This window comes from Streptomyces sp. NBC_00466 (assembly GCF_041433995.1).
Lineage (GTDB): Bacteria > Actinomycetota > Actinomycetes > Streptomycetales > Streptomycetaceae > Streptomyces.
In genome coordinates, this window is sequence record NZ_CP107896.1 from 2,183,952 (window position 1) to 2,241,622 (window position 57,671).

The window sequence follows — 57,671 nt, forward strand, 5'->3', positions numbered from 1 at the left end:
GGGGCGCACCCCCACATAGCCCGCCGGGTACGGCAGCACGTGCTGGGCAAGAGCCACGTCCGGGCGCGGGATCCGGTCGGCGAGACCGTCGTCGACCATCGCGTCGGCGCCGTCGCCGTTCTCCTCCGACGGCTGGAACAGTACGGTCAGCGTCCCCCGCCACGCCTTCGGGGACGCGGCCATCAGCCGGGCGAAGCCGAGCAGGCAGGTGACGTGGGTGTCGTGCCCGCAGGCGTGCATCACCGGTACGTCCGCACCGTCCGCGTCCGTGGTGGTCACCGTCGACGCGTACGGCAGCCCGGTGTCCTCCCGGACCGGCAGCGCGTCCATGTCCGCGCGCAGCAGCACCGTGGGGCCGTCGCCGTTGGCCAGGACGCCGACCACGCCGGTGCCGCCGATTCCTTCCGTGACCCGGTACCCCCACTCCCGCAGCCGCCCGGCCACCCGCGACGCGGTCCGCCGCTCGGCCAGGCCCAGCTCGGGATGGGCGTGGAGGTCCCGGTAGAAGTCCTCAAGATCGTCGCGGATGGCGTCCAGACCGCCGAGGATGCCGTCGGCGCCGGAGGTGCTGGTCATGGGGATCCCTAAGAATGTGAGGCGGTCCGGGAGGACCGGGTGTGGCTGATGAGGGTCTGTCGTTGATGACTTGGAAGGAATGGCCGCCCGGTCCTCCGGGACGCTCCGACCACTGATTGAGAACTGCGGTTATCGCTGGTTAGGGACCTGTCGGCGGGGTGTTCTTCGGACCGTGAAGTGCTGGTCACGAGGGACATGGAGCGACGGCTTTGAGCACGTCTGGCAGGCGGATATGGGTCGGCATCGACGCCGGCAAGGGACACCACTGGGCCGTGGCCCTCGACGCGGACGGCGAGACGCTGTTCTCCACAAAGGTCATCAACGACGAGACGCAGATCCTCACCCTGATCGAGACCGCCCGCGAGAAGGCGGACGAGGTGCGGTGGGCGGTGGACATCTCCGGCCGGGCTTCCACCCTGCTCGTGGCCCTGCTGGTCGCGCACGGCCAGCAGGTTGTCTACGTGCCCGGGCGGACCGTCAACCGCATGACCGGCGCCTACAAGGGCGAGGGGAAGACCGATGCCAAGGACGCCCGGGTCATCGCCGACCAGGCCCGCATGCGGCGGGACTTCGCTCCCCTCGACACACCCCCCGAGCTGGTCTCGGATCTGAGGGTGCTGACGAACTACCGGGCCGATCTGATCGCCGACCGGGTCAGGATCATCAACCGGCTCCGCGACCTGCTGGTCGGCATCTGCCCCGCACTGGAACGTGCCTTCGACTACTCCTCGGCCAAGGGCCCGGTCGTCATGCTGACCGAGTACCAGACCCCGGCCGCCCTGCGCCGGATTGGCGTCAAGCGGCTGACCACCTGGCTGGAACGACGCAAGGTCCGCGGCGCCGACACCGTAGCGGCCAGGGCATTCGAGGCCGCCCGGTCCCAGCAGATCACGCTGCCCGGCGAGAAGCGGGCTGCGAAACTGGTCTGCGATCTCGCTCACCAGCTCCTGGCCCTGGACGAGCGGATCAAGGACAACGACCGGGAGATCCGCGAGACCTTCCGATCCGACGACCGTGCGGAGATCATCGAGTCCATGCCCGGCATGGGCCCGATCCTCGGTGCCGAGTTCGTCGCCATCGTCGGTGACCTGTCCGGCTACCGCGATGCGGGCCGCCTGGCCTCGCACGCCGGCCTGGCACCGGTGCCCCGGGACTCCGGCCGCCGCACCGGAAACCACCACCGGCCCAAGCGCTACAACCGTCGCCTGCGACACGTCTTCTACATGGCCGCACAGACCGCGATGATGCGACCCGGTCCCTCCCGGGACTACTACCTCAAGAAGCGGGGCGAAGGACTGCTGCACACCCAGGCCCTGCTCGCGCTCGCCCGACGCCGGATCGACGTGCTCTGGGCGATGCTGCGTGACGGAAGGCTCTTCACCTCCGCCCCACCGGTCACGCAGGCGGCTTGACACGATCATTGAGATTCCTTCCCGAAGGCCGAGATACACCGAGACAGGTCGAGAGACGCCGAGATCGCTGAGATCCCTGAGATCGCCGAGATCGCTGAGGCGTGCCGCCAGGCAGGTACGGGACCGGCGCCCCCACCATCGTGGCGAGCCCCGGGAGAGCTGTCACCTCCAGCCGCACCGACCGCCGTGCCGCCCCCGCCCGGCCCGTCAGGCAGAATCGGGTGTATGACCCCTGAGCACTCCACGCCGAAGCCCCCCGACCCGGTCTACGCCGACCGGGTCTACCGGTCACTCGCCGGGCTCGCGGGTGGCGTGCTGCTGCTCGCCCTCGCTCTCTGGCTGGGCATCGACGCCCTCGTCAGCGGCCACGGGAACACCCCCTGGCTGGCCCTCGCGGGGCTGCTCTTCGTGATTCCGCTGGTGGTCGCCTTCACCCTGCGGCCCGCCGTGTACGCCAACGACGACCGGCTCAGGATCCGTAACCCCTTCCGTTCGATCACGCTTCCCTGGGCATGCGTCGACGACATCCGCGCCGCGTACTCCACCGAGGCGTTCGCGGGCGGCAACAAGTACCAGCTCTGGGCCGTGCCCGTGTCGCTGCGCCGCCGCAAGCGGGCCAACATCCAGCAGATGCGGGCCGCCGCGCCCGGTGCCGGGCAGCGCCAGAACCGCAATCCGTTCGCCCAGGGCGCGGACGCCGATCAGGGCCGCGCGCCCTCCGACCAGTCGGTCATCGAGCTGCGCGAGCTCTCGGAGCGCGGCAGCGACCGGCCGACGGCGCAGGGCACCCCCGAGGTCCGCTGGGCCTACGAGATCATGGCCCCGGCTGTGGCGGGCGCCGTCCTGCTCGGCGTGCTCCTCGCCGTGGGCTGAACCGGCTGATTCCCGGAGCCTGAAACCGGGGTGTCCCCAAGTCGGGCCGGATCAGCTCCACTTGTGCTGGAATCTGGGCCATGACCGATGTTCGTGAGGAGACCGGTACGGCCTCGTCCAGTGACCTGTCCGGTGGCCCGGCGGGTCGCCTGCTCGCCGAGACCGAGCGGTTGCGCGACGAAGCACACCGGAAGACGACTCTCGCCAACCGGCGGGCCGCGTTCTGGGCGGTCGCCGATATCGTCCTGGGCTTCCCCGCGGCCCTGCTCGCCGCGGTGTCCGGCGCGGCGGGTCTGGCCACGTCGGATGCGCGCACCCCTGCGGCGCTGCTGGCCCTGACCGCTGCGGGGCTGTCGGCAGGGGCCGGGTTCCTGCGCAGCGACATGAGACGAATGGGCCACAAACGCGCCCGGAAGGCGTGGGCCGCTCTGGAGGGCGAGGCCACGGTCGCGTTGACGCAGGAGCACGTGGATCAAGAATCCCTCCGCAGCCTGTTCGTGATGCGCCAGGCCGCACTGACCGCCTACGAAGGTGACGACGCCTGACCGCGGGTGCCGCACGGCACGACTGGGGCCACCCGCCGTACCGCACGGCACAGCGGAGGGCCCCCGCCACCCCACTCCCACCAGGAGGATCACCGTCCCCCTGTACAGGTCGCTACGCGCGTAGATATGCTCATCTGGTGACCATGCCCACCACCGCCCCCTCCCCCGGCGCCCCCAGCGAAGGACCCGCCTCCCGCCCGGGAGACGCTCCCTCCGCCGGCGGCCTCGCCGACGTGACCGCATCCGACAGCGCGCTGCGCCGCTTCCTGCACGGTCTGCCCGGCGTCGACGCCGTGGGCCTGGAAGCCCGCGCCGCCGCCCTCGGCACCCGTTCGATCAAGACCACGGCGAAGGCGTACGCCATCGACCTGGCCATCTCGATGATCGACCTGACCACGCTCGAAGGCGCCGACACCCCGGGCAAGGTCCGGGCGCTCGCCGCCAAGGCCGTCCACCCCGACCCGACCGACCGCACGACCCCGATGACGGCCGCCGTCTGTGTCTACCCGGACATGGCCGCCACCGCGAAGGCCGCGCTGAACGGCGCGGACGTGAAGGTCGCGTCCGTCGCCACCGCCTTCCCGGCGGGCCGGGCCGCGCTGCCGGTGAAGCTCGCCGATGTGCGGGACGCCGTCGCGGCGGGGGCCGACGAGATCGACATGGTGATCGACCGGGGCGCGTTCCTCTCCGGCCGCTACCTCTCGGTGTTCGAGGAGATCCAGGCCGTCAAGGCCGAGTGCGTACGGCCCGGGGGCACGGACGCCCGGCTGAAGGTGATCTTCGAGACCGGCGAGCTGTCGACGTACGACAACATCCGCCGCGCCTCCTGGATCGGCATGATGGCGGGCGCGGACTTCATCAAGACGTCGACCGGCAAGGTCGCGGTCAACGCCACCCCCGCCAACACCCTGCTGATGCTGGAGGCGGTCCGCGACTTCCGCGCACAGACCGGCGTCCAGGTCGGCGTGAAGCCCGCCGGCGGGATCCGCTCCACCAAGGACGCGATCAAGTTCCTGGTGCTGGTCAACGAGACCGCGGGAGCCGACTGGCTGGACAGCCACTGGTTCCGCTTCGGCGCCTCCAGCCTGCTGAACGACCTGCTGATGCAGCGGCAGAAGCTCAGCACCGGCCGCTACTCCGGTCCCGACTACGTGACGGTGGACTGATCACCATGGCACTTTCATCCGCATTCGAGTACGCGCCGGCCCCCGAGTCGCGTTCGGTCGTCGACATCGCCCCGTCCTACGGGCTCTTCATCGACGGCGAGTTCACCGAGGCCGCCGACGGCAAGGTCTTCAAGACCGTCAGCCCCTCCACCGAGGAGGTCCTCTCGGAGGTCGCCCGCGCGGGCACCGCCGATGTGGACCGCGCCGTGCAGGCCGCCCGCAAGGCCTTCACGAAGTGGTCGGCGCTGCCCGGGTCCGAGCGCGCCAAGTACCTCTTCCGTATCGCCCGGATCATCCAGGAGCGCTCGCGTGAGCTGGCCGTCCTGGAGACCCTGGACAACGGCAAGCCGATCAAGGAGACCCGTGACGCGGACCTGCCGCTGGTCGCCGCGCACTTCTTCTACTACGCGGGCTGGGCCGACAAGCTCGACCACGCCGGGTTCGGACCGAACCCCCGGCCGCTGGGCGTCGCTGGCCAGGTCATCCCGTGGAACTTCCCGCTGCTGATGCTCGCCTGGAAGATCGCCCCGGCCCTCGCCACCGGTAACACCGTGGTGCTCAAACCGGCCGAGACCACCCCGCTGAGCGCGCTCTTCTTCGCGGACATCTGCCGTCAGGCGGGTCTGCCCAGGGGCGTCGTCAACATCCTTCCCGGGTACGGGGACGCGGGCGCCGCGCTGGTCGGGCACCCGGACGTCGACAAGGTGGCCTTCACCGGTTCCACCGCCGTCGGCAAGGCCATCGCCCGCTCCGTCGCGGGTACGGAGAAGAAGGTCACCCTGGAACTGGGCGGCAAGGGCGCCAACATCGTCTTCGACGACGCGCCCATCGACCAGGCCGTCGAGGGCATCGTCACCGGCATCTTCTTCAACCAGGGCCAGGTCTGCTGCGCGGGTTCGCGGCTGCTGGTCCAGGAGTCGGTGCAGGACGAGGTGCTGGACGCGCTGAAGCGGCGGCTCTCCACGCTGCGCCTGGGCGACCCGCTCGACAAGAACACCGACATCGGCGCGATCAACTCGGCCGAGCAGCTCGCGCGTATCCAGAAGCTCGCGGACACGGGCGAGGCGGAGGGCGCCGAGCGCTGGTCGCCCGCGTGCGAACTCCCCACGTCCGGCTACTGGTTCGCGCCGACGCTCTTCACCGGCGTCACCCAGGCACACACCGTCGCGCGCGACGAGATCTTCGGCCCGGTGCTCTCGGTGCTGTCGTTCCGTACGCCCGACGAGGCCGTCGCCAAGGCCAACAACACGCAGTACGGCCTGTCCGCCGGCATCTGGACGGAGAAGGGCTCGCGCATCCTCGCGGTCGCGAACAAGCTCCGGGCCGGTGTGGTGTGGGCCAACACGTTCAACAAGCTGGACCCGACCTCGCCCTTCGGCGGCTACAAGGAGTCGGGCTACGGCCGCGAGGGCGGCAGGCACGGCCTGGAGGCGTACCTCGCCCCGTCGAGCCCGGAGGGCAAGCGCTGATGAGCACCGAGCAGCAGAACCGGCTGAGCGTCTTCAAGACCTACAAGCTGTACGTCGGGGGCAAGTTCCCCCGCTCCGAAAGCGGGCGCGTGTACGAGGTGACCGACTCCAAGGGCAACTGGCTGGCCAACGCCCCGCAGTCCTCCCGCAAGGACGCGCGGGACGCGGTCGTCGCCGCGCGCAAGGCGTTCGGCGGCTGGTCGGGCGCGACCGCGTACAACAGGGGCCAGGTCCTCTACCGCGTGGCCGAGATGCTGGAGGGCCGCCGGGACCAGTTCGTACGCGAAGTGGCGGACGCCGACGGCATCTCCAAGGCGAAGGCCGGAGCCGTGGTGGACGCGGCGGTCGACCGCTGGGTCTGGTACGCGGGCTGGACCGACAAGATCGGTCAGATCGTGGGCGGGGCGAATCCGGTCGCGGGCCCGTTCTTCAACCTCTCGACCCCGGAGCCGACCGGAGTGGTCGCGGTCCTCGCCCCGCAGGACTCGTCGTTCCTGGGTCTGGTGTCGGTCGTCGCCCCGGTCATCGCGACCGGGAACACGGCGGTCGTCATCGCCTCCGCCGAGTCCCCGCTGCCCGCGCTCTCACTGGGCGAAGTGCTGGCGACGTCGGACCTCCCTGGCGGTGTGGTCAATGTGCTGTCCGGGAAGACGGCTGAGATCGCCGCGCCGCTCGCCGCGCACCAGGACGTCAACGCCATCGACCTGACGGGGGCGGACGCCGACCTGGCACGCGACCTGGAGATCGCCGCCGCTGACAACCTCAAGCGGGTACTGCGTCCACAGGCTGTGGATTTCGCGGCCACGCCCGGCACGGAACGGCTGACGGCGTTCCTGGAGACGAAGACGGTCTGGCACCCGACGGGCGCCCTGGGCGTGTCGGGCTCGTCGTACTGAGCCGGTAGTGCCGGAAGGCCCCCGCAGCCGCTGAACGTCCGGGTTCAGCGGCTGCGGGGGCCTCTGCGCAGGTGCGGCCGGGTTCAGCGGCCGGGCAGCAGGTCCTTGAGCGCACCGCCGCTGGTCAGCGGGGAGGTGAGCAGGGCCGTCGAGACGGGCTTGAAGTCGGCGACCTGGGTGCCGACGGCGTTGTCGAGCGGGTCGACCCCGGTCTTGGCCAGCGGGTCGAGCTGGAGGCTCGCCACCGGCGCGGTGGCGTAACCGACCGCACCGGTCAGGACCCGGACCGGCGACGGGCCGAGGCGGCCGAGGACCGCGGTGGGGCCGCCCGAGCCGGTGGCCGCGGGCGTGGCCGCCTGAGCGGCCGCACCGCCCATACCGAGTGCCGCACCGGCCACGGTGATGGTGAGGCCGACACGGAGCAGGGCGTTCCGCCGGGGTGAGGGCGCTGCATGTGATGCCATGGGATTCCTGACTCGCAGAGTAAGCAGATGAGCACAAAGAGTAGTTGCTGTGCGGCCTCCGAGCCAAAGACCGCAGCAGGACCGCAGCAACCTCACTCCTGGGAGTAGCCCCGGCCGCTGGATGCGGGAGAATGTTCTTCCGTGAGTTCCTCCCAGTCCATACCGCCGACCCGCGTCGTACTGCTCGCGGGCCCCTCCGGATCCGGCAAGTCGTCCCTCGCGGCGCGTTCGCGCCTGCCCGTGCTGCGCCTGGACGACTTCTACAAGGAGGCCGGCGACCCGACGCTGCCGCAGGTCCCCGGCAGCCCGGACATCGACTGGGACTCACCGCTGTCGTGGGACGCGGACGCGGCGGTCGCCGCGATCCAGGAGCTGTGCCGGACGGGACGTACGACCGTGCCCGTGTACGACATCTCCGCCAGCGCCCGCGTCGACCGCGAGGCCCTCGACATCGGCCCGGCACCCTTGTTCATCGCGGAGGGCATCTTCGCGGCGGACATCGTGCGTCGGTGCGAGGAGGCGGGCGTACTGGCGGACGCGCTCTGTCTGCGCGGGCGGCCTTCCACGACGTTCCGGCGACGGCTGATGCGGGATCTGCGCGAGGGGCGGAAGTCGGTGCCGTTCCTGCTGCGGCGGGGGTGGCGGCTGATGCGGGCCGAACGGGGCATCGTGGCACGGCAGTCGGGGCTGGGGGCGCACCCGTGCGACAAGCAGGAGGCACTGGTCCGCCTGGCGGCGGCCGGTGCGCCGGCCGGATCCCCGGGACCCGTCCGGCCGGCCAGGTCGGCCCGGCCGGTCTGAGCGCCCGCCCCACCGGCCGCACTCCGGCGTACCACCCATCGGGTTACGGCCGTTCGAACTGCGGACTCAACAGCCCCGGCAACGATGAGTCAACTCCTGGCCCCACCTACGCCGTTCGATGCACGCCGACCGGCCCGACGGCGGGCACCGGGCACCGGCCGACCGCCCGCTGACCGGCCGGTGAGGGGTCGATGCCGGACCCGGCAGGACACGAGACCGCGGCCCAGACCGCCTTCCCGTCGTTGTCGGGAGTGGTCCAGCCCCAGGTCTCACTGAGGCAGTCGATGATGTGCAGCCCTCGGCCCGACTGGGCCAGGAAGTCCGGTTCCTTGATCCGCGGGACGGCGGTGCTGGGGTCGCAGACCGCGAACAGCACGGTCCCGCGCCTGCGCAGCATCCCCAGCCAGACCGCCTGACCGGGCGCGGACCAGGCGGGAAGGGCCCCGAGTCCGTACCGCAGGGCGTTGCTGAGGAGTTCGGAGACGATCAGCGCCGCGTTGTCGACGAGCGGACTCAACGCCCAGGCGTGCAGCAGGGATCCGGTGAACCGGCGGCCCTCGCCGACGGCCTGACCCCCGGCCGGCAGCGCGCAGGCCGTGAAGCGGACGGACTCGGCGTCTGTCTCCTCGTGCCGGAACGCGTCGCACAGCGCACGGCCCAGCAGGCGGTGGACGGTAGGACCGGGTAAGGCGCCAGTCGGTCCGGTCGAGCGGGATGTCATCGCGATCTCCGAGGAGCAGCAGCCAGACGTCACGAGCGGGTTGATCGGCAGCCACTATCCCCCTCCGAGGGATGGTGCCGCAACTGCATCTGCAATTACAGTTCCGGCTGACGCAATTGCCACGGCAAGTGCAGCTGCAATTGCATCTGCATGATGCCTGGTCAGACGTGCGCACCACGACGAGGAGTGATCAATATGCGACAGATTGCGAACGGAACACGATCTGACTTGATCGACAACGCACTTTGGAAGAAGAGTCAGCACAGCGCCCCCGGAGGCAACTGCGTGGAGGTCGCCGCGCTCCCCGACGGCAGCGTCGCGATGCGCAACTCCCGTCATCCGCAGGGCCCCGCGCTGGTCTACACGCGTGCGGAGATCGCCGCTTTCATCGCCGGGGCCAAGGACGGCGAGTTCGACGCACTGTCCACCTGAGGCCTTCGGTAGCGGCGGACACCATCCTGCTGTACGCGCCCCGGGGGCGGATGGGAGACTGGCACTCTTCGTGTCCGTCCAGTCGCCTTACGGGAGTTGGCATGACCGCCATACAGCGGCCGAGCAGTGAACAGCTTTCTATAAGGCGGTACCTGGACCACCAGCACACCGGTCCGACCGCCCTGCGCATCCTGCTGGGGGCACGGCTGCGCCGGCTCCGGCAGGACCGCGGCGTCTCGCGCGTGGACGCGGGCAGAGCGATCCGGGCGTCGGACGCCAAGATCACCCGGCTCGAACGCGGCCAGGTCGGATTCAAACAGCGCGATGTCGTCGACCTGCTGACCCTGTACCGCGTACTGGACGAGGAATCCCGGGCCGACTACCTGGAGATGACCCGGCAGGCCAACCTGCCGGGGTGGTGGCACCGGTACAACGACGTGCTGGAGAACTGGTTCGAGCTGCATGTCGGCCTGGAGGAGGCCGCGTCCCTCATCCGCACCTACGAGGTCCAGTTCCTCCCCGGCCTGCTCCAGACACCCGAATACGCCCGGGTCATCACGCGCCTCGGCTACCCGAGCGCTCCCGAGTCCAAGGTGAACCGCCTGGTCGACCTCCGCATGGAGCGGCAGAAGCTGCTCACCAGGACGGAGGCGCCGACGCTGTGGACGGTCGTGGACGAAGCCGTCCTGCGCCGCCCGTTCGGCGGGCCCGATGTGATGCGCGGACAGCTCGAATATCTCCTCAAGGTGGCCGAACTGCCCAATGTCACCCTGCAGATCGCCCCGTTCAGCGTGGGCGCGATGGCGGCGGCGGGCACCCCCATCACCATCCTGCGGTTCGACGAACCGGATCTGCCGGACAAGGTCTACCTGGAGCAGCTGACCGGCGCGGTCTACCTCGACAAGCAGGAGGAGATCGACCAGTACTCGCTGATCATGGACCGCCTGGTCACCGTGGCGGACCCGCCGCAGGACGCCGCTCTCTTCATCAAGCGGCTTCTCGACCGGATGTAGGCCTCGCACGGACCACGCGCAGACCACGCGCAGACCGGACGTAGGCCACGCGCAGACCGGCCGCCGGACGAGGCGCGGACCGGACATGGGAAGAGGGCCGGACAGGCCCCCCCGGCCCGTCCAGCCCTCTTCCGTTTCCCCCGTGCTCCCCCGGGCCCCCGTGGCCCCGCCCCCATAACGCCCGCCGTCTCCCCCCGGGACAGCGGCCCTCCCCCGATCCCTCAGGCGACGAGTGCGCCGAAGGACTCCTGCTCGTCACGGCCGAAGCTGAGGACGTTGTCCTCACGCAGCCGGCGCAGGGAGCGCCAGATGCTGGACTTCACCGTGCCGACACTGATGTCGAGAATCTCCGCGATCTCGGGATCCGTACGGCCCTCGTAGTACCGCAGCACCAGCATCGTGCGCTGCGTCTCGGGCAGCCGGGCCAGCGCCTGCCAGAGCACCGCGCGCAGCTCGGTGCCGCGCATCGCGTCCGTGTCGCCCACCGTCTCCGGGAGCTGCTCGGTCGGGTACTCGTTGAGCTTGCGCCTGCGCCAGGCGCTGATGTGCAGGTTGGTCATGGTGCGGCGCAGATACCCGCCGACAGCCGCCTTGTCGCTGATCCGGTCCCAGGCGCGGTACGTCGAGAAGAGCGCGCTCTGGAGCAGGTCCTCGGCCTCGAAACGGTCGCCGGTCAGGTGGTAGGCGGTGGCGTACAGGGAGGCGCGGCGCTCCTGTACGTAGGCGGTGAATTCCGCCTCCGAAGCGGAGGACCGCTCCCCGGTGGTCTCCCCGGGCGCCGCCGCCTGGCTCGGCACGGCCGCCTTGGTGACCGCCGCGGGTGCGTCAACCACCGTCATGTACGCCGGGTACTGACGCCCGGTGCCACGAGAGCACCCCCGCCCTCCCGCGGCACCGGACTTCTCGGTGTTGCGTGCGGTCACCACGTCGTGGAGCCGCGTGATTACTGCGCCGGAGTTGATGCTGTGCAGTGTGTTCATCTCGCGCCCCCCGCCGTGGAGTCGTGCTTCGGTCTGTTGATGAAGAGCTTGCCTCCGCAGTTTCATAAGGGTGTCTGTCGACTGTCACAGGCGCGTCACAAGGGATGGGGCGTGAGGTGACGTGCGTGACAGCAGAGGTGACAGAGGCGGCATATCGGGGCCTGCGGGGCGCCGGAGGCGGGCTCTCGGCGGGTTCCGGGGCTGTGCCCCCGGGACCAGCGCCCGAATGTCTGCCACGCGGTGACAGAGCCCTCCACACAGAGTCACGGCAGCCACGTAACCACTGCCAGAGGTCGAACTCCCCTGTCCCATGGGCCAGAATGGCCCTCGTGCCTTTCCTGTTGCTGATTGAGGACGACGACGCCATCCGTACGGCTCTTGAGCTGTCTCTGTCACGCCAGGGGCACCGGGTGGCCACAGCCGCCACCGGCGAGGACGGTCTCCAGCTGCTGCGCGAACAGCGGCCCGATCTGATCGTGCTGGATGTGATGCTGCCCGGAATCGATGGTTTCGAGGTGTGCCGGCGGATCAGACGCACCGACCAACTGCCGATCATCCTGCTGACCGCGCGCAACGACGACATCGATGTGGTGGTCGGCCTCGAATCCGGCGCCGACGACTATGTGGTCAAGCCGGTGCAGGGGCGGGTGCTCGACGCCCGTATCCGTGCCGTACTGCGCCGCGGGGAGCGCGAGTCCACCGACTCCGCCGCCTTCGGCGGTCTCGTCATCGACCGTTCGGCGATGACCGTGACGAAGAACGGCGAAGACCTCCAGCTCACCCCGACCGAGCTCCGTCTGCTGCTCGAACTGAGCCGCAGGCCCGGGCAGGCGCTCTCCCGCCAGCAGCTGCTGCGGCTGGTCTGGGAGCACGACTACCTCGGCGACTCACGGCTGGTCGACGCCTGTGTGCAGCGGCTGCGCGCGAAGGTGGAGGACGTGCCGTCCTCGCCGACCCTGATCCGTACGGTCCGCGGCGTCGGCTACCGGCTGGACACGCCTCAGTGACTCGTCCGTTCTTCCACGGGCTGCGCCTCACGAGCCTGCGCCTGCGCCTCGTCGTCGTCTTCGCCCTGGTCGCGCTCACCGCCGCCGTCTCCGCCTCCGGCATCGCGTACTGGCTCAACCGCGAGGCGGTGCTGACCCGTACCCAGGACTCCGCGCTCAAGGACTTCCGGCAGGAGATGCAGAACCATGCCGCCTCGCTGCCGCTGCGGCCGACGCAGAACGAGCTGCAGAGCGCGGCGGTACGGATGGCCGGCTCCAGCAACCCCGGTTACAGCGTGCTGCTGGTCGGCGAGCGGGCCAAGGGCAAGCCCGTCATCGGCTACTCCGACCTGGACACCTTCACGCTCGCCGATGTGCCGCACCAGCTGCAGGAAGCGGTGGCCGGAAAGCAGAAGGTGGGCTCGGACGAGCACTCCACGTACCACCTCTTCTGGCAGCGCGTCACGCTGCGCGGGACGCCGTACCTGGTGAGCGGCGCGAGGATCATCGGGGGCGGGCCCACCGGCTACATGCTCACCTCGCTCGACCAGGAGCGGCAGGACCTCAGCTCCCTCGCCTGGTCGCTGGCCATCGCCACCGCGCTGGCCCTGATCGGCTCGGCGCTGCTCGCCCAGGCCGCGGCGACGACGGTGCTCCGGCCCGTGCAGCGGCTCGGCGAAGCGGCGCGGCGGCTCGGCGAGGGCAAGCTCGACACCCGGCTCAGGGTCTCGGGCACTGACGAGCTGGCCGAGCTGTCCAGGACGTTCAACAAGACGGCCGCGGCCCTGGAGGAGAAGGTCAGCAACATGAGCGAGCGGGAGGAGGCCAGCCGCCGCTTCGTCGCCGACATGTCGCACGAGCTGCGGACGCCGCTGACCGCGATCACCGCGGTCTCGGAGGTCCTGGAGGAGGAGGCGGACAGCCTCGATCCGATGATCGCGCCCGCCGTGGAGCTGGTGGTGAGCGAGACCCGCCGACTGAACACCCTGGTGGAGAATCTGATGGAGGTCACCCGCTTCGACGCGGGAACGGCCCGGCTGGTGCTCGACGACGTGGACATCGCCGACCAGATCACCGCGTGCATCGACGCGCGCGCCTGGCTCGACGCGGTGGAACTGGACGCGGACCGCGGCATCATGGTGCGCCTCGACCCGCGCCGTCTCGACGTGATCCTGGCGAACCTGATCGGGAACGCGCTGAAGCACGGCGGTTCGCCGGTCCGGGTCGCCGTACGGATCGACGGCGAGGAACTGGTCATCGCGGTGCAGGACCACGGCCCCGGCATCCCCGAGGACGTGCTCCCGCACGTCTTCGACCGCTTCTACAAGGCGAGCGCGTCCCGGCCCCGTTCCGAGGGCAGCGGGCTCGGCCTCTCCATCGCGATGGAGAACGCGCACATCCACGGCGGCGACATCACCGCGTCGAACTCGGCGGACGGCGGCGCGGTCTTCGAACTGCGGCTGCCGCGCGAGCCTGTTGATCCTGACCGCGACGCCCAGGAAGGCGGCGGCGCATGAGGGCCGCACGACCGAAACGCGCACCGATACTGATGGGCCTGGCCGCGCTGTGCGCGCTGACGGCCGGGTGCGGTATCCGGGACACCTCCGTCCCGGTGGACGCCGGCGCCGCGCCGTCGCGGGTGCCGTGCGACCTCCCCGCGGACGGTGGCGGGTCCCCCGCGCCCCAGGGCATCCCGGTCCGGGTCTACCTGGTCTGCGGCAGCCGGCTGGTCCCCGTCGACCGCACGGTGCAGATAGCGGAGGGCCGCACCCTCTCGGACGGTCTGCGGGTCGCGGAGAAGCTCCTCGACGAGCTGCGCGAGAAGCCCAGTGTGTCCGAGAAGGAGGCCGGGTTCAGCACGGACGTGCAGGAGTCCCTCTCCGTGAGCCAGGGACGCAGGAGCGACCCCGCGGGTGCGCTGCGGCTGAGCCGCGACCCGGCGGACCTGCCCGCCAACGCGCTGGCCCAGATCGTCTGTACGTACGCGGAGAGCGCGGCGGCGGAGACGGACGGCTCGGTGGTGCTCGGCGGCCCGGGCGGGGATCCGCCGCGTGCGTACGCCTGCACCCCGCAGCTGAAGACCCGGCCGGACGCCGCCCCGGAGCTGGGCGACGTACGGCGGTAGTGCCGCGTTGCCATTGCTTCCTCCCGGACAGGTGGGAACCCCGTGGGGATTCGGTGACGGCACGGTGACAAAGTCAGCGGAACCGATCCCGCCGGTAGCCGCGTCTTGTGGGGTGTGCGTCAAGGTACGGGCGGTCGTTCCGTCATCCGTTTTCGTGTCGTGGGGGTCGTCCTCCTCGCCGCGCATCTCCTGATTGTCGGCTGGCTGACCCTGCGCCCGCTGGACGTGATGTGGGTGACCGCTTCGAACTTCACGCCGCTCGCCGGCATCAGAGCGGATCTGGCCCTGGGTGCCCTGGAGGCGACCCGCAGGATCGGCGAGGCACTGCTGCTGCTCGCCCCGCTGGGGGTGCTGCTGCCGCTGGCCGGCGGCCGGCTGCGGGTGTCGCCCTGGGCGTCGCTGGCCCGTACGGTCGCGGCGGGCGCGCTGATCTCGCTGGCCATCGAGCTGCTGCAGACCGGAGTGCCGGGCCAGGTGGTCGATGTGGACTCGCTGCTGCTCAACACGGTGGGGGTCGCGGTGGCGCACGTACTCGTGGTGCCCGCCGTCCGGTGCCGGCTGCGGCGCGGGCGGACGGAGCGCCCGGAACGGGCCGCCGTTCTTCCGGACGAGGCCCCTCAGGGAGTTACCCCGACGATTCCCAGGGTCGGGATCGCCCCGTAGAGCGATGCTCCGGTCCGCCACCGCGCGTCATGATGGATGTACAGGGAGCGCGACGGAGCCGCTCCCGTAACGCTTCGCGAAGGAGCCCCACATGTCTGCCGCACTTGCCCGCCCCCGTGAAGGCCGTGTCCTCGGCGGAGTGTGCGCGGCGCTGGCTCGGCGCTTCGGCACATCCGCGACCACCATGCGCGTGATCTTCGTCGTCTCCTGTCTGCTGCCGGGGCCGCAGTTCCTGCTGTATCTGGCGCTGTGGATCCTGCTGCCCGGCGAGAAGTCGCCGTCCGCGGCCTGGTAGTCCGGAACCCGCCTGACCTGACAGAACGGGACCCGTACACGACCGACGGGGCGCACACCCTGGGGATGGGTGCGCGCCCCGTCCTCGGCTGTGCCGGAGGCCGGCCCGGCGGTCAGTGGCCGATGCTGCTCACGGCGTCCGTCACGGTCCCGGTCGGCAGGCCGCCGAGGAGGCCCTTGTTGCCCTGGGCCCCGCTGCCGCCCTGGAGCGCCCGCTTCGCACCGCCGACCGCGTGCTGCCCGGACTGCACGGAGTTCCCCTTGCCGGCCGGAATCTTCGACGTGACCTTGTCCAGCGGGAGCGTGCTGGTGACCGTACCCAGCGTGCCCGTCACGTCCGGCGTGACCGGCACGATGGCCGCGGAGGCGGAACCGGCGGCGGCCGCGGCGAAAGCGGCACCGAGAACGGCGGCACCAAGGGTCTTGGCAGCAGACTGCTTCATGAGGAAAACGTCCTTGCGAGGGAAGGGAGGGGAATTGAGCGGCTACGCAAGGTAGCCAGCCCGGCCCGTCCCCCGCAAACGCGGCGAAGCGGCCGGAAAAGCCGCTCCCGGCCGCCCGTTCGACGGTATGGTCAGCGCGCCCCGGACGCGGAACCACTGGTCACAGCGGTCTGACGGAACAGCCACTCGGCCTTGAGTTCCGCGTATCCGGGCTTGATGACGTCGTTGATCATGGCAAGGCGTTCATCGAAAGGAATGAATGCGGATTTCATCGCATTGACTGTGAACCACTGCATGTCGTCGAGCGTGTAGCCGAACGCGTCGACCAGGTGCTCGAATTCACGGGTCATGGTGGTGCCCGACATCAAGCGGTTGTCCGTGTTGACGGTGGTCCGGAAGTGCAGCCTCCGCAGCAGGCCGATGGGGTGCCGGTCGTACGAGTCGGCTGCGCCGGTCTGCAGGTTCGACGTGGGGCACATCTCCAGCGGGATCCGCTTGTCCCGTACGTACGAGGCGAGCCGCCCCAGCTTCACGGTGCCGTCGTCGGCGACCTCGATGTCGTCGATGATCCGCACCCCGTGCCCGAGCCGGTCCGCGCCGCACCACTGGAGTGCCTGCCAGATCGACGGCAGGCCGAATGCCTCACCCGCGTGGATGGTGAAGTGGTTGTTCTCCCGCTTCAGGTACTCGAACGCGTCCAGGTGGCGAGTGGGAGGGAAGCCGGCCTCGGCGCCCGCGATGTCGAAGCCGACGACGCCCAGATCCCGGTAGCGGTTGGCGAGTTCGGCGATCTCCAGGGCCCGGGCCGCGTGCCGCATCGCGGTGAGCAGGGCACCGACCCGGATCCGGTTGCCGTTCTCCCTGGCCAGCCGCTCGCCCTCGCGGAACCCCTCGTTCACGGCCTCCACGACCCCTTCAAGGGTGAGACCGCCCTCCAGGTGCTGCTCGGGGGCGTACCGGATCTCGGCGTACACGACGCCGTCCTTGGCGAGGTCCTCGGCGCACTCGGCGGCGACGCGCACCAGTGCCTCGCGGGTCTGCATGACGGCGCAGGTGTGCGCGAAGGTCTCCAGATAGCGTTCCAGCGAACCGGAGTCGGCGGCTTCGCGGAACCAGACGCCGAGCTTGTCGGCGTCCGTCTCGGGGAGAGCCGTGTACCCGGTCGCGTGGGCGAGCTCGATGATCGTGCCGGGGCGCAGGCCCCCGTCGAGGTGATCGTGGAGGAGCACCTTCGGAGCTCGGGCGATCTGGTCCGTGGTGGGCGATTGCATGGTCTGGCTCGTCATCTGGGCACTTTAGCCCCTACGCGCGTAGAACGCGCCCGGTCGATATGTAACAGTGACCGTTCGGAAGGGTGGAGTACACCTCCGCTTCTGAGACTGTTCCGTTATGGCACAGCAAGCACCAGCCCCGCCGGAAGCCAGGCTGGGACGGGCAGTTGGGGCAGGCGGGACACAGTCCGCGGTCAGCGGTGTGGTCCTGCTGCTCCCCGACGGCGACCCGGTCTCCCGGCGCCGCTCCTCCCCCCTGCCGTACGCGTCACTGCGCCCGCCGGCCCGCACGCTGGCCCGCGCGGGCCGGGGCGACGGGCTCGCGGCCCACGTCGTCCGCTACCGCTTCCGCGGCTGGAACGGCACGGACGCACACCTCGCCGAGGACGCGTCCTGGGCGGTGGACGAGGCGCTGCGGCGGTACGGCGACGTCCCGGTCTGCCTGGCGGGCCACGGCATGGGCGGCCGCGCCGCGCTGCACGCCGCGGGCCACCACGCGGTCACCTCGGTCCTGGCGGTCGCCCCGTGGCTGCCCGACGACGACGTGGCCGCCGAGCCCGAACCGGTGAAGCAGCTGGTGGGCCGCCAGGTCCTCATCGTGCACGGCACCACGGACGCCCGCTCCGACCCCGAACTCTCCTACCGGCTCGCGGAACGCGCCAAGAAGACCAACCGCGACACCTGCCGCTTCGAAGTCCACTCCGACGGGCACTCCCTGCGCCAGCACCGGTCCGAAGTGGTGGCGCTGGCCTCGGACTTCGTACGGGGGGCGCTGTTCTCGCACGCGTACGCGCGGCCGGTGGTGGACGCGTTCGCGGCGCCGCCGCCGCTGGGGCTGCGGATGCCGCTGGCCGCGGGGTTCGGCCGGACACTCCAGTAGCGGACGGGCGGGGGCGGCGGGGGCCGCGGCGTGGCCCGCCGCCGGAGCAGCGGCGGGGGCCGCGGCATGGCCCGCCGTTACTCCGGCAGCAGCCGCCCCCGCCGCGCCAGCAGGAACTGCTTGAACGCCGCCACCGGGGCCGTGTCCGGATGTCCGTCCAGCCACGCCACCCCGATCTCCCGCACCGCCCGCGGCGCGGTCACCGCCAGCTCCACCACCCCCGGCCTGGCCACCGCGGGCGGTGGCAGCAGCGCCACCCCGAGCCCCGCGGCGACCAGCCCGCGCAGCGTCTCCGCCTCCTCGCCCTCGAAGGCGATCCGCGGGGTGAACCCGGCCTCGGCGCACAGGTCGTCGGTGATGCGGCGCAGCCCGTACCCCGGCTCCAGCGTCACGAAGGCCTCGTCGGCGGCCTCGGCGAGCCTGACCCGTCTGCGGCCGGCGAGCCGGTGGTCGTCCGGCACCACGAGCCGCAGCCGCTGCTCGTCCAGGCGCCGGGCGACCAGATCGGGCGCGTCCGGCACCGGGGAGGTCAGACAGAGGTCGAGCTCCCCGGCGCGCAGCCGTTTGATCATCGCCTCGCCGTAGTTCTGGACGAGCTGGAACCGCACCTTCGGGTGGTCGGCCCGAAAGGCGCGGATCAGGCCGGGCACCGTCTCGGGGCCCAGGGTGTGCAGGAAGCCGAAGGTGATCCGGCCGGATTCGGGGTCGGCGTCCGCCCGTACGGAGTCCGCGGCCCGGGTGACCTCGGTGAGCGCCCGCTCCACGGTCGGCAGGAAGGTCCGGCCCGCGGGCGTCAGCGAGACGGAGCGGCCCCTGCGGGCGAACAGCGCCACGCCCAGGTCCGCTTCGAGCCTGACCATCGCGCGCGACAGCGTGGACTGCGGCACCGACAACTCCTGTGCGGCCCGGGTGACATGCTCGTGGCGCGCGACCGCCTCGAAGTACGCCAGCCGGGGTGCGAGCAGGAGCTGGATGTCCTCTTCGTAGCTGATGTCTTCTTCGTAACTACTGCGTGACAGTCGTGGCTGTGAGCTGTGCTGATGCGCCATGGGAACGATTATGGCGAGTCCGTGCATTGGACGCATTAAAAACCCGGACCTACGTTCGGGGTATGCCTCCTGCCAGTACCGGGGCACTCACCACCGTGAGTGCCCCCGCCGCGCCGTCCCAGCCCGAGCAGCTCACCCCCGGCCGCCCCGGCTACCGCCGCATGAGCTTCGCGCTCTTCGCCGCCGGCATGGCGACCTTCGCCCTCCTCTACTCGACCCAGGCCCTGCTGCCCGCGATCAGCTCCGGCCTCGGGGCCACCGCCGCCCAGGCCAGCTGGACGGTCTCGGCGGCGACCGGCGGACTCGCCGTGTTCGTGGTGCCGTTGAGCGCGCTGTCCGAGCGGTTCGGGCGGCGGACCATGATGACGGCGTCCCTCTCGGTCGCCGTGGCCATCGGTCTGCTGGTGCCCTTCGTGCCGGACGTGAGCTCGCTGATCGTGCTGCGCGCGGTACAGGGCGCCGCCATCGCCGGGCTCCCGGCATCGGCGATGGCCTTCCTCGCCGAGGAGGTACGGCCCAAGGCGCTGGTCGCCGCGATCGGGCTGTTCGTCGCCGGGAACTCCATCGGCGGCATGAGCGGACGCATCCTGGCCGGCTGGGCCGCCCAGGCCTGGGGCTGGCGCGCGGCGCTCGGCGCGATCGGGCTGATGTCGGTCATCTGCGCGGTCGTCTTCCGGCTGATGCTCCCCCGGGCCCGGAACTTCACCGCGGTGCCGCTCGACCCGCGCGCCCTGGGCCGCACCGTCGCCACCCACCTCGGCGACCCGCTGCTGCGCAGGCTGTACGCGATCGGCGCGCTCTTCATGACGGTCTTCGGCGCCGTCTACACGGTGATCGGCTACCGGCTGGTGGGCGCCCCGTTCAACCTGCCGCAGGGGCTGGTCGGCTCGGTCTTCCTGGTCTATCTCGTCGGTACGGTCTCCTCCGCGACGGCCGGCCGGCTCGTCGGCCGGCTGGGCCGCCGGGGCGCGCTCTACCTCGCGGTGTCGACGACCGCCGCGGGGCTGCTCCTCACGCTGTCCGACTCGATCGGCGCCGTGCTCCTGGGCCTCGTCCTGATCACCGCCGGGTTCTTCGCCGGGCACGCCGTGGCGTCCTCGTCGGTGAGCCGTACGGCGAGGACGGGCCGCGCCCAGGCGTCGGCGCTGTACCAGGCGTCGTATTACCTGGGCAGCAGCGCGGGCGGCGTGCTCGGAGCTGCCGCCTTCCACGCCGGGGGCTGGGCGGGCACGGTGGCGCTGGGTCTGCTGGCGGTGGCCGGCGTCCTGGCGATCACGCTGTACGGATCGCACAGCGCGCGGGCGGCCGCGCGGCGGACACCGGGGGCGGGCTCACCGGTCGGGGGCTCACCCGTGGTGGGTACACCGGTTGCGGGCTCACCGGTTGCGGATTCCCTGAAAAGGTGGTCCGTGCGCTGATCCGCATGCTGTTGTCAGTGGCCCCCTGTAGTTTCGGAATCGCTGGTGCGATCGGGAATCGAGCAGGGGGCACCCTTATGAGCGACCTCGCGACAACGGACATCGACGCGCGTCTGGAGGAGCACAGGACGGAGCTCGCCGGTTACTGCTACCGGATGCTCGGTTCGTCCTTCGAGGCGGAGGACGCCGTACAGGACACGATGGTCCGCGCCTGGCGGAGCTTCGACCGGTTCGAGGGCCGTTCGTCGCTGCGCTCGTGGCTCTACCGGATCGCTACCAACGTCTGTCTGGACATGCTGAACGCGGGCAACAAGCGGGCCCGCCCGATGGATCTCAACGATCCCACCCCGGTCGCCCAGGCCGCGCTCAACGCACAGCCCGAGGCGACCTGGCTGGAGCCCGTGCCGGACGGCCGGGTACTGCCGTCCCTGGTGGACCCGGCGGAGAAGGCGGTCGAGCGGGAGACGATCCGGCTCGCCTTCGTCGCCGCTCTCCAGCATCTGCCGCCCAAGCAGCGGGCTGTGCTGATCCTCCGCGAAGTGCTCGCCTGGAAGGCGAGCGAGGTCGCCGAGCTGCTGGAGACCACGGTCGCATCGGTCAACAGCGCGCTGCAGCGGGCCCGTTCGACCCTCGCCGAGTGCGCACCGGCCGCGACCGACGCGGCAGACCCCCTGGACAAGGAGCAGCAGAAACTGCTCGCCCGCTATGTCGCGGCCTTCGAGGGGTACGACATGGAGGCGCTGACCGCGCTCCTCCACGAGGACGCCACGCTCTCCATGCCCCCGTACGACCTGTGGCTGCGCGGCCACGACGACATCGTCGGCTGGATGCTGGGCGTCGGCTCGGTCTGCCGCGGCTCACGGCTCGTCCCGACGGTGGCCAACGGCACCCCGGCCTTCGCCCACTACCACCCGAGCGAGTCGGGCAAGGGGTTCGACCCCTGGGCGCTCATGGTCATCGAGATCACGGACGGCCGGATCGCCGGGATCACCTCGTTCCTGGACACCGAACGCTGGTTCCCGCTCTTCGATCTGCCCAAGCGCCTGGAGGAGTAGCGCCGGCTGTTGCCGGGGGCTGCGGCGCGGCAGCACCCGCGGCTGCGGCTGCGGCTGCGGCTGCGGCTGCGGCTGCGGCTGCGGGAGCACCCGCGGCTGCGGGAGATCACAGCTACGGCGGCTCCGCGAGGCCGGTCAGGACCAGCAGCTCGGTCAGCTCGGGCGCCGCGTTGCGGAGCCGTATCCGGCTGCCGTACCGCAGAGCGGTGAGGCGGAGCCCCGCGACCGCTTCCACAGCGGCCAGGCCGGGGCGGACGAGGCCGCCCACGTCGCAGTCGACCGCGGCCGGCGCCCGCCCGGACGCCCCGGCGCTGTGCAGCAGCCGCCGCAGCTCCTCGCACAGGCGCGGGACATCGGCCCGGCCGACCGGGCCGGTGACGACAAGGACGAGCGGCTCGGTGACATCCACATCAGGAAGACCGGCGCGGCGCCCGGAACTCATCGCCGCTGCCGGTCCCCACCGGTCCGGACGGTCAGGCGATGCGGTCCAGCACGATCGGGTTCGCGGTGAACGCGGTGCCCGCCGGGGCGATGTCGTACGCGGCGGGCAGCGACTCCAGCGCGTACGCGAACTTCTCCGGGGTGTCCGTGTGCAGGGTCAGCAGCGGCTGGCCCTCGGTCACCGTGTCACCGGGCTTGGCGTGCAGTTCGACGCCGGCGCCCGCCTGCACCGGGTCCTCCTTGCGGGCGCGGCCCGCACCGAGACGCCAGGCGGCGACCCCGATGTCGTACGCGTCGAGCCGGGTCAGCACCCCGCTCGACGGGGCGGTGACGACGTGCTGCTCGCGGGCGACCGGCAGCGCCGCGTCCGGGTCGCCGCCCTGCGCGGCGATCATCCGGCGCCAGTGGTCCATCGCGGAGCCGTCGGCGAGCGCCTTCGCCGGGTCGGCGTCCTTCAGCCCGGCCGCGTCCAGCATCTCGCGGGCCAGCGCGAGGGTCAGCTCCACGACGTCCGCGGGGCCGCCGCCGGCGAGGACCTCGACGGACTCGCGTACTTCGAGGGCGTTGCCCGCGGTCAGGCCGAGCGGGGTCGCCATGTCGGTGAGCAGCGCGACCGTACGGACACCGTGGTCGGTACCGAGACCGACCATCGTCGACGCGAGTTCGCGGGCGTCGTCCAGGTTCTTCATGAAGGCGCCCGAGCCGACCTTGACGTCCAGGACGAGCGACCCGGTGCCCTCGGCGATCTTCTTGGACATGATCGAGGAGGCGATCAGCGGAATCGCCTCGACGGTGCCGGTGACGTCGCGCAGCGCGTACAGCTTCTTGTCCGCGGGGGCCAGACCGTCGCCCGCCGCGCAGATGACCGCGCCGACCGAGTCCAGCACGTCCATCATCTCGGCGTTGGAGAGCAGCGCGCGCCAGCCGGGGACGGACTCCAGCTTGTCGAGGGTGCCACCGGTGTGACCGAGCCCGCGGCCGGAGAGCTGCGGTACGACGGCCCCGCACGCGGCGACCAGCGGAGCGAGCGGCAGCGTGATCTTGTCGCCGACACCACCGGTGGAGTGCTTGTCGGCGGTCGGCCGGGACAGCGCCGAGAAGTCCATCCGCTCGCCGGAGTTGATCATCGCGGCGGTCCAGCGGGCGATCTCGGTACGGTTCATGCCGTTGAGCAGGATCGCCATCGCCAGCGCCGACATCTGCTCGTCGGCGACCGCGCCGCGGGTGTACGCGTCGATCACCCAGTCGATCTGCTCGGGGCTCAGCTCGCCCCGGTCCCGCTTGGTGCGGATGACAGAGATGACGTCCATGGAGTTGGCGTTCCTTCCGGCGAGGGGGTGGAGGGCGGTATGCGTATCGAGCGACTCTACGCGCATAGAGAGATCAGGGAGAAGGGGGCCGTGGCCCTCCCGCGGCTGCGGGAGGGCCAAGGTCCCCTCAGGGTCGGTCAGTTCAGATGCTGCGGGCCGAACGCCTGCGGCAGCATCTCGGAGAGCGGCAGCACCCCGTCGGGGGTTTCGAGCAGCAGCTCGGGCCCGCCGAACTCGTACAGCAGCTGACGGCAGCGCCCGCACGGCACGAGCACCGCGCCGGCGCCGTCGACACAGGTGAAGTGGGTCAGCCGGCCCCCGCCGGTCGCCTGGAGCTGCGAGACCAGACCGCACTCGGCGCACAGCCCGATGCCGTACGAGGCGTTCTCGACGTTGCAGCCGACGACCGTACGCCCGTCGTCCACCAGGGCCGCGACCCCGACGGGATACTTCGAGTACGGCGCGTACGCATGGGACATCGCGCCGCGCGCGGCCTCCCGCAGCACGTCCCAGTCGACCTGTGTCACTTGCCCTGGCCCTTCCGGTAGCGCATACCGTCCGCCTTGGGCATCCGCAGCCGCTGCGCGGAGAGCGAGAGCACCAGCAGGGTCACCACATACGGGGTGGCGCCCACGAAGTCGGACGGGACATCGTCGGTCAACAGGTACCAGACCAGGATGAGTACGGCCATGACCGCGCTGATCGTGCCCTGCAGCACGGACTTTCGGTAGAGCTTCCACCCCGCGAGCAGTACCAGCAGCACCACGATGAGCAGCAGCAGCGCGTGGACGGTCTCGCCGCCGTTGCGCAGCTGGAGCGCGTCGGAGAAGCCGAACAGGCCCGCGCCCATGGCGAGTCCGCCGGGACGCCAGTTGCCGAAGATCATCGCGGCGAGGCCGATGTAGCCGCGGCCGCCGGTCTGATTCTCCAGGTAGATGTGGGTGGGCACCATCGCCAGGAAGGCGCCGCCGAGCCCGGCCAGACCGCCGGAGATGGCGACCGCCGCGTACTTGTACGTGTAGACGTTGACGCCGAGCGACTCGGCGGCGATCGGGTTCTCGCCGCAGGAACGCAGCCGGAGCCCGAAGGCGGTCTTCCACAGCACCCACCAGGTGCCGATGAAGAGCAGCACGGCCAGGATCGTCAGCACCGACACGTCGGTGACCAGTCCGCCGAGGACGCCGGCCAGGTCGGAGACGAAGAACCAATGGTGCTTCTCGACGGAGGAAAGCCCGTCCGAGAGCCCCGGAATGGTGACGCTGGGCATCGAGTCGACGGGCGGTGACTGCTTCGGGTTGCCGCCCGCGGCCAACGCGGCGCCGTGATTGAAGAAGATCTTGGCGAGGTACTGGGTGATGCCCAGCGCGAGCAGGTTGACCGCCACACCAGAGACGATGTGGTCGACACCGAAGGTGATGGTGGCGATCCCGTGGATCAGCCCGCCGAGCATGCCGAAGGTGATGCCCGCGAGCAGCCCGAACCAGGGGCTGGACTGCCAGCCGATCCAGCCGGCCCCGAAGGTACCGAGGATCATCATGCCTTCGAGGCCGATGTTGACCACACCTGCCCGCTCGGACCAGAGACCGGCCAGACCGGCGAGGCCGATCGGTACGGCGAGCCCGAGCGAGGCGCTGATCTGCCCCTCGGAGGTCAACTGGTCCGCGCCGGTGACGATCCGGACCAGCGAGAGCAGGGCCAGGGCGCCCGCGACGATCAGCAGGATCCTGGGGAGCGAGAGCCGGGAACGGCCGGACTTGGTGTTCGCCGCCTTGGGAGCCGCTGGCGGCGGAGTCTCGGTCATGGTCGCGGTCATGCCGTCACCTCCTGCTGGTTCGAGTGGGCGGCGGCCTGCGCGGCGAGTTCGGCGCCGACCTTCTGCTGCTGGCGCTTGAGTCCGTAGCGGCGCACGACCTCGTAGGCGATGACGACGCACAGGACGATGACGCCCTGGATCACGCCGAGGATCTCCTTGTCGTACCCCATGAACTCAAGGTGGTTGGTGGTGCGTTCCAGGAAGCCCCAGAGGAGCGCGCCGAGCGCGATGCCGACCGGGTGGTTGCGGCCCAGGAGCGCGATGGCGATGCCGGTGAAGCCGATGCCCAGCGGGAAGTCGTTGCTGTACATGTGGCTGTCGTTGAGCAGCGTCGGCATACCGATCAGACCGGCCATCGCACCAGAGATGATCATGCTGGTGGCGACCATCTTCTTGACGCTGACACCGCTCGCGGAGGCCGCGGACTCGGACTGGCCGACGGCCCGCAGGTCGAAGCCGAACCGGGTACGGCCCAGCACGAACCAGTACGCCACACCGGCCAGCACGGCGATGAAGATGAAGCCCCAGAGCATTCCGGCCGGGCCTGTGTTGATGGAGAAGAACCAGGAGGACTCGGGCAGGGGCTTGGTGGAGACGAGCGTGCCCGCGTCGTCGAGCTGGCCGAGCCGGCCCGGCTGCATCAGATAGGCGATGACCGCGGTGGCGATCGAGTTCAGCATGATCGTCGAGATGACCTCGCTGACGCCTCGTGTCACCTTCAGTACGCCCGCGATACCGGCCCACATCGCACCGACCAGCATGGCCGTGACGATCATCAGCGGGACCGAGACGATGCCGGGCAGCGTCAGTGCGCCGCCTACGACTGCGGCGAAGAAGGCGGCCATCCGGTACTGGCCGTCGACGCCGATGTTGAACAGGTTCATCCGGAAGCCGACGGCCACCGCGATACCCGCGAGGTAGTACGTCGTCGCCTTGTTGAGGATGTAGATCTGGCTGTCGCTGGCCGAGCCGTACGTCAGCATGTCGCTGAACGCGGACAGCGGGTTCTTGCCGGTGGCCAGGATGACCAGCGCGGTGACGACGAGTGCCGCCACCACCGCGAGCAGGGGGGCCGCTATCGCGAGGATCAGCCGCTCCCGGTCGATACGCGAGGTGTACTTCTTCATCGGTCCTCTCCCCCAGCTTCGCCGCCGGCGGTGTCCGGGGTCTCAGGGGTCTCCGGGGTCTTGCGGGGCTCCGGGATCACCAGGGCCTTCCGGCCGCCCGGGGCTTTCGCCGTGTCCGGTGCGGCGTTCTCGCCGTGCTCCAGGTGCCCGGTCGCGGCGCCCGTCATCGCGGAGCCGAGTTCCTCGGGGGTGATCGTGGCGGGGTCCGCGTCGGCGACGAGCCGGCCGCGGTACATCACCCGCAGGGTGTCGGACAGGCCGATCAGCTCGTCCAGGTCGGCGGAGATCAGCAGGACGGCCAGCCCTTCGCGGCGGGCCTCCTTGATCTGGTCCCAGATCTGCGCCTGCGCGCCGACGTCCACGCCCCGGGTGGGGTGCGCGGCGATCAGCAGCTTGGGACGGTGGCTCATCTCGCGGCCGACGATCAGCTTCTGCTGGTTGCCGCCGGAGAGGGAGGCCGCGGTGACGTCGATACCGGGCGTGCGCACGTCGTAGTCCGCGATGATCCGCTCGGTGTCGGCGCGGGCCGCCTTGGCGTCGATCAGCCCGCGGCGGGAGTTGGGCCGCTCGGTGACATGGCCGAGGATCCGGTTCTCCCAGAGCGGGGCCTCCAGGAGCAGGCCGTGCCGGTGGCGGTCCTCGGGGATGTAACCGACGCCGCTCTCGCGGCGCTTGCGGGTGGGCGCGTGCGAGATGTCGGTGGTGTCGAGCGTGATGACACCGCCGTCGGGGTCGCGCATCCCCATGATCGCCTCGACGAGTTCGGCCTGGCCGTTGCCCTCCACGCCCGCGATGCCCAGGACTTCGCCCTGGTGGATGGTGAAGGAGATCCCGGAGAGCACCTCCCGTACGACACCGTCGGTGTCGACCGCGGTGAGCTTCAGTCCGTCGAGGGTGAGCATCGGCGCGTCGGTGACCGTCGACTCACGGGTCTCGGGCGAGGGCAGCTCGCTGCCGACCATCAGCTCGGCCAGCTGCTTCGACGTGGTGGTCGCCGGGTCGGCGGTGCCCACGGTCGTGCCGCGCCGGATGACAGTGATCTCGTCGGCGACGGAGAGCACTTCACCGAGCTTGTGGGAGATGAAGATGACCGTCAGGCCCTCGGACTTGAGCTCGCGCAGGTTGTCGAAGAGCGCGTCGACCTCCTGCGGGACCAGGACCGCGGTCGGCTCGTCGAGGATGAGCGTGCGGGCGCCGCGGTAGAGGACCTTGAGGATCTCCACGCGCTGGCGGTCGGCGACGCCGAGGTTCTCGACGAGGACGTCCGGGCGGACGCCCAGGCCGTACGCGTCCGAGATCTCCCGGATCTTGTTGCGGGCCTTGGTGCCGATCCCGTACAGCTTCTCGCCGCCGAGGACCACGTTCTCCAGGACCGTCAGGTTGTCGGCGAGCATGAAGTGCTGGTGCACCATGCCGATGCCCCGGGCGATGGCGTCGGCGGGGCTGGCGAACACGGCCTGGTCGCCGTCGATGGCGATGGTGCCCTCGTCCGGCTTCTGCATGCCGTAGAGGATCTTCATCAGGGTCGACTTGCCGGCCCCGTTCTCACCGCACAGCGCGTGCACGGTGCCCTTGCGGACGGTGATGTCGATGTCGCGGTTGGCGACGACACCGGGGAATCGTTTGGTGATGCCGCGCAGTTCGACGGCGGGAGGGCTGGACGCGTTGATGGCGCACTCTCCTCGGGAGAAGGAGCGGTGGAGGGTCCCGGCGGACGCGGGCCGGGGATGCGGTGAGACGCTAGCGGGTCAACTACGCGCTACACGCGTAGAGTTGACACATTGTTATGGGCCCGGCGGGAGGGACGCAACCCTCGCACCGGGCCCCGGGTCCTGCGTTTGGATCAGGCCGGATCAGGGGGTCGTCTTGACCTTGACCTTGCCGTCCACGATCTTCTTCTTCGCGGCGTCGAGCTGGGGCTTGATGTCGTCGATGAAGCCACCGCTGGTGGCCAGCGAGACACCGCCCTCAGCGAGCGAGTAGGCGTGCGTACCGGTCATCGGCTTGCCGGCCCGGACCGACTTGACCAGGTCGTAGACGCCGATGTCGACGTTCTTGACGACGGAGGTCAGGATCGAGGACTTGTACTTCGCCAGCGAGGCGATGTTGTACTGGTCCGAGTCGACGCCGATCGCCCAGGCGCCCTTCTTGCCGTTGACGGCCTCGATGGCACCGTTGCCGGAGGAACCCGCCGCCGAGTAGACGACGTCCGCGCCCTTGTCGAGCATCCCCTGCGCGGCTTCCTTGCCCTTGTCGGGGCTGGCGAAGCCGGAGGTGTCCGAGCCGTGGCTGAGGTACTGCCGGTCGATCTTGATCTTGCTGTTGGTGTCCTGGACGCCCTGGACGAAGCCCGCCTCGAACTTCTTGATCAGCGGGACGTCCACACCGCCGATGAAGCCGACGTGGTGCGTCTTGGACTTCAGGGCCGCGGCGACACCGGCGAGGTAGGAGCCCTCCTGCTCGGTGAAGACGATGTTGTCGACGTTCTTGGCGTCGACGACCGAGTCCACGATGCCGAAGGTGACCTTCGGGTACTTCGCGGCGACCTGCTTCGTCGAGTTCGCGTAGGCGTAACCGATGCCGACGATCGGGTTGTAGCCGGCGTCCGCGAGGTCGGTGAGCCGCTGGATGCGGTCGGCCTCGGTGTCGGTGGTCTTCGCGGTCAGTTCCTTGACGCTGCCGCCGAACTGCTTCTTCGCCTTGTCGATTCCGCGGGCCGCGGAGTCGTTGAAGGAGTGGTCGCCGCGGCCACCGACGTCGTACGCGACGCCGACCTTGACACCGTTGGAGGACCCGGACGACGAAGACTTGGAGTCTTCCTGCTGGGTCGATGTGCTGCCACAGGCGGAGACGGAGAGAGCGAGAGCAGCGGTGGCTATGCCAGACGCAGCGATCTTGGTTACCCGGCGCAAGAGGAGGTCCCTTCAAACCAAACCTGGAGCGCCTCTTCCGGCGCTGGTTTTCGCGAGGATCGTAACGCGCGTAGATGTCAGGTAAAGGCCCGTTCGGAACCTGTTATCGGATCGACGCGAACGAGGTCGGGCCTGTCCGGTTACCTGTCCGCCTACAGTCGGTGTCCATCCAGCAACGCGGCCGCGGTGAACAGCTCCACGCCGACCTCGATCGACGCCTCGTCGGGGTCGAAGTCCCCCCGGTGCAGGTCGCCTCGTGCGCTGTCGCCGGGAGTCCGCACACCGAGCCTGGCCATCGCGCCGGGCACCTGCTCCAGATACCAGGAGAAGTCCTCGCCGCCCAGGCTCTGCTCGGTGTCCTCGATCGCGTGCGGTCCGCGGCGCGCGGTCATGGCGTCGCGCAGCAGCTCGGTCATGGCGCTGTCATTGACGACGGGCGGCACCCCGCGTACGTAGTTGATCACCGACTTGGCCCGGTACAGGTCGGCCACCTCAGCGATGGCCCCGTGCACCAGATCGGGGGCGGCCCGCCAGGCGTCCAGGTCCAGGCAGCGCACGGTGCCGGAGAGTTCGGCGTGCTGCGGAATGACGTTGCAGGCGTGGCCGGCCTCGATCCGCCCCCAGGTCACGGCGAGCCCCGCCCGGGCGTCGACCCGGCGGGCCAGCAGTGCGGGCACTTCGGACACGACCTTGGCGGCGGCGGTCACCAGATCGGTGGTGAGGTGGGGGCGCGCGGTGTGCCCGCCGGGCCCGTCCAGGATGACTTCGAGCCGGTCGCAGGCGGACGTGATGGCCCCGGTCCGCAGCCCGACCCGCCCGGCGTCGACCTTGGGGTCGCAGTGCACGGCGAGGATCCGGCCGACCCCTTCGAGCACGCCGGCCTCGATGGCGTCGGGGGCGCCGCCCGGGAGCACTTCCTCGGCGGGCTGGAAGATCAGCCGTACGGGGTGCGGCAGCTGACCGGCACGGTGCAGCCGGGCGAGCACCAGACCGGCGCCGAGCACCACGGTGGTGTGCACGTCGTGCCCACAGGCGTGCGCCATCCCGGGCACGGTGGAGCGGTAGTCGCAGTCGGTCTTGGTGTCGGGGATGGGCAGCGCGTCGATGTCGGCGCGGAGGGCGAGCATGGAGCGGGGAGAGGAGGCACCGTGAGCCCCACCGGCCCCACCAGCCTCGTCAATGCCGCCGATCGCATCGCCGGCGTCGATACCGATGTCGCAGATGAGACCGGTCCCGGTGCTGAGTACGCGGGGCGCGAGCCCGGCCAGTTCCAGCCGCGCCTTGAGGGCGGCGGTGGTACGGAACTCCTGGTTCCCCAGCTCCGGGTGCCGGTGCAGATCACGCCGGAAGGCGATCAGTTCGGCACGGAGGTCGGCGGACAGCACACCGGGCAGAGCCGCACCGGCCGCACCGGCAAGGACGGGGACCCCGGCACCACCGCTTCCGCTGGCATCACTGGCGCCGTCGGCGTCACCGGGCTGGTCGGCATCGGACTCACGGGACATCAACTGGTTCACCTGTTCAAGGTTAGGCCCCTTCACCACTCAACTAACCATCGATCAACAAAAGTTCAGCCTCTTAGGCGAAAGAATCCCGGCGTGGCGGGCTTGGAGCGCCGGTTTGGTGGGTATTGCAATGGGCCGCTGCGGCGAGCGGGGCGTGCGACCCGCCCGCTCCCGGGCGTCACGCACGACAGTGGGCCATGCCGGGCGGCTGCGGGCCGGTCCATAGGCTGGCGGCGAGGCGGGTCCCGTACGCGGGGTCCGCGAACGCGAGCCGGGACACGACCGGGTGCAGACATGAGGTGGCTGAACGTGACGAATCCGGTGCCGGACGTGGAAGCGAAGGGCAGGCGGCGGACCACGCTGCTGCTCGGCGTGGCGGGGATCGCGTACGCCCTCGACCTCGGCAGCAAACTGGCCGTGGTCGCGAAGCTGGAGAACCACGCCCCCGTGCGGGTCTTCGGCGACTGGCTGGAGCTGAGCGCGATGCGCAATCCCGGCGCGGCCTTCGGCATCGGCGGGGCGACGACCATCCTGTTCACGGTGATCGCCATGGCCATCGCGCTGGTGATCATCCGTATGGCGCGAAGACTGTACAGCGGGCCCTGGGCGGTCGCGCTGGGGCTGCTGCTCGGCGGTGCGCTCGGCAACCTGACGGACCGCCTCTTCCGTTCCCCGGGCGGCCTTCAGGGGGCGGTCGTCGACTTCATCGCGGTCCGCGATTTCAGCGTGATGAATCTCGCCGACTGGGCGATCTCCTGCGGGGGCGCCCTGATGATGATCCTGGCGTTCCGCGGCCAGGGGCTGGAGGGGGCCGTCACCGGCAGCGGGCAGCAGCCGGAAGCCGACTGACGGTGACAGCCTCAGCCCGACGGCGCCGGACAGCAGGGGTGTCGAGCTCAGCCGTCCGACCCGTCCGCGTCGACGGACACTGCCAATCGCGCACCTCGGCTCTCCGCGACGCGCACCGCGTCGGTCAGGGCCTCGGTCAGCCGGGCGGACAGAAACCGGAGCTGCCCGGCATCGGCACGGGGATCACCGAGCAACGCATGGGCGTGGCCAAGGAGTTGGGTCCCCATCCCCAGCTGTACGGACTCGACCTGATCGGCGACGCGAGACACGTAACCGCCGTGGTCATCCGTGAGCAGATAACAAGGCTTGCCTTCGGGACCGCCCCAGGGAAGCAGACGGGTGGTGGCATTCTTACCCATCACGCCCCCTGCCGGCCGGGGCGGCCATACGCCTTCTCCGGAAGCTGCAGACGTCTCGACGACTCTTCGAAGATACGGGCGATAGGGTGCGGCATGTCGACCTGCTTTCGTCAGGTTGGCCATGCCCCCGGGCCGTCTGAAGCAGTCGCGGGGGTCTTCGGCTGTTGAGCGAAACCCGACCGTAAGCCCCCTGCGCCAGCGGATGGGGCAGAGTCTCTGCCCCATCCGCTCCATCGCCTCAGGCAGCAGTCAGTACGCCAACCTTGACGGCCAGTTCACTTGCCCTGCGCCTCCGTTGCGGACTCTTCGACTCAATCTCCTCCAGGAGGATCCGGCGCGCGTATCCGTTGTAGCGGATGGTTTCCGGCGCTGACTCGTACGCCTTGTCCAGAGCTGCCAAAGCGGCACCGGCCTGCCCGTCGAGCTGGTAACCGCGCGCCTCCTCGATACGGTGCCGGGCGCGCCGGGGCCGGGAGGGAATGGACATCGCATCGGCCGCGTTGACCTGCCGCACGCTCTCTCCCCCCGCATGCAGCTCGACCGCGATGGTGACGGCGTGCGCCCCCATGATCGTGCGGGAGAAGGACGTCACCGGGTGGTAGTAGTCGGCGGGCAGCCGCCCGGCCTTGGCGCGTGCCCGGTCCCAGTGCCCCCATGCCGCGCCTGTGTCGCCCCGCCGGGCTGCCGTGTACCCAGCCTCGAACTGAAGCGCCCCGGCGATGGCCAATACTTCGCTTCCGGAGTCCGGGAGCAGTGGACGCAGGTAGCGGAGCGTCTCCACGGTGATCGCGTCGGCGGCTTCGAAATGCGCCGGCCCGCTGTCGCGATGGGCTTGGGCGGCTAGCCAGGCTGCCACTCCCAGTGTGTGCGGGTCCTCGGACTCCTGGGCCGCGACGAGGCTCCGCTCGACCACCCGCCACAGCAGCGAGGCATCCGGCTGGTAGGCGATGAAGAACTGGCTGAGGCTGTACGTCTGCGAGAGCAGCGACTGGGCGACCCTGCGATCCGCCCCGGAATTCGCCTGCCGGGCGGCGAGTTGAGCGTCGCGGATCATCCCTGGCAGCAGAGCTCCGATCACATCGCGGTGGTCGGGCGCCGAGTGCCGCGCCTGCCAAGCGCGCGCGAGTCGCGCTCTCAGGTGTGCCGCCGACGGGGCCTCGCGCTCCTCTCCGATCAACGGGTACGTATCGATAGCGGCCCGCACCTGGGGAAGCCGCGCGTGCCCCGGTCCGGCGAACAGGCTGACGCCCGGACTCTGGTCACCGGTCAGATCGGAGAGCGCCCTCACCCGGAGGGCCTCCGCGATCCGCAGCACCATGGGGAGCTTGGGCATCTGGAGCTGCCCGCCCTCCACCTGCTTGACCCAGCTCGGAGACTTGCCGACGAGCCCGGCCAGCACGGTCCGGCTCATCCCTCTCCGCACGCGGAGCACTTGCATCCGCTGGCCGAAGGCGATCGGTTCGATGGACGGATCGGGGGTGACACCTGGCGGCATGGTCGTAGCCCTCCCTGGACAGCCCATATCTCCGCCAGCGTACGGTCCGCTGCCCGTGTCAGGCGATGGTCGGAGAATTCCCCCGGCCTCACGCCCCCATTGATGGCATTGGTGGGAAGGAGATCACCCGTTCACCGCCGGCCACCGCACCAACACGGTGTCCGCTGCCCGGTCGAACTTGCTCTGCCAGTACGGCCGATTCGAGAGCAGCATGACGAGAAGGGGCACCCCGATCACGACATTGGCGACCGGGATCACCGTGGCCAGGCACAGCGCGGCCTCCCTGACCGCGGCTGCCCGACGAGTGAGCGGCACCGTTCCATCGGTCCACAGCGGGAGAACCCTCAGCCCGCACAACCGCTTGCCCAGCGAACAGCCCCAGCGATGCACCACTCGTACATGAATGCGTACCGTCACCACGGGCACCCCCACCAGCAACAAGACGGAGAGCAGAAATGCCGCCCCGTCCGGAGCCTCCGGATCGACCACATCGAAGGCCACGGCAGCCACCGTGCACAGCGCGGCGGCGAACGCCGTCAGTACAACGAGGTCGATCAGCCGCGCCGCGATCCGCCGAAGCGGCCCCGCCAGCACCAGCACGCCGGGGCCAGTCGCTTCACCGCCCGCGATGTAGTGAACCGAGACCGCTTCCGGACGCGTACCAAAGAGCGCTGAATCCATCAATACCCCACCTAAGAACCCACTAAAATTACCAGAAAATCTCCGGCAGTTACCAGGTGATTGCTTGGCCCACGCTCTTACCGTCGGCCGGCCAGCCCGACCGCACACCACAAAACGTGCGAGTCCGCAGCGCCCGAGAGGAAGGCATAAACGGCGTGGAACTCGTCGCCATCAAGGAACTGTTGGGCCACACCCACATCGGTGTGATGCGACGGTGTACGCCCACGTCTGGCTCAGCCTCCTGCGCGACGCAATCGACCTCCTCGGACACGCCCTCCGCAACCCCGCCGAACCTGCCGCCCGGCCCGGCGGCGGCGACAAACCACCCGCTTTTGCAACACCCGTCCGCTGACGTTGCCGTCAACTACTTCCGTCAGACACCTGAGAGGACCCACCGGAGCACAATTCCGGCGGGTCCTCTGCACCGGAAAAGCGCCATCGGGACGCAGCCCGATAGGGCTTTCCGGATCTCGCAATCAGACTATTCGCGCGGCATCAGGAGAACCCCTTGGGCACCCTCGGCAGTGAGCCATTCCTCGTTTTCATGAAATTCCACGAGATCACGAATGGCACTCTGAACGCCCGGCTCGGCGGCCCGAATAGCCTCGGTGAAGCTATTCACCGCCATAGGGCTAGCGCGCGTCAGGATTAGCAGAATATTCCCACTTGCATCCTTCGGGATGGAGAGGAGTTCCCTGCTTGCCAGAGCCACTCCTGTGCCGAGATCCGCATGCGGGAATCTCCCCAGAGCTGCGTGCGCAGCTTGGTAGGCCCCGTAATCCTCGTCAGCCTTCAAAGAAGCCACGATCGCAGCAACACCTTCTGGCCCTTCTTTTCCCGTCACCGAGTCAGCAAGCTCGACGTATCGGTTCCAGCGGCGCTCAGCTTCACCCTCGGGAGCGACCTCATCGTCATCTTGCACGAGGTCACCACATTCCATGATCTCTAGTTTCCAGTCTGACGACACACGAGTCTCATTTCATTTCGTGCGAACTTACGGATTTCGCCCCGCAGTCCATTTTTGAAGGGCTTTATTCGAACTGAGGCCCATCCACATCTCCGTGATCGCCTCGTCATACTTACTGCCAAACCGGGAGCGAATGTCATTCACGTCCATCTGCATGGCCCCACGGAAATCTCCAGAGCCCATCAGCTCCTTCTGCCTCATGCGCCATGCCTGCGACTCAAGGGAGGATCCGGTGCTGTAAACGGCGCGATGGTCGGCGTAGTCCATCCGAATCGACGGCCCGCTGTACTTGCTGAGAGGGCTGGATGAATTTGCAGGGATGTGGTTAATCTCATTCCCAGCCCCTGCAGGCTGCAGATCTCCGTATTTCCCACCGTTCGCTCCACTATTGCAATTGTGAACCAGTACCGGCGTGGCCCCAGCCAGCACATAGTACGTATGCAGCTGCCGGACCGTGAGGTTGTACATGTCTGCCGCACCGACGCGTACAGCAACCGTCGCGACGAACACATGGCTGCCCGTAACTGTGTTCAGCGCGTGCCCTGCCACCAAGTGGCCCGCAGGCACCCAGCCGTGTGTGGTGTCGTCCCAGTAGGGGTGCTTGGACGTCGTGTGGAGAACAGCGGTACTGCCGTCCGCCCTGCGGATCGTCAGATCGACCAGGTCATCGTCGTGGTTGACCCATCGGGCTATAACCTCACGAGGGCCCTGGTGCTTTCCGGTGTTCGGATCGGCCGCTTCGACCTTGTCGCCGGACTTGATCTTCCCGATCGGCTTGGTCTTGCCGTCCTTCATCAGCACCCGTGTGGACGGGGTGAAGCTGCATGTGGTGCCCGATGAGGAACCGCTCTTGGGCGCCGCCTTGGATGCCCGCTCGCCGCCCTTCGCCGGCCCTGCCGTCGCCGTGTCCTCCGCTGCGGACGACGCTGCCGGTGCACCGGCCGATGTGGCTGCCTCTTCCTTGGCCGCCGTCTTCGAGGATGCCGCCGCGAGTCCATCGATGTCTCTGGCCGCTACGGCAGCCGTCACCCCGAGACTTCCCACGGTACCGACCGCGCCGAAGACACCGCCCATGATGGGCGCACCCACCTCCGCACCTGCGGTGACCCCCTCGGCCACACCGGTAAGCACGGCAGCGCAGACCACGGCAGCAGCCACGCAGCCGGCCACTGCGGCCACCACAACGACGGTTCCTATCGCCGCAGCCATCACCGGATGCTGCTGCACGTAGTGGTACGTCTTATGGACTACATGACTCACGTGGCACCTGAGAGACCACCCGCATCCATGATGGGTGGTGCCGCCTCCCCCGCCGGTGTCGCCACCGGCCATCCCGCCCCCGCCACTCGTGTACGCACCACCACCGGAGTTGTTGGACCAGTTGTTGCTCGTGCAGCTCGCCGAGTGGCTGGACCCGGCGCAGGCCCGGGAAGTGGACGGATCGTTCCCGTTGCCGGCGCCCGTGTACATCTGCAGCAGACCTGTGGGGTCCGATCCCGAGACGGGGTTGTCGGCCGCGTAGCTGTACCCGTTGATCTGCTGCGGGTCGGTGAGCTCCAAGATCGGGTCGAGCGAGACGAACCGGCCGATGGAGGGGTCGTACTCGCGAGCACCCAGATGAGTCAGGTCACTGGTGGTGTCCTGTACCCCGCCGACAAACCCCTTATCGCCGAACCATGTTCCCGTTGAGGGTTGTTGGCCTCGGGGATTACCGAAGGGGTCCATCCGGCGGAAGGTGGCAGCCTGCGTGGTGGAGTCCACCTGCGTCTCGGCCGTGCCGTGCCGGTCCGAAAGCTGCCACTGCAGTCCATCGCTGGTACGCGCGGCGATGGTCTGCCCCGCCCAGGAGTAGTAACGCGTGGCCTTCGTGCCGCCCGACTTGGCGAAACGGACCTCGGTGTCGCCCAGGAAGAGGGTGGTTCCGGTGCTGTCCTGGGATAGCAGACGGCTTCCATCGGCGTCGTACAGATAGGAGACAGAGGTGCCGTCGGCATTGGTGACCTTTGCCAGGTGCCCCTCGTCGTCCCAGTCGAGACTCTGCTTCTTTCCGTCCAGGGTGCGGGCGGTGGTGTTGCCCGACGAGTCGTAGATGTACGAGTCGTCAGTGGTGGCACCGTCCGCGTGGGTGGTCGTCGCCGAGGTCAGCGTGTGGGGCTGCTCCGCCTTGGCGGCCGGGTAGGTGTAGTCGGTGGTCGTATCCCCCGGACCACCGGGTCCCGAGACCGTCCCGGTGGTCGCGTGATCAACCTGCTTGGTTCGGTTACCCAGGTCGTCGTACGTGTACGACTGCCAGTACGCCGCCGGACCACCCAGGACTGCCGTGGACGGGTCGGACGCACAGGCGTCCGTCGCGGTCCATGCCTGAGCGAGCCGGGCGTGGCCGTCGTAGCGGAAGCACTGGACGTCGTCGCCGGCCGTGGAATGTGTGGCGATCTTGGTGGGGTTGCCCGCGTCGTCGTAGGTGTACGAGGTGTCCTGCACCGGCGCGGTCGCATTGTCGTCCGTGACCATCTGATCGCTCAGACGCCGGGTGCCGTCCTCGTACTTGTTGGTCACCTGGAGCCATTTGGCACTGTCCGAGGCAGAGACACCGAGGGTGAGCTGGGTGACGTCGCCCTGCTTGTTGTACGACGTGTTCTGGACGTACCCGGTTTTACCGGAAAGCGTGGTCGGCATACCGAGCTCGTTGTAGCGGTACGTCATCGACTCACTGGGCAGATCGCCTGCCGCCGGATCCGATGTGGTCTGGACCGTGCCGTCCAGGTTGTACCCGGTGCTCGACGTGTAGGTCCCCGCCAGCGACTCCTCGCCCGCCACGGACGGAACGACCGTACGCGTCGCTGTCGGCCGGGAGAGCTGGTCGTACGTCACGACCTGACTGATGTAGGCCTTGCCGCCGCTCCCCGAACCGCCCACGTAACGGACCGATGCGCTCGGCATGCCCTTGGCGATGGAGTCGAAGGTCCACTTGGTCAGCTGGTGGGCTGCATCCTGGGTGGTCCCGTCGTACATGCCGGTTTTGCGGCCCAGTTCGTCGTACGTGTAGCTCAGCGTCTTGGATCGCGAGTCCGTGGTCGAGGTCACCTGGTCCAGGTCGTCGTACTCCGTGCGGATCTTGCCCGCGTCAGGGTCGGTGGACGTGGCTTTCCGGCCCATCAGGTCGTACGTGTAGGACCAGGTGTTGCCGTCGGTGTCATGTACTTCGGACAGCCGGCTCTTGGCGTCGTACGTGTACTTGATGGAGCTGTAGGTGCCGGACGGGGCCCCGTTGTCGTACTGGCGGGTCTCGGTCGTCCTGCCGTCCGTGTCGGTCAGAGTGGTGGTCGCGATACCGCCCTTGGGCGGAGTGACTGTGGTGCGGTCGCCGCCATAGGCCGTCGACGTGGTCCACTTCTTGGTTCCGTTGGCGTAGAAGGTCGCGTCCGTGGATCGTCCCGCGCCGTCGAACGCCGTCAGCGTCTGGGAGGGAACAGCCGACGTGATGTTCGCCAGTGTGCCCGAGGCATCCGTGGCGTCGGAGTAGTCCGCGTCGCTCTCGACGGCCAGGCCCCGGCTGTCGTACTTCGTCTCGGCAATCACCCTCCCGCCCCCCGGTGCGGGCGTCTGGGTCTGACGGGGGCGCAGCATCGCGTCGTAGTCGGCGTAGGTGTAGTTGTACGTCGACCCGTCGTTCTTGAGTGTGCCGGTGGAGACCGACGAGGCGGCCTTGTTCGAGATCGTGTAGGTGTACACCATGCTCGCCGACTGCTTGCCGGCCTGGCTGCGGTTAGGCAGCCAGAGCCCCGTCAGGCGGCCGAGACCGTCGTAGGCGTAGTCGGTCCGCTTACCGTTGGGATCGACTGCGTTCATCGCAAGACCGCGAGCCGGGTCGTACTCCGTGGTGGTTGCGAATCCCTTGGCATCGGTCGTCACCGTCTTGGTGAGCGGCCCGCCGGTGGCCGGTGTGTAGGCAGTGGACGTCGTGTGTCCACCGGCGTCCTTCACCGACAGGATGCGACCCTGCGCGTCATACGCGCTGGTGGAGACGGTCTGGTACTGAGGTGTGGTTCCGCTGTACGAGCTGAGCCGCTGCGTGGAGGTTTCGTCCCCCTGAGTGGGGGCCGTCCCGTAGGCCTGGTTGTCGTACAGCGACCGGACGTCCGAGATGATGTCGTCCGGGCGGGAGGGTGTGGCACCGCAGGCGACATCAACGGTCTCGACCCGGATCGGGGCGCTCATCAGCCAGTCGGTCTTGTTGTCGGCGTACGTGGTGCGGGTGCACTGCTCATCGCCGGACGCCGCGTCATCACCGGCGTCGTCGACCGCGACGACCGCGCCCGTACTGTCGTCGTAGGTTGTTCTGACCGTGCTGGTGCGAGTGCCGCCCGCTGCCAGGTCGGTGCGGGTGTGCACCGCGGAGGGGCGGGTGTAGGTGGCCTGACGGGTGCCGTCGTCGCTGGTGGGGTGGATCCACTGATCCGTGATCGTGCCGCCCACCTCGGCAGACCCGTTGTACGTGATCGATTCCCGGGCCTGCCCGGCAAGCGGCTCGGAGTCGGTGACCGATGTACCGGTGGAATCCTTGATCTTGACGCTGCGCTTCGTACCGTCCGCCTGGTTGTCACCGTCCATACCGCGGAAGTAGGTCGCTGTCTCCTTCGTTCGGGTGGACTGCGCGTTGCCGGTCGTCGTGGTGACGCTCCCGTAGCCCCGCCACTGGGACCACGTCTTGCGCTTCGCCGGACTCGTGGTGTTGTCACTGTCGTAGTGCCACGCCGGGGAACCGTTGTAGGTGTAGTCGGTCTCCTTCAGCGGTGCGCCGCCTGTCGGATCGGACTCATTCACCTGGGTGACGACGTATTTGTGGAACCAGTCGAGTTGTGGATCGTTCGTGTACGGCGGCTGCCAGTAACTGGGGAAGCACCGCATCGTGTCCGCGTCCGGTGTAGTCGGCATGGTCTTGTCAGCCACGCACTGGGTGTCCGAGTAATTGACGGTCAGGACCGATCCGGTCTCCGATGTCACCGTGCGTACACGCCACTTGACCAGCGCAGCGATGTCATCGTGGCTCGTGTCCACCCGGTTGTAGAGCTGAACCCCGGCAAAGGTGACCGGCGGCATCACGACGTCGGCGCCGTCCTTGCCCGTACGGGTGATGGACTTCAGCCACAGTCCGGCCGACGTGCCGTCGCCGGGGTCGGGGAAGGACTGGTCGAGCGCCCAGGAGTCGGCGGGGCGGTAGGCAGGGGTCGCCAGGCTCGCGTCCCAGACCTGTGTGGAGATACCGGTGAGGCGTTTGCGGGAGAAGAAGGTCGGAGAGTTCACCGAGCAGGTCGCGCCCGACGCGCAGATCTGGTCGTACGGCACGTCCGGCCAGTCCTTGGCCGATGTCGCCGTCAGCGACGAGCACTTCTCCGAATCAGTCGTCAGACAGCGCTCGGACGTGGTGAAGACCACCTGGTCGGGGGCCTTGCCATACGCGCTGGCAGAGGAGAACCCGTAGTCGATGCGCTTGAGGTATCCACCCCGGGTGTACGCCGTGTCAGCCTTGCTGCCGCCGTTCTTGGCGTAGTAGTTGGTCTCCGGCGTATACCAGTACGACATGGCTCCGCCGTGGGCGTCGATCACGTAATCGAGATTCCAGCGCCATGCCTGGTTACAGGAACTGCCGGCGAAGTCACTCGCATGGCACGGCTCTCCGGAGTCATCACCGTAAACCGGAACGGTCCACGTGGAGTTGGTCTCTGCCGCGCCGGTGCTCCAGCCGGGAAGACGGTTCTTGCCGAAGACGTAACTGGTGCCGTCCTGAGTGGTGACCGTCCAGTATTCGCCGTCGTCGTCACCGTTGCTCGCGCCGGTGGAACGCACTACGCGCTCACCGTCGTCGTCCTTGGGGTGCCACTCACCCGAGGTCTTGTCCTTGATGAGCGGAGTGGCCTTGCCGCCCAGGATCAGCTCGGCGTTGTCCCCGCTCCAGCACTCGTCGTGCTTGCCGGGCTGGCCGTCGTCGTCACATGAGCCGTAGGAGCGCTCGATGTACGAAGAGGTGAGGTCGAATCCCTCACCGACCGTGGAGGGCTGGTTGTTGGTGGAGGGCAGACGACCGTCCACGCTCTGGGCCGAGTAGTTGATCGAGAGATTGGGAAGGGGGCCGCCCGACGAAGGGGGCGCGCTGATCGGATACGACCAGGTGAAGTCACCGCTGGAACCGCCGGCGCTCCAGGAGGCCGAGGGGCTCAGCGATGTCGCCGCGTAGGAGCCCGCACCCGATGACGGGGCAGCAGTGGCAGCGAAGACGGCGGCGAAGTTCCCCTTGGCATCGGCCTTTTCGGTGACCGGCACGGTGGCGGTGAGCGTCTGGTCCCGGACGTTGTTGTCGGTCTCGACCGGCTTCTCCGCACGGCACTTCTCGAGCTCGGGCGTGGTCAGGGCGCAGGGAGGCAGGCTCACCAGCGAGAGCCGGGAAGCGTAATCGCCTCCGTAGGCGTGCGCGAATCCGGAGTAATCGAGTGTCAGCCTGGTCCGTCCGGCCGTCTTCTTCCCGTCGGACCGTGCCAGCGACACCAGCGCACCCCGCACCCCTGCTGCCTGGGTCGCCGTGTGACCGGCGACGTGCACTGCCACGGACGTCGGCACGGATGCTGTCTGAGCGGAGCGGGTCTTAGCCGCGGCGGGTGCGCTGATCCTGATCGGCAGACTGCCCACACCGGTGGTCTTGGCGGAACCGCCGGCCAGCGTGGCCTTGGCCGCCGTCGGCCAGATAACCGGTTTCGTGACCTGGGATTCCGTGTGCTGGGCTGCCTGCTTGGCAGGGTCCTTCCGGGCAGCGGCCTTGCTCTTGAACGGCACGGCTGTGCCGTTCTTGGCTGCCGGCACACTGACGGTGTGATGCCCGTGCCGCTCCTGGGCCCAGGCTGCGGGATCCGTGCTGAGTCCTGTGGCGATCACCGCGATCGACGTACCTGTGATGATCCACCGCCGCGCCCCTCTCCACCGGCCCCGACCGGTCGAGGCCACCCCTGTGCCGCCCATGGCTGAACTCCGCATCCTGAAAATAGAGTCGCGGCTCACCGCGCGAGAACGTGACGGAAAGTGAATGAAGAACCGATGGGTGCGCGACACCGTCTACAGCGGCACAGGGACTTCGTTGAGATAGAGCTGATCGATGTCCGGGGCCGACATCACGCCGGTCCAGATCCGCACCTCGTCGATGAGCCCAGTGGGATAGTTGCCGAAGGACCCGCCGGCCGTGCGTCCACGCCCGATCGAGAAAGTCCCTGTGGCCTGCCAGGGGTCATCGAACACGATGCCGTCCCCGGTGTCGTCGTCCGTATCCGTATCCCCTTGGGCGCCTTGACGGACACCGTTGACGTAGAGGTACAGCTGGTGGTGAGCACCGTCGTAGACACCAGTCAGCATCGTCCAGTCGCCAGGGTCGACCAATTGGGCCGAGGCCACATTCGCCGGTACAGACACCACGTCAGCGCCCGTCGAGTCCGCCATGGTCCGGCCGAATACCCACATGCCCTGGGAAAGACCAGCAGGCTGCTGGTACCAGAGGCCCCAGCTGTCACGCTTGCTGCCCGACTGTCCGGCGACGGCCATGGTGTGAGAAACGGACGTGTCCGACAGCGAGGCCGGATCGAGCTGCGCCCACGCCGAAATCGTGAAGTCACCCTGGGAGTCGATGACCGGACCGGACGCCGAGGCGTTGCCGGTCGCACTTCCGTTGACGGACAGCACGCTGCCCTTGCCGCCTTCGTCATCCGTCTTCCAGGCGCCTCCGGAGTCCACGGTGGCCGTATGCCCATAGCCGGACGCGTCCGCGGCCGTGGAGCCGGTGCTCTCGTCCAGATTCCACTCGGCCGCCAGGGAAGGGCGAGCGGCGCCTGAGCCGGGGTCCGTCTCGGCTTCGAGGTCTGCGGCTTCCTCCGTGGACAGCACGCGATTCCACATCTGGATCTCGTCGATCTGGCCCGGGAAGTAGTCGGAGTAGGCAGCTCCGTACTGGCCACGGGCGATCTCGAAGCTGCCGGTCGCCTTCCACGGTGTCGTGAAGGCAACCGCGTCACCCTGGGGCACACCGTTGACGTAGAGCTGGATCGTCTGGGCCTGGGCGTCGTATACACCCGTCAGGTGGGTCCAGACGTTGACGGCGGGCACCGTGGTGGACACGGATCGCACGATGGTGGGCGTGGCCGAGTCCGCGGTGTACCGGTTGAAGATCCACGCCTTGTACGACGTCGAGTAGTAGAGGGCGAAGGACGAGCCCTTGGTGCCGGCCTGCGCGGCGACCACGGCGTTGTGGGAGGCGTCGGTCAGCCGTGCCCAGCCGGAGACCGTGAACGACTTGGACGTGTCCAGGCCGGTCCCGGTGGCTGCGGCGTAACCGCTGGTCCCGTCCGTGTCCAGCGCCGTGCCGAGACGAGCACGGGTCGACCACCCTGCGCCGCCGACGAGCGTCGCGGGGTGCGCCCCGGCGCTATCGGCGGCCGCGCTACCGGATCCTTCGTCGAAGGACCAGGTACCCGTGGGCGGGGCGCCGGGGGCGACCTCGAAGTAATAGGTCTGGCTGGCGGACGAGTTGCCCGCCGCGTCCCACGCAGTCACGGTGAGCTGGTTGAGATCACGCGCGTCCGGGGCGAGGGACAGGGCAGTGCTGGTCGTACCGGACGGGACCGCTTTCGTGACCTGCTTGCCGTCGTTGAGCGTGTACGTGAACTTGACGACGTCGGTGTCCGCCGCCTTGACCGTGAAGGTGCCGGGCGCGCCCACACCTCCGTGCGCCGTGCACTGGTCCGGATCGTCGCTGGTCGCACAACCGGGGTAGTCGGTGGACGACACCGTCGGCGCATCGGGCTTGCTGGTGTCGATGTGGAAAGCGCACGCACCGGTCTTCGACCAGCCCGAGTACATCGACGCCGACGTGCCGTTGAACGAGTAGTGGTACTCCGTGCGCGCCCTGATCCAGTACGTCTCGCCGTTCTTCAGCACCGGGGTCTTCCACGTGCCGGCTTTCCCGTCCGTGGTCCAGGCGGACGGGCTCCCCGACGCAGCCTTGGGGTCGGCAACGTCCGGGTCGTACCGGTAGAGCTCGAAGTTGGGGCGGAGCGTCGACTGTGATCCGTCCGCCGACTGCACCGTGGCCGAGAGCGACGGGGTCAGGGACCGGATGTTGACGGCGACGCTGGAGCTGGCACCGCACGCGAGCTGCGGGTCGGAGAGCTTCAGGCTGGTGGGCGTGCTGGGCTTGGACACGAACGTGACCGACAGCGTCGGCTTGTGGTCCGAAGGCGAGGCGAACTGCTTCCAGGCGATGGCATCCGAGTTGCTGGCGGCTCTCAGCCCCAGGGTGGTGGACGCCGACGACTTGCCCGCCGTGTAACTCACCGCCTTCGTGGCGTCGAACGACACGTTCCCGCCGGGACACGAGGACGAATACCCCTTGGCCGCATCCACCGAGTCGACCTTCTCCGACCACGCGGGCTGGTGGGCATAGGTGGTGGACGAGGAAATCGACCCGGTCCTCCACAGCTCCACCGCCTTCTTGGAGCAGTTGGCCGACCAGACCTCCAGCGCGTTGAAGGTCGCGGAGAGCACTTTCTTGCCGCCCAGCGCATGGGTGTCGAACTGGTAGAAGGAATAAGCGATCTTGTTGTCCACATAGGCGTCGTATCCGACGCCAAGCGCATGAGACGTCTTCCAGAAGGACGTGGTCTTCACGTTCGACCAGGCAGTTGTCCAGCCGGACAGCGAGGAGCTGGTCGTCTGCGGATCCAGAACGACCGGAAACGTCGTCTCGGGGTCTTTGAGGAACTGCTGGTCGGGCGTGACGGTCAGCGCTTCCGAGGTGACCGACACATCCATGACGGACGTCTTTGAGCTCGGGTCGGGGCCGTCGACGACGCTGCCTTCGTCCTCACCCGCGACCTCGGCAGTACGGGCGGCCCGCGCGGTGGCAGGCTGCGGGACAGCAGGCGAGGAGTCGTACATCAAGGCTGTACCCGTCGTGAACACCGGGCGGCCCTGGTTGTCGACCAGTGCAGCGCCACCTGTGCCGGTGTCGTGGACGGCAATGCCGTTGAGCGAGACGGGGAACCGGACCGTGGCAAGGCCCGTGTCGTCCGCGGCGGCCCTGGTCTTGAGAACCAGGTTCTCACTGAAACCGTCAGGCGTGGCCGCGACGACCAGATCAACGCCGGCCAGCACATCCGCGTAGGTAGCTGTGGCCCCGGAGAGCACCGGCGCGGGAAGCTTCCAGGGCGACCGCACGGTGTAGTCACGCCCGGCGTTCTCGATCCTGGCCAGCGGATCCGACGAGCCACCACCGGAGAATGCGATGTTCGCCGCTGCCGCCTTGGGGACGACCAGGCCCGACGGGTCGGTCCGGAGATCGGTGTCCACCGGGACCCAGTCGGCGCCCTGTTTCACCCGTACCGGCTCCGGGCTGGTCTCGGCTGTGAAGGTGCCGTCGGGGTTCGCGGTGACCAGCTGTGTCGGGGTCGTCTCTGCCGAGACGCCCACGGGCTGACCGGAGGCCGCCGACTGACCCGAAGCCCTGGCCTCCGGGGACAGCGCTGCGTCCTGAGCCGCCGACCCGCCGACGGGGCTGCTCTGCGTGTCAGCAGCCGCCGGCGAAGCGCTCACTCCGCCCGCTATCTGCACGATCAGCGCCGCGCAGACCAGCCACACACCGCGGGCAGACATGCGTCTGCCACTTCCCCTGGATTTCCTCACAGCCCGGCTCCACCCCTGTACGCCAAGCTAGTTGGCCCCCGCAGCTATCGCTCCTGGATCTTGGCAGCGGGAGACCAATGGCGGGGCAAGGGGATGACCAAGAGGAAGCCACGTGAAGGTTATGTGGTCACCATGTGGTTAAATTCACATCAAGCTTGCGGCACGTACACGGATAACTCACACCCCCGGCGCCAGCCGCTGCACGTCTCGGGCCGTTCCCGTCACTCCCGCCAGGAATCCCTGCGCCCGCGGTGACGCCGTGTCCGTGAGCCAGGCGGGGTCGATGTCGCAGACCGCCACCCGTACCTCCGTGCCCGCCAGGGCGAGCGGCAGGGTGTGGACCACCGTGGACGGGAAGCTCACGATCGTGCGGCCGATCGGGCCGCGGCGGGCGATCAGTTCCAGGGGGAGGTCGGGGCGGACGATCTCCAGGCCCGTCTCCGCGTGCAGGCGGTGCAGTTTGTCGGTGGATTCGCGGCGGTGGGCGAAGTACCGCGTCACCCGGTGGGCGCGGGCGAGGCCGGTCACCGCCGCGATGTAGCGGTCCTGGTCCACCACTCCCGTCTCCACGAGCGAGGTGCCCACCAAGTCGGATGTGCGGGTGATCCTCGGCGGGCCGAAGCGGGAGCGGGTCCAGGCGAAGTCATTGGTGGTGACCGTCAGTCCGGGGGGCGGATCCGACACCGGCATCGAGCTGAAGACCTCCACCGCGCGCCGGCCCGACGGGGTGAGGCGGCGGCGGGCCGCCGACGCCATGGGGGCGAAGAGCAGGTCACGGGGGCCGCGCCGGCCGCGTCTGTGCCAGCGGACCAGGGGCTCCTTCGCGGCGAGTTGGGCGATGAACTCCATGGTGGCCGTGCCGTCGTCCACCACCGTCAGGTCCCGGGCGCCGGACAGGGCGAGGAGGAGTTGCACGTACCGCGAGAACGGGTCCCCGATGACGATCCGGTCGGCCCCGCGCAGCAGCGGTGTCAGCCCGCCGATCGTCTGGAACGGCGCCGCCACTCCGCCACGCGCCTCCTCCCAGCGCACCGTGATCCCCTCGCCCCGGGCCAGTTCGGCCATCCGGCGCAGCTGGCCGCGGGACATGGGGTCGAGCGGTGAGAGGACGACCACGGTCAGGTCCATGGTCGTCGTGTGGGCCCACTCCAGCAGGTTGAGCAGCTGGACGGGGCTCTCCACGAAGGCAAGCGTGGTGGGGGCGCTCTTCACAGTGGCGGTTCTCCGGTCTCGGGCTCCGGTCTCGGGCTCCGGTCTCAGACCGACGCGGGCTCGCGGTCCGCGCCCTCGGCCACGACGCCCGTGACGCGGCGCAGCTTCTTCATCGGGGCCAGCTCCGAGTCGTAGACCTTCTTGACGCCGTCACCGAGCGACGCCTCGATGGTGCGGATGTCGCGGACGAGGCGCGTGAGGCCCTGCGGCTCGACGGACGCTGCCTGGTCGGAGCCCCACATGGCGCGGTCCAGGGTGATGTGGCGCTCGACGAACGCCGCGCCGAGCGCGACCGCGGCCAGGGTGGTCTGGAGGCCGGTCTCGTGGCCGCTGTAGCCGATCGGGACGTTGGGGTACTCGCCCTGGAGGGTGTTGATGACGCGGAGGTTCAGCTCCTCGGCCTTCGCCGGGTACGTCGAAGTGGCGTGGCAGAGCAGGATGTTGTCGCTGCCGAGCACCTCGACCGCGTGCCGGATCTGCTTCGGCGTCGACATGCCGGTGGAGAGGATCACCGTACGGCCGGTGGCACGCAGCGCGCGCAGCAGCTCGTCGTCGGTGAGCGAGGCGGACGCGACCTTGTGCGCCGGTACGTCGAACTTCTCCAGGAACGCGACGGCCTCGGTGTCCCACGGGGAGGCGAACCAGTCGATGCCGCGCTTGGCGCAGTGGTCGGAGATGGCCCGGTACTCGGTCTCGCCGAACTCGACGCGGTGGCGGTAGTCGATGTACGTCATCCGGCCCCAGGGGGTGTCGCGCTCGATGTCCCACTGGTCGCGCGGGGTGCAGATCTCCGGCGTGCGCTTCTGGAACTTGACCGCGTCGCAGCCGGCTTCGGCGGCGATGTCGATCAGGGCGAGGGCGTTGTCCAGCTCACCGTTGTGGTTGATGCCGATCTCGCCGGTGATGTAGACGGGGTGGCCGGGGCCCGCGGTCTTGGCGCCGAGGGTACGGAGGCGGGTGGTGCTCATGAGGGGGATTCCTTACTTGTTGAGGGTGGGGCCCAGGAGCCAGGCGGCGATCTCGCGGATCGCGCCTTCGCCGCCGGGGGTGGTGGTGACCGCGCGTGCGGCGCCGCGTACGGCGTCGTGGGCCTGGGCGACCGCGACGGGCCACCCGACGAGGCCGAAGCACGGCAGGTCGTTCACGTCGTTGCCGACGTAGAGCACGCGCTCGGGCGCGACACCCTGTTCTTCGCACCACTGCTTGAGTGCGAGGTCCTTGCGGTCGATGCCGTGCAGCACGGGCACCCGCAGCTTGCGGGCGCGGGCCGCGACGACCGGGTTCTGCTCGGTGGAGAGGATCAGGAGTTTGAGGTCCGTGGTGTCGCGGAGCGCCGCGATACCGAGGCCGTCGCCGCGGTGGACGGCGACGATCTCGTGACCGTCCGAGTCGATGAGGACGCGGTCGTCGGTCTGGGTGCCGTCGAAGTCCAGGACGACGGCGTCGACGTCGTCACGGCCCGGCAGCGTACGGACGTCCAGGAGCGGCGCGAGGGCGCGGGCGCGGGCCAGGTCGTGCGGGTCGTCGATCTCCAGGACGCGGGCCGGGTCGGTACGGACCAGGGCGGTCTCGCCGAAGAAGCGGTGCCGGGCGGCGCGGAAGCCCCCGGCGTTCATGGCGTACGCCGCGCCGGTCTCCAGGTAGTCCTGCGGGCGGTCCTGGCGGCGGGGGCGGAACGCCTTGTCGTGGTTGACCCCGGCGGTGTCCGTGCCTCCGCCGTCGGCGTCGGCGCGCTGTTCCTCGCGCCAGATGAAACCGTGCGTGGGGGCGACGGTGAGCGCGGTGTCCGCGCCGCCCCCGGCGACCGCGGCCGCCACCCCGTCGATCTCCTCGCTGGTGAGGAAGGGGCTGGTGCACTGCACGAGCAGCACGACGTCCGTACCGGGGTACGTGTCGAGCGCGTGCAGTACGGCGGCCTCGCTGGTCGCCGTGTCCCCGGCGATCTCGGCGGGGCGCAGCACCACGTCGGCGCCGGCCTCGCGGGCCGCGGTCGCGATCCGCTCGTCGTCCGTCGACACCGCGACGTCGGTGACGTGACGGGCGCCCAGACAGGCGCGGACCGCGCGGGCCACCAGCGGTACGCCGCCGACCGCTTCGAGGTTCTTGGCCGGCACGCCCTTGGATCCCCCACGGGCCGGGATCACGGCCAGGACCCGGGGGGCCCTGGCCTGTGCCGCGGGGGCGGTGGGTCCGGCCGGTTCGGTGGCTTCGGTGGCTTCGGTGGGCATCACAGTTCTCCCATGCGGCGGATGACGGGGGCCACGCGCTGGACGCCGTGGCGGTACGCCCCGCGCGCCGCGTCCCGTACGGCGTCGCGTACGACTCGCCGTACACCGCCGGTCCCGGCGGCGGGGGCCGCGTCCAGGCGGTAGCGGGCGAGGATGCCGGGGAGGTATCCGGGCGCGGTGACGTGGGTGTAGTAGGGCTCGATCGGCGGGAGCCGGGGTTCCAGGAGCAGTCGCGCGATCCGTTCGCGTACGGCGTCGAAGGCCGTGTCGTCCGCCCCTCCCTCGGCGGGGGGACCCCCGGCCGCCACCCCCTGCCGGGCCAGCCAGGCGGGGTCGGCCTCCGGGCTCGCCCCGGAGTCCAGCTGGTCCCAGGAGGCGAGGCAGCCCGAGCCGAGGAAGTGGTGGTTGCCGAGCGCCTCGCGGATACCGAGGTCGGTGAGGACGGCGGTGGGGATGCGCCGGTGCAGGGACTCGAGGGCTGCGGTCGATGAGACCGTGACCAGCAGGTCCGTGCGGTCCAGCACATCGCCCATGTGCCCGTACACCAGGCGGAAGTTGGCGGGCAGGCCGCCGGGGAGCTTCTCTGCCAGCTTCTGGTAGGGCAGTTCCTCGATGTGCGTGGTGTGCTCGCCGGGCTGGGAACGGAGCTTGAGCAGCACCTCGCGGTCCGGGTGCAGCCGGGCGTGTTCGACCAGACGGCGCAGCAGATACGTACGGCCCTCGCGGGAGGCGGGGACGGAGGGCTGGGCGGCGAAGACGACGGTCTTCAACGGGCCCCCCGCGTACGGCGTCCCGCCCAGGAACGGCAGCGCGGTCCCGGTCACGGCGGACGCGTCGGCGCCCACACCCTCGTACACCGCGCGGAACCGTTCCGCGTCGTGCGGCGAGTTGGCGAGGACCACGTCGGCGCCGTGCCGCAGCAGGAGTCCGTCGGCCAGCTTCTCGTAGACCACGCCGACGTAGCCGGTGACGACGACGGGCCGCCGTGCCGGCTTGCCGAGTGCGGCGGTCCCCTCTCCGGCGGTCCGGGCTGCGGCGGTCCCGGCTGCGGCGGTCCCGGCTGCGGTCGCCCCCTCTTCCGCGGCGGCCCCGGGGCTCCCGAGCGCGGCGAGTCCGTGCAGCATCGCCTGGACGGCGCCGCCGACGAGTGCGAGGACGACCACGTCGTAGCGGTCGCGCTCGACGGCCCGGAGGAACTCGGCCCCCGTCACCTCCTGCACGGCGGCCGTGTCCACACCGGCACCCACCTCGGCGAGCTGGCGCGGGGTGGGCGTGGCCCGGCCGCGCAGCAGAAAGCCGCTGAGCCTGGCGTCCCCTACGGAGAGACGGCGTGCGGTGAGGGCGCCCCATTTCCAACGGGTGTCGGAATCGGCGATCACGGCAACGCGGAGAACATCGCTGGTACTTGCTTGCACAACGACGAAGGTAGAAAGGCATTCGGTTCGGCGGCCCAACTCAGCCGCAACAAAGGGTTAACAGCGGGCCGACAGCGGGGGGAACGGTGAACGGGACTGACCGGTTCACTGTTCCGCCATATTCAGTTCACCTGCCATCCCACCGGGCTTCAGGGCAAATGCCGGGTAGCCTCTTAGCGTCACGCAGGTGGTTAAGCTCTCCGTCATCGTGCCGTTCTACAACGTGCAGACATACGCCCCCGACACCCTCAGAAGCCTGCGCGCGAACGCACGCGACGACTTCGAGTTCCTGCTCGTCGACGACTGTTCGACGGACGGGACCCCGGAGATCCTCGAACGTGCGGAGCGCGAGCTTCCCGGGGCCGTCCTGCTGAGACACCGGGAGAACGGAGGACTCGCCACCGCCCGCAACACCGGGCTCGACGCGGCGAGCGGCGAATACATCACCTTCCTGGACGGGGACGACTGGCTCGCCCCGGGGTACTACGAGCGGCTGCTCGCCGGTATGGAGGCGCTGGGCTGCGACTTCGTCCGCACCGACCATGTGCAGTGCACGGGCAGCACGCGGACGGTCCACCGGGTCCCGTACGGCAGGCGCGGCGAGGTGACCGTTCCGCGCGAGGTGATTCTGCCCGCCGACCGCTCCACCCCGGTCGACTACGCGTACGCCTGGGCCGGTATGTACCACCGCAGGCTGCTGGACCGCGGGCTGCTGCACTTCACCCACGGGCTGCGCACCGCCGAGGACCGCCCGTGGATCTGGCGGCTGCACAGGGAAGCGGAATCATTCGCCGTACTCGGGCTGCTGGGAATGTTCTACCGGCGCGGTGTCGCCTCGTCCCTCACGCAGATCGGCGATGTGCGCCAGCTCGATTTCATCCGCGCATTCGACCAGGTTATCGACGAAACATCGAAAGACCCGGAAGCCGATCTCCTTCTTCCCAAGGCCGTGCGCACCTATTGCGCGATTATTTCGCACCACTTGGGCTCCATCGAAAGGTTCGAACCAGCCGTGGCACGTAAATTGCGGACGCTCAGCGCGGCCGCGCTGAAACGGATGCCGCAGGATCTGCTGAGCGACGCGCTCGACTCGATGGACACCGCGCGCGCCTCGCGGCTGCGCCGGCTGCGCCGCCGTCCGGCCTCGCTGACGACGGAGGCCGCAGCGTGACGACGTCACCCGCCCGTGGATCCAGTACGCCCCCCACACCCCGCGCGCCCCGCACGACGCAGATCTTCTACGCCTCCACGCTGTACGGGGCCGCCACCCTGGCCGCCGCCATCGACAGCGGCTGCTTCGACTCCGCCGACCGGCGGCTGCTGCTGGTCAGCAACAACGCGGCGATCCCGGAGACCACCCCCGCGCTGGACGCGATGCCCGGCTTCGAGCAGCTGCGCGACCGGTTCGACGGCGTGCTCTCCTGGAACGACACCATCGACCCGCTGCACCCGGGCGGCTGGTCGCCGCGCAACGACGACATCCCGCTCTGGGAAAGGCAGTTGAGGCTGCTCTGGGACCTCGGTGACGACCGGATCGAGCTGGCGGTCGAGTCCATCCAGGTCAACCCGGCCCAGGCGCTGGCCCTGCTCTTCCAGGACGCGCCGGTCACCGTGTACGCGGACGGGCTGATGTCGTACGGACCGACGCGCAACAAGATCGATCCGCTGATCGGCACCCGGATCCGGCGGCTGCTCCATCTGGATCTGGTGCCCGGTCTGAAGCCGCTGCTGCTCGCCGAGTTCGGGGTCGAGCCGGAGATCGTGCCGGACGCCGCCTTCCGCAAGGTCCTGGGCGAGCTGGCCGCGTCCGCGACGGGCCTGCCCGAGTGCGCGGAGCCTCCGGCGCTGCTGCTCGGCCAGTACCTCTCGGCGCTGGAGATCCTCACTCCGCAGGAGGAGGAGGACCTCCATGTACGGATGCTGCGCGGGGCGGTCGCGCTGGGCCACCGCACGGTCGTGTTCAAGCCGCACCCGACGGCGCCGGCCCGCTGGTCGCGGCTGCTGGAGCGGGAGGCGGAGCAGCTGGGCGCCGAACTGACCGTGGTGGACGAGCCGTTGCTCGCCGAGGCGCTGTACGAACGGACGCACCCGGCGCTGGTGGTCGGCTGCTTCTCCACCGCGCTGCTGACGGCGAGCGCCTTCTACGGGATCCCGGTCGCGCGCACCGGTACCGAGCTGCTGCTCGACCGGCTCGCCCCGTACCAGAACAGCAACCGTGTCCCGGTGACCATCGTCGACGCGCTGCTGCCCGGTCTGGGGAACGCCGGGGCCGCGCCCGCGGGCGATCTGCCGGGGCTCGTCGCCGCCGTCGGCTTCGCGATGCAGCCGCAGCTGCGGCCCGATCTGCGTCCGGCGGCCGAGGCGTATCTGAGCCGCCATCTGGACGCCCACACCTGGCGCTACTTCAAGCGTCGCCGACTGACCGTGCTGGGGCTGCCGGGCGCGCTGCCCGCCCAGCTCGCCTTCATCCCGCGCAACGCGACGGTACGGCGGGTGGCCCGGCGGGCCCGCTCCCTCAAGAGAGTTGCCCTGGGATGACACCGGCCCCGGCCTCCGTGCCACTCCCCGCCGCTGTCCCCGCGCCGGTGTCCGCGGCGGCCCCCGACCAGGACACCGGGCCCGCACCCGCGTCCGGCTCCACCGCCGCACCGCTGCCGGTACCGGACCCGCCCGGATCCGACGGGCCGCTGCCGATACCCGCCGCGCGTACGGGCCCCGTTCGGCCCGTACGCGCGGGCGGCCGGCTGCGCGCGCTCGACGGGCTGCGGCTGGTCGCCGCCCTCATGGTCGCCGCGTACCACTACGGCGGCCGGGACGGCGACATCAGCAGGGCCTGGGGCGGGTCGCCCCGCCACCAGTTCCCGACGCTCTCGGAGTGGTTCGCCTACGGCTGCCTCGGTGTGCAGATCTTCTTCGTCATCAGCGGTTTCGTGATCTGTATGAGCGGCTGGGGCCGGCCGCTGCGCTCCTTCTTCGCCTCCCGGGTCTCCCGCCTCTACCCGGCGTACTGGGCGGCGATCGTGATCGTCACGGCGACGTTCGCCCTCCCCTGGGTCGCGTACCGGACGGTCTCGCCCAGCGACGCGCTGGTGAACCTCACCATGCTCCAGCAGCCGGTCGGCGCCGAACGGGTCCTCGGTGTGTGCTGGACCCTCTGGGCCGAGCTGCGCTTCTACGCGCTCTTCGCCCTCTGCGTGGTGCTGCCCGGCGCCAACCGGCAGCGCATCCTGGTCTTCTGCGGGGTGTGGACGCTGGCCGCCGCGATCACCGACGCGGTGCACCAGCCGATGCTGAGCATGGTGCTGATGCCGGAGTACGCGCCGTTCTTCATCGGCGGGATCGGTCTCTACCTCCTGCACCGCGACCGCCGGGACGTCATCGCCTGGGGCGTGACCGGCGTCAGCTGGGCGATCGGCCAGCACTACGCGGTCGCCGGTCTGTGGCACCGGGCCGATCCCGCGTTCTTCTCCTACCGGCACACCACGGTGATCATCGCCGTGGTCACGCTGGGCTTCGTGCTGGTCGGCGCGGTGGCACTCGGCTTCTTCCGCTGGGCCGACTGGCGCTGGCTGACGGTCGCCGGGGCGCTGACGTACCCCTTCTACCTGGTGCACGAGCATCTGGGCTGGGTGGTGGTCGCCGTACTCCACCGGAAGCTGGGGATCCCCTCGTACGGGACGCTCGTCCTGACCGTCGCGCTGATGCTGGGGCTGGCCTGGCTGCTCAACCGCTACGTCGAGAACAGGCTGACGCCGCTGCTGCGGGGCGCGCTGTCCAGGAGGGCCGGTTGAGGGTCGGTTCCCCGGGAAGCCGGTGACGGCCAACTGGGCTGGAATGTGCGGCCGGTTGGCGCGTCACCCGGCGAGCCGGCGTGGGATCGCGGTGACGGAAAAGGCACCTTTACTTATCCGGGAGCACGGGCGAAACTGATACGCCCCGTATGGCCCGGCCCACGTGTGCCGCCCCACGTCCCACCACGGAAGCCAGCGGCCCGTACGTACCCGCTTACGCTCGTTTCGCGAGACGGTTCCCCACCCCGGCTCCCCTGCCCCGGTGAAGGACACCCATGCGACGCTCCACCCTGCTCACCCGTGTGCTCGGCAGCGCGGCCCTGGCCTGCGCGGCTGTAGCCCTGGCTCTGGTCTTCGTACGGTACGACGCGCCTGCCCCGCGCTGGGACATCCTGTCGGCCCTCGGGGCGGCCGCCGTCACCGCCGGGGCGTGGGCCCTTGCCTGCCGCGTGGCACCACGCTTCACCGCGGCACCCCCGGCCGGGCAGCAGTCCGCGGTGCCGCCGCTGCCGGGCCGGCTCCCGCGGCCCGCCCGCGACAGGAGCCGTACGGCCGGGGCGGTCCTCCTCCTGCTGACCCCGCTGGCGCTCGCCCGGCTGGCCGCCGGTACCGGCGGTGTGCTCGCCGGGGTCGTGGTCCTCCTGGTCATCCTGGTGACCCTGAAGGCGCTCCTGTTCGCGCGCCGGCAGACGAGCGAGGCCGATGCACACCGCAAGCTCCGGGTACTGAGGGAAGACGCCGGCGGGGGCGAATTGCACGCCACGCGCGTCGTGGTGGGGGAACCCGTCCGGATGCGTTTCCTGCAGCGGGGCGACAGGCCGGGCGAGCAGGACGTCACGCAGTACCACTGGCTCGTCCTCCGCGACGGTGGACACGAGATCAGGCTGTCCGGTCCCGACGAGGAGGTCGCCCGGGCGGCCGTGCGCTTCGCGGGCCAGGAGGGCTGGATCTGCTGGCCGCTGCGGTGGAAGCTGATCGAGGGGGAACTGCCTGCCGCGTTCGTCGCTGACAACGGTGAGATGTTCATGGGCCTCGCCGATCCGGACGAGGCACGCCGGTATCTGACCAGTACCCAGCAGCTCGGTCCCCGGCGGGCCGGCCGGCGGCTGCCGCGAACCGCCAAGTTCCGCACGCCTGTTCACGGCCGGATTCTCGGCGGCGCCCTGCTGGCCGCGCTGATTGCCTCGCCCGTCCTCTACTGGGGCCCCGGCCGGCTGCCCGCCCTGCTCGTCTGGCTCCTGTGCGCCCTGGCCGCGGGCGCGGTCGGCACATTCGCGCTGCGGGGGGCCGGCACTGCAAGCCGGGCCCTCCCGGACGGCCCGTCCTGGACGGTGAGCGAGGAGTCGGATCCGTCGATCGCCTGACCCGGGTGTGGCCACCGGCGGGTGGCCCGGAGTGGGACCGGGGAGTGCGGCACACGACGTGAACCGTCGTGGCCGCCGCCGGTGCGCCGGGGGCGTGAGGAAGTGACGGCAGTGACCCGTCCGGCACTCCGCGCGCCCTCCCCGGCGTCACGGGCCGCCGTAATGATGAGCGGACCGCACGTGCTCCAGGATCCACGCGACTCCGCATACCTGTCCTTCGGCAGGTGGACATGCGGTGGAAGGAATCCACGGTGTTGCTTCTCATCTCCCCCGACAGTGTCGAAGAGGCCCTCGACTGTGTGAAGGCGGCGGAACACCTCGACATCGTCGATGTCAAAAGGCCCGAAGAGGGCTCGCTCGGTGCGAACTTCCCCTGGGTCATCAGGGAGATCCGTGACGCGGTCCCCGCGGACAAGCCGGTGTCCGCCACGGTGGGAGACGCACCGTACAAGCCCGGCACGGTGGCCCAGGCGGCGCTCGGCGCAGCGGTCTCCGGGGCCACGTACATCAAGGTCGGCCTCTACGGATGTACGACGCCCGAGCAGGCCGTCGACGTCATGTGCGGGGTCGTCCGGGCGGTGAAGGACTACCGGCCGGACGCGTTCGTGGTCGCTTCGGGGTACGCCGACGCCCACCGGATCGGCTGCGTCAACCCGCTCTCACTGCCTGACATCGCCCGCCGGTCCGGCTCCGACGCGGCCATGCTCGACACCGCGATCAAGGACGGGACACGGCTGTTCGACCATGTCCCGCCCGACGTCTGCGCGGAGTTCGTCGGGCTGGCCCACGGGGCCGGGCTGCTTGCCGCGCTCGCGGGCAGCGTCAAGGTGGGCGACCTCGGTGTGCTGACCCGCATCGGCACGGACATCGTGGGGGTACGCGGGGCGGTATGCGAGGGAGGGGACCGCAGAACGGGAAGAATCCAGCCGCACCTGGTGGCCGCCTTCCGCGCGGAGATGGACCGGAATGCCCGGGAACACACGGCGACCGCCGCGACCGCGAACTGACCGCCGGCATGCCGACCAGCAGCCCCGGTCGCGCACCGGCGCCCCGCGGTGAGTGCTTCGCCGTCCTCGACCCGGCGACGGGTACGCCCTTCGCCGAGGCCCCGGCCCAGCACCCGGACGAGCTGGACGCCGTCGTCGAGCGGGCTCACGAGGCCTGGCTCAGTTGGCGGGCCGACCCCCTAGCCCGCTCCAAGGCTCTGCTCACGGCTGCCGACGCGGTGGAGGCGGCCGGAGCCGGCCTCGCCCCGCTGCTCACCCGTGAACAGGGCAAACCCCTGGCCGACTCCTACGCCGAGGTCGCCCGCGCGGCGGCCCGGCTGCGCTACTTCGCCGAGCCGCTCCCCGGGCCGTTCCCCGGACCGTTCCCCGGGCCGCAGGAGATCACGGACGGTCGGCCGGTACGCAGCGAGGTCCGCTGGCGCCCGCTCGGGCCCGTCGCCGCGATCGTCCCGTGGAACTTCCCCCTCCAGCTCGCGTCGGCGAAGTTCGCGCCCGCACTCGCCGCGGGCAACACGGTGGTGCTCAAGCCCTCCCCGTACACACCCCTCGCCACCCGGCTGCTGGCGTCCGTCATGTCCACCGCACTCCCCGAGGGGGTACTGACCGTCGTCACCGGTCATGAACCCCTCGGCGCCCGTCTCGCGGCCCACCCGGGGATCCGTCATGTGACCTTCACCGGTTCGGTGCCGACCGGGCGGGCCGTCGCGGCGGGCGCGGCCGCCTCGCTCGCCCGGGTCACCCTGGAGCTGGGCGGCAACGACGCCGCGGTCCTGCTGGACGACGTGGACGTGGAGCGGATCGCGGAGCGGCTGTTCTGGGCGGCGTTCCGCAACTGCGGGCAGGTCTGCATGGCGGTCAAGCGGGTGTACGCCCCGGCCCGGCTCCACTCCCAGGTGGTCGAGGCCCTCGCCCACCACGCCAGGACCGTCGTCGTCGGGGCCGGGCTC

49 protein-coding genes (2 of these 49 cut by a window edge) are annotated in these 57,671 nt (G+C 69.7%); 24 read left to right on the forward strand and 25 right to left on the reverse strand.

From position 1 onward, the window contains the following. Window positions 1-576: the 5' portion of an amidohydrolase gene (locus tag OG210_RS09525; protein WP_328330530.1), read on the reverse strand. 714 nt of this gene lie to the left of the window's left edge; 576 of the gene's 1,290 nt are visible here — the first part of the coding sequence; it begins with the start codon at window positions 574-576; its stop codon lies off the left edge, out of view. Window positions 577-785: 209 nt separating this feature from the next. Between OG210_RS09525 and OG210_RS09530 the strand changes: the two genes are divergently transcribed. The 6 genes from OG210_RS09530 to OG210_RS09555 all read left to right on the forward strand — a co-directional run bounded on the left by OG210_RS09530 (window position 786) and on the right by OG210_RS09555 (window position 6,937). Beyond that, window positions 786-1,988: an IS110 family transposase gene (locus OG210_RS09530; RefSeq protein ID WP_328323284.1), complete on the forward strand. Its 1,203-nt coding sequence runs from the start codon at window positions 786-788 to the stop codon at window positions 1,986-1,988. A 225-nt stretch (window positions 1,989-2,213) separates the two neighbouring features. Continuing rightward, window positions 2,214-2,861 carry a PH domain-containing protein gene (locus OG210_RS09535; RefSeq protein WP_328330528.1) on the forward strand — a complete coding sequence of 216 codons (648 nt, stop codon included), beginning with the start codon at window positions 2,214-2,216 and terminating at the stop codon, window positions 2,859-2,861. 80 nt (window positions 2,862-2,941) lie between these two features. Continuing rightward, complete coding sequence (locus OG210_RS09540) at window positions 2,942-3,406, forward strand: hypothetical protein (protein WP_328330526.1); 465 nt, start codon at window positions 2,942-2,944, stop codon at window positions 3,404-3,406. Window positions 3,407-3,549: 143 nt separating this feature from the next. Next, window positions 3,550-4,572, forward strand: a complete 1,023-nt coding sequence (gene deoC / locus OG210_RS09545; RefSeq protein ID WP_328335585.1) for a deoxyribose-phosphate aldolase — start codon at window positions 3,550-3,552, stop codon at window positions 4,570-4,572. 5 nt (window positions 4,573-4,577) lie between these two features. Continuing rightward, entirely contained in the window at window positions 4,578-6,041 is a 1,464-nt protein-coding gene (locus tag OG210_RS09550; RefSeq protein ID WP_328330524.1) for an aldehyde dehydrogenase family protein, read from the forward strand. After that, window positions 6,041-6,937, forward strand: a complete 897-nt coding sequence (locus tag OG210_RS09555) for an aldehyde dehydrogenase family protein (RefSeq protein WP_328330522.1) — start codon at window positions 6,041-6,043, stop codon at window positions 6,935-6,937. Before OG210_RS09550 ends, OG210_RS09555 begins: the two co-directional genes overlap by 1 nt. An 83-nt stretch (window positions 6,938-7,020) precedes the next feature. Here the strand turns inward: OG210_RS09555 and OG210_RS09560 are convergent, their stop codons facing one another. After that, window positions 7,021-7,401, reverse strand: coding sequence for a hypothetical protein (locus OG210_RS09560; RefSeq protein WP_328330520.1), 381 nt, complete (start codon window positions 7,399-7,401; stop codon window positions 7,021-7,023). Between the two features lie 141 nt (window positions 7,402-7,542). Here OG210_RS09560 and OG210_RS09565 point away from each other — a divergent pair, with 141 nt between their 5' ends. Then, on the forward strand, window positions 7,543-8,202 hold the full coding sequence (locus OG210_RS09565; protein ID WP_371535783.1) for a uridine kinase: 660 nt from the start codon (window positions 7,543-7,545) through the stop codon (window positions 8,200-8,202). 106 nt (window positions 8,203-8,308) lie between these two features. Here the strand turns inward: OG210_RS09565 and OG210_RS09570 are convergent, their stop codons facing one another. Then, a complete protein-coding gene (locus OG210_RS09570) occupies window positions 8,309-8,923 on the reverse strand; it encodes an ATP-binding protein (RefSeq protein ID WP_328330518.1) in 615 nt (204 codons plus the stop codon). Window positions 8,924-9,118: 195 nt separating this feature from the next. Here OG210_RS09570 and OG210_RS09575 point away from each other — a divergent pair, with 195 nt between their 5' ends. Both OG210_RS09575 and OG210_RS09580 read left to right on the forward strand, forming a co-directional pair. Further along, a complete protein-coding gene (locus OG210_RS09575; protein WP_327295702.1) occupies window positions 9,119-9,355 on the forward strand; it encodes a DUF397 domain-containing protein in 237 nt (78 codons plus the stop codon). Window positions 9,356-9,456: 101 nt separating this feature from the next. Beyond that, a complete protein-coding gene (locus OG210_RS09580; RefSeq protein WP_328330516.1) occupies window positions 9,457-10,368 on the forward strand; it encodes a helix-turn-helix transcriptional regulator in 912 nt (303 codons plus the stop codon). 221 nt (window positions 10,369-10,589) lie between these two features. Here the strand turns inward: OG210_RS09580 and OG210_RS09585 are convergent, their stop codons facing one another. After that, window positions 10,590-11,348: a SigE family RNA polymerase sigma factor gene (locus OG210_RS09585; RefSeq protein ID WP_328330514.1), complete on the reverse strand. Its 759-nt coding sequence runs from the start codon at window positions 11,346-11,348 to the stop codon at window positions 10,590-10,592. Between the two features lie 329 nt (window positions 11,349-11,677). Here OG210_RS09585 and afsQ1 point away from each other — a divergent pair, with 329 nt between their 5' ends. The 5 genes from afsQ1 (at window position 11,678) to OG210_RS09610 (ending at window position 15,417) form a co-directional block, all read left to right on the forward strand. Next, on the forward strand, window positions 11,678-12,355 hold the full coding sequence (gene afsQ1 / locus OG210_RS09590; protein ID WP_328330512.1) for a two-component system response regulator AfsQ1: 678 nt from the start codon (window positions 11,678-11,680) through the stop codon (window positions 12,353-12,355). Next, complete coding sequence (locus OG210_RS09595) at window positions 12,352-13,851, forward strand: HAMP domain-containing sensor histidine kinase (protein WP_328330510.1); 1,500 nt, start codon at window positions 12,352-12,354, stop codon at window positions 13,849-13,851. The genes afsQ1 and OG210_RS09595 overlap by 4 nt, the downstream gene beginning before the upstream one ends. Beyond that, entirely contained in the window at window positions 13,848-14,459 is a 612-nt protein-coding gene (locus tag OG210_RS09600; protein ID WP_328330508.1) for a hypothetical protein, read from the forward strand. Before OG210_RS09595 ends, OG210_RS09600 begins: the two co-directional genes overlap by 4 nt. Window positions 14,460-14,573: 114 nt before the next feature. Continuing rightward, on the forward strand, window positions 14,574-15,122 hold the full coding sequence (locus tag OG210_RS09605) for a VanZ family protein (RefSeq protein ID WP_328330506.1): 549 nt from the start codon (window positions 14,574-14,576) through the stop codon (window positions 15,120-15,122). 91 nt (window positions 15,123-15,213) lie between these two features. Next, entirely contained in the window at window positions 15,214-15,417 is a 204-nt protein-coding gene (locus OG210_RS09610; RefSeq protein WP_328330504.1) for a PspC domain-containing protein, read from the forward strand. A 112-nt stretch (window positions 15,418-15,529) separates the two neighbouring features. Here OG210_RS09610 and OG210_RS09615 read toward each other — a convergent pair whose 3' ends face one another. Together OG210_RS09615 and OG210_RS09620 are read right to left on the reverse strand one after the other, a co-directional pair. Beyond that, window positions 15,530-15,859: an ATP-binding protein gene (locus OG210_RS09615; RefSeq protein ID WP_328330502.1), complete on the reverse strand. Its 330-nt coding sequence runs from the start codon at window positions 15,857-15,859 to the stop codon at window positions 15,530-15,532. A 131-nt stretch (window positions 15,860-15,990) separates the two neighbouring features. Continuing rightward, entirely contained in the window at window positions 15,991-17,145 is a 1,155-nt protein-coding gene (locus tag OG210_RS09620) for an adenosine deaminase (RefSeq protein ID WP_371535790.1), read from the reverse strand. Window positions 17,146-17,248: 103 nt separating this feature from the next. Here OG210_RS09620 and OG210_RS09625 point away from each other — a divergent pair, with 103 nt between their 5' ends. Next, window positions 17,249-18,010, forward strand: coding sequence for an alpha/beta hydrolase (locus OG210_RS09625; protein WP_328330498.1), 762 nt, complete (start codon window positions 17,249-17,251; stop codon window positions 18,008-18,010). A 77-nt stretch (window positions 18,011-18,087) separates the two neighbouring features. Here the strand turns inward: OG210_RS09625 and OG210_RS09630 are convergent, their stop codons facing one another. Further along, complete coding sequence (locus tag OG210_RS09630; RefSeq protein WP_328330496.1) at window positions 18,088-19,059, reverse strand: LysR substrate-binding domain-containing protein; 972 nt, start codon at window positions 19,057-19,059, stop codon at window positions 18,088-18,090. A 62-nt stretch (window positions 19,060-19,121) separates the two neighbouring features. Between OG210_RS09630 and OG210_RS09635 the strand changes: the two genes are divergently transcribed. After that, window positions 19,122-20,477, forward strand: coding sequence for an MFS transporter (locus OG210_RS09635; protein WP_371535794.1), 1,356 nt, complete (start codon window positions 19,122-19,124; stop codon window positions 20,475-20,477). 77 nt (window positions 20,478-20,554) lie between these two features. Further along, window positions 20,555-21,532 (forward strand): sigma-70 family RNA polymerase sigma factor, encoded by a 978-nt coding sequence (locus OG210_RS09640; RefSeq protein ID WP_371535796.1) that lies wholly within the window; start codon window positions 20,555-20,557, stop codon window positions 21,530-21,532. 112 nt (window positions 21,533-21,644) lie between these two features. On the opposite strand, the gene OG210_RS09645 is transcribed toward OG210_RS09640, so the two are convergent. The 8 genes from OG210_RS09645 to OG210_RS09680 all read right to left on the reverse strand — a co-directional run bounded on the left by OG210_RS09645 (window position 21,645) and on the right by OG210_RS09680 (window position 30,640). After that, window positions 21,645-21,974 (reverse strand): STAS domain-containing protein, encoded by a 330-nt coding sequence (locus OG210_RS09645; protein ID WP_371535799.1) that lies wholly within the window; start codon window positions 21,972-21,974, stop codon window positions 21,645-21,647. 31 nt (window positions 21,975-22,005) lie between these two features. Continuing rightward, complete coding sequence (locus OG210_RS09650) at window positions 22,006-23,283, reverse strand: thymidine phosphorylase (protein ID WP_328330488.1); 1,278 nt, start codon at window positions 23,281-23,283, stop codon at window positions 22,006-22,008. A 137-nt stretch (window positions 23,284-23,420) separates the two neighbouring features. Further along, window positions 23,421-23,810 (reverse strand): cytidine deaminase, encoded by a 390-nt coding sequence (locus tag OG210_RS09655; RefSeq protein ID WP_266641213.1) that lies wholly within the window; start codon window positions 23,808-23,810, stop codon window positions 23,421-23,423. Further along, the gene (locus tag OG210_RS09660; protein WP_328330484.1) at window positions 23,807-25,096 is read right to left on the reverse strand and encodes an ABC transporter permease; all 1,290 of its coding nucleotides are present in this window, start codon (window positions 25,094-25,096) and stop codon (window positions 23,807-23,809) included. The genes OG210_RS09655 and OG210_RS09660 overlap by 4 nt, the downstream gene beginning before the upstream one ends. Further along, complete coding sequence (locus OG210_RS09665) at window positions 25,093-26,223, reverse strand: ABC transporter permease (protein ID WP_328330483.1); 1,131 nt, start codon at window positions 26,221-26,223, stop codon at window positions 25,093-25,095. Before OG210_RS09665 ends, OG210_RS09660 begins: the two co-directional genes overlap by 4 nt. Further along, window positions 26,220-27,893: an ABC transporter ATP-binding protein gene (locus OG210_RS09670; protein ID WP_328335583.1), complete on the reverse strand. Its 1,674-nt coding sequence runs from the start codon at window positions 27,891-27,893 to the stop codon at window positions 26,220-26,222. The genes OG210_RS09665 and OG210_RS09670 overlap by 4 nt, the downstream gene beginning before the upstream one ends. 183 nt (window positions 27,894-28,076) lie before the next feature. Continuing rightward, a complete protein-coding gene (locus tag OG210_RS09675) occupies window positions 28,077-29,135 on the reverse strand; it encodes a BMP family ABC transporter substrate-binding protein (protein WP_328330481.1) in 1,059 nt (352 codons plus the stop codon). 152 nt (window positions 29,136-29,287) lie between these two features. Next, window positions 29,288-30,640, reverse strand: a complete 1,353-nt coding sequence (locus tag OG210_RS09680) for an amidohydrolase (RefSeq protein ID WP_328335582.1) — start codon at window positions 30,638-30,640, stop codon at window positions 29,288-29,290. Window positions 30,641-30,934: 294 nt separating this feature from the next. Here OG210_RS09680 and lspA point away from each other — a divergent pair, with 294 nt between their 5' ends. Continuing rightward, window positions 30,935-31,489 (forward strand): signal peptidase II, encoded by a 555-nt coding sequence (gene lspA / locus OG210_RS09685; RefSeq protein ID WP_371535805.1) that lies wholly within the window; start codon window positions 30,935-30,937, stop codon window positions 31,487-31,489. Window positions 31,490-31,536: 47 nt separating this feature from the next. Here lspA and OG210_RS09690 read toward each other — a convergent pair whose 3' ends face one another. The 10 genes from OG210_RS09690 to OG210_RS09735 all read right to left on the reverse strand — a co-directional run bounded on the left by OG210_RS09690 (window position 31,537) and on the right by OG210_RS09735 (window position 50,562). Further along, window positions 31,537-31,848: a hypothetical protein gene (locus OG210_RS09690; RefSeq protein ID WP_328330477.1), complete on the reverse strand. Its 312-nt coding sequence runs from the start codon at window positions 31,846-31,848 to the stop codon at window positions 31,537-31,539. A 238-nt stretch (window positions 31,849-32,086) separates the two neighbouring features. Further along, the gene (locus tag OG210_RS09695; RefSeq protein ID WP_328330475.1) at window positions 32,087-33,343 is read right to left on the reverse strand and encodes a transcriptional regulator; all 1,257 of its coding nucleotides are present in this window, start codon (window positions 33,341-33,343) and stop codon (window positions 32,087-32,089) included. 123 nt (window positions 33,344-33,466) lie between these two features. Continuing rightward, window positions 33,467-34,024 carry an RDD family protein gene (locus OG210_RS09700; RefSeq protein WP_328330473.1) on the reverse strand — a complete coding sequence of 186 codons (558 nt, stop codon included), beginning with the start codon at window positions 34,022-34,024 and terminating at the stop codon, window positions 33,467-33,469. 481 nt (window positions 34,025-34,505) lie between these two features. Further along, on the reverse strand, window positions 34,506-34,991 hold the full coding sequence (locus OG210_RS09705; protein ID WP_328330471.1) for a hypothetical protein: 486 nt from the start codon (window positions 34,989-34,991) through the stop codon (window positions 34,506-34,508). Window positions 34,992-35,018: 27 nt separating this feature from the next. Further along, a complete protein-coding gene (locus OG210_RS09710; protein WP_371535810.1) occupies window positions 35,019-41,918 on the reverse strand; it encodes a polymorphic toxin-type HINT domain-containing protein in 6,900 nt (2,299 codons plus the stop codon). A 177-nt stretch (window positions 41,919-42,095) separates the two neighbouring features. Next, window positions 42,096-45,677, reverse strand: a complete 3,582-nt coding sequence (locus OG210_RS09715) for a LamG-like jellyroll fold domain-containing protein (protein WP_371535812.1) — start codon at window positions 45,675-45,677, stop codon at window positions 42,096-42,098. Window positions 45,678-45,884: 207 nt separating this feature from the next. After that, window positions 45,885-46,919, reverse strand: coding sequence for a hypothetical protein (locus OG210_RS09720; RefSeq protein ID WP_371535815.1), 1,035 nt, complete (start codon window positions 46,917-46,919; stop codon window positions 45,885-45,887). Between the two features lie 44 nt (window positions 46,920-46,963). Next, window positions 46,964-47,887: an N-acetylneuraminate synthase family protein gene (locus OG210_RS09725; RefSeq protein ID WP_371535817.1), complete on the reverse strand. Its 924-nt coding sequence runs from the start codon at window positions 47,885-47,887 to the stop codon at window positions 46,964-46,966. A 12-nt stretch (window positions 47,888-47,899) separates the two neighbouring features. After that, a complete protein-coding gene (locus OG210_RS09730) occupies window positions 47,900-49,147 on the reverse strand; it encodes a cytidylyltransferase domain-containing protein (protein WP_371535820.1) in 1,248 nt (415 codons plus the stop codon). Beyond that, a complete protein-coding gene (locus OG210_RS09735) occupies window positions 49,147-50,562 on the reverse strand; it encodes a DUF6716 putative glycosyltransferase (RefSeq protein ID WP_328330454.1) in 1,416 nt (471 codons plus the stop codon). The genes OG210_RS09730 and OG210_RS09735 overlap by 1 nt, the downstream gene beginning before the upstream one ends. 187 nt (window positions 50,563-50,749) lie before the next feature. Between OG210_RS09735 and OG210_RS09740 the strand changes: the two genes are divergently transcribed. The 6 genes from OG210_RS09740 to OG210_RS09765 form a co-directional block, all read left to right on the forward strand. Beyond that, window positions 50,750-51,733, forward strand: coding sequence for a glycosyltransferase family 2 protein (locus OG210_RS09740; protein WP_328330452.1), 984 nt, complete (start codon window positions 50,750-50,752; stop codon window positions 51,731-51,733). After that, window positions 51,730-53,100 carry an alpha-2,8-polysialyltransferase family protein gene (locus OG210_RS09745; RefSeq protein ID WP_371535824.1) on the forward strand — a complete coding sequence of 457 codons (1,371 nt, stop codon included), beginning with the start codon at window positions 51,730-51,732 and terminating at the stop codon, window positions 53,098-53,100. The genes OG210_RS09740 and OG210_RS09745 overlap by 4 nt, the downstream gene beginning before the upstream one ends. Next, on the forward strand, window positions 53,097-54,353 hold the full coding sequence (locus tag OG210_RS09750; RefSeq protein ID WP_328330450.1) for an acyltransferase family protein: 1,257 nt from the start codon (window positions 53,097-53,099) through the stop codon (window positions 54,351-54,353). The genes OG210_RS09745 and OG210_RS09750 overlap by 4 nt, the downstream gene beginning before the upstream one ends. Window positions 54,354-54,628: 275 nt before the next feature. Beyond that, window positions 54,629-55,717 (forward strand): hypothetical protein, encoded by a 1,089-nt coding sequence (locus OG210_RS09755; RefSeq protein WP_328330448.1) that lies wholly within the window; start codon window positions 54,629-54,631, stop codon window positions 55,715-55,717. Window positions 55,718-55,947: 230 nt separating this feature from the next. Further along, window positions 55,948-56,724 carry a (5-formylfuran-3-yl)methyl phosphate synthase gene (locus OG210_RS09760; protein WP_328330446.1) on the forward strand — a complete coding sequence of 259 codons (777 nt, stop codon included), beginning with the start codon at window positions 55,948-55,950 and terminating at the stop codon, window positions 56,722-56,724. Window positions 56,725-56,732: 8 nt separating this feature from the next. Next, window positions 56,733-57,671, forward strand: partial view of an aldehyde dehydrogenase family protein gene (locus OG210_RS09765; RefSeq protein WP_328330444.1) — the 5' portion only. It continues 489 nt past the right edge of the window; the window shows 939 of its 1,428 coding nt (coding positions 1-939); its start codon is at window positions 56,733-56,735; its stop codon lies beyond the right edge, outside the window.

What these genes read in the sequence shown, in the direction of transcription:
- OG210_RS09625 (WP_328330498.1), top strand. Translation starts at nt 17,249, where the DNA reads ATGGCACAGCAAGCACCAGCCCCGCCGGAAGCCAGGCTGGGACGGGCA.
- OG210_RS09550 (WP_328330524.1), top strand. Translation starts at nt 4,578, where the DNA reads ATGGCACTTTCATCCGCATTCGAGTACGCGCCGGCCCCCGAGTCGCGT.
- OG210_RS09615 (WP_328330502.1), bottom strand. Translation starts at nt 15,859, where the DNA reads ATGAAGCAGTCTGCTGCCAAGACCCTTGGTGCCGCCGTTCTCGGTGCC.
- OG210_RS09690 (WP_328330477.1), bottom strand. Translation starts at nt 31,848, where the DNA reads ATGGGTAAGAATGCCACCACCCGTCTGCTTCCCTGGGGCGGTCCCGAA.
- OG210_RS09755 (WP_328330448.1), top strand. Translation starts at nt 54,629, where the DNA reads ATGCGACGCTCCACCCTGCTCACCCGTGTGCTCGGCAGCGCGGCCCTG.
- OG210_RS09760 (WP_328330446.1), top strand. Translation starts at nt 55,948, where the DNA reads ATGCGGTGGAAGGAATCCACGGTGTTGCTTCTCATCTCCCCCGACAGT.
- OG210_RS09560 (WP_328330520.1), bottom strand. Translation starts at nt 7,401, where the DNA reads ATGGCATCACATGCAGCGCCCTCACCCCGGCGGAACGCCCTGCTCCGT.
- lspA (WP_371535805.1), top strand. Translation starts at nt 30,935, where the DNA reads ATGAGGTGGCTGAACGTGACGAATCCGGTGCCGGACGTGGAAGCGAAG.
- OG210_RS09635 (WP_371535794.1), top strand. Translation starts at nt 19,122, where the DNA reads ATGCCTCCTGCCAGTACCGGGGCACTCACCACCGTGAGTGCCCCCGCC.
- OG210_RS09680 (WP_328335582.1), bottom strand. Translation starts at nt 30,640, where the DNA reads ATGTCCCGTGAGTCCGATGCCGACCAGCCCGGTGACGCCGACGGCGCC.
- OG210_RS09570 (WP_328330518.1), bottom strand. Translation starts at nt 8,923, where the DNA reads ATGACATCCCGCTCGACCGGACCGACTGGCGCCTTACCCGGTCCTACC.
- OG210_RS09660 (WP_328330484.1), bottom strand. Translation starts at nt 25,096, where the DNA reads ATGACCGCGACCATGACCGAGACTCCGCCGCCAGCGGCTCCCAAGGCG.
- OG210_RS09620 (WP_371535790.1), bottom strand. Translation starts at nt 17,145, where the DNA reads ATGACGAGCCAGACCATGCAATCGCCCACCACGGACCAGATCGCCCGA.
- OG210_RS09580 (WP_328330516.1), top strand. Translation starts at nt 9,457, where the DNA reads ATGACCGCCATACAGCGGCCGAGCAGTGAACAGCTTTCTATAAGGCGG.
- OG210_RS09555 (WP_328330522.1), top strand. Translation starts at nt 6,041, where the DNA reads ATGAGCACCGAGCAGCAGAACCGGCTGAGCGTCTTCAAGACCTACAAG.
- OG210_RS09535 (WP_328330528.1), top strand. Translation starts at nt 2,214, where the DNA reads ATGACCCCTGAGCACTCCACGCCGAAGCCCCCCGACCCGGTCTACGCC.
- OG210_RS09700 (WP_328330473.1), bottom strand. Translation starts at nt 34,024, where the DNA reads ATGGATTCAGCGCTCTTTGGTACGCGTCCGGAAGCGGTCTCGGTTCAC.
- OG210_RS09610 (WP_328330504.1), top strand. Translation starts at nt 15,214, where the DNA reads ATGTCTGCCGCACTTGCCCGCCCCCGTGAAGGCCGTGTCCTCGGCGGA.
- OG210_RS09640 (WP_371535796.1), top strand. Translation starts at nt 20,555, where the DNA reads ATGAGCGACCTCGCGACAACGGACATCGACGCGCGTCTGGAGGAGCAC.
- OG210_RS09695 (WP_328330475.1), bottom strand. Translation starts at nt 33,343, where the DNA reads ATGCCGCCAGGTGTCACCCCCGATCCGTCCATCGAACCGATCGCCTTC.
- OG210_RS09645 (WP_371535799.1), bottom strand. Translation starts at nt 21,974, where the DNA reads ATGAGTTCCGGGCGCCGCGCCGGTCTTCCTGATGTGGATGTCACCGAG.
- OG210_RS09630 (WP_328330496.1), bottom strand. Translation starts at nt 19,059, where the DNA reads ATGGCGCATCAGCACAGCTCACAGCCACGACTGTCACGCAGTAGTTAC.
- OG210_RS09650 (WP_328330488.1), bottom strand. Translation starts at nt 23,283, where the DNA reads ATGGACGTCATCTCTGTCATCCGCACCAAGCGGGACCGGGGCGAGCTG.
- OG210_RS09715 (WP_371535812.1), bottom strand. Translation starts at nt 45,677, where the DNA reads ATGTCTGCCCGCGGTGTGTGGCTGGTCTGCGCGGCGCTGATCGTGCAG.
- OG210_RS09540 (WP_328330526.1), top strand. Translation starts at nt 2,942, where the DNA reads ATGACCGATGTTCGTGAGGAGACCGGTACGGCCTCGTCCAGTGACCTG.
- OG210_RS09600 (WP_328330508.1), top strand. Translation starts at nt 13,848, where the DNA reads ATGAGGGCCGCACGACCGAAACGCGCACCGATACTGATGGGCCTGGCC.
- OG210_RS09575 (WP_327295702.1), top strand. Translation starts at nt 9,119, where the DNA reads ATGCGACAGATTGCGAACGGAACACGATCTGACTTGATCGACAACGCA.
- OG210_RS09585 (WP_328330514.1), bottom strand. Translation starts at nt 11,348, where the DNA reads ATGAACACACTGCACAGCATCAACTCCGGCGCAGTAATCACGCGGCTC.
- deoC (WP_328335585.1), top strand. Translation starts at nt 3,550, where the DNA reads ATGCCCACCACCGCCCCCTCCCCCGGCGCCCCCAGCGAAGGACCCGCC.
- OG210_RS09730 (WP_371535820.1), bottom strand. Translation starts at nt 49,147, where the DNA reads ATGCCCACCGAAGCCACCGAAGCCACCGAACCGGCCGGACCCACCGCC.
- OG210_RS09665 (WP_328330483.1), bottom strand. Translation starts at nt 26,223, where the DNA reads ATGAAGAAGTACACCTCGCGTATCGACCGGGAGCGGCTGATCCTCGCG.
- OG210_RS09750 (WP_328330450.1), top strand. Translation starts at nt 53,097, where the DNA reads ATGACACCGGCCCCGGCCTCCGTGCCACTCCCCGCCGCTGTCCCCGCG.
- OG210_RS09725 (WP_371535817.1), bottom strand. Translation starts at nt 47,887, where the DNA reads ATGAGCACCACCCGCCTCCGTACCCTCGGCGCCAAGACCGCGGGCCCC.